52 protein-coding genes and 1 other RNA gene (1 of these 53 running past the window's edge) are annotated in these 57,671 nt (G+C 26.8%); 32 read left to right on the plus strand and 21 right to left on the minus strand.

Annotated elements, in window-relative coordinates; all coding sequences use genetic code 11:
• On the plus strand, positions 1 to 806 hold an 806-nt coding region (locus BUA62_RS00005), incomplete at its 5' end, for a flagellin (protein ID WP_072862094.1).
• Positions 807 to 891: 85 nt separating this feature from the next.
• Here the strand turns inward: BUA62_RS00005 and secF are convergent.
• From secF to yajC, 3 genes are read right to left on the minus strand one after another with little or no spacing between them, the layout of a single operon-like run.
• Positions 892 to 1,800: a protein translocase subunit SecF gene (secF, locus tag BUA62_RS00010; RefSeq protein WP_072862097.1), complete on the minus strand. Its 909-nt coding sequence runs from the start codon at positions 1,798 to 1,800 to the stop codon at positions 892 to 894.
• Positions 1,800 to 3,209 (minus strand): protein translocase subunit SecD, encoded by a 1,410-nt coding sequence (gene secD / locus BUA62_RS00015; RefSeq protein ID WP_072862099.1) that lies wholly within the window; start codon positions 3,207 to 3,209, stop codon positions 1,800 to 1,802. Before secD ends, secF begins: the two co-directional genes overlap by 1 nt.
• Positions 3,210 to 3,229: 20 nt before the next feature.
• Positions 3,230 to 3,637, minus strand: a complete 408-nt coding sequence (gene yajC / locus BUA62_RS00020; protein WP_072862102.1) for a preprotein translocase subunit YajC — start codon at positions 3,635 to 3,637, stop codon at positions 3,230 to 3,232.
• 143 nt (positions 3,638 to 3,780) lie between these two features.
• Between yajC and BUA62_RS00025 the strand changes: the two genes are divergently transcribed.
• From BUA62_RS00025 to BUA62_RS00085, 13 genes are all read left to right on the plus strand, one after another.
• Positions 3,781 to 4,110, plus strand: coding sequence for a hypothetical protein (locus BUA62_RS00025; RefSeq protein ID WP_072862105.1), 330 nt, complete (start codon positions 3,781 to 3,783; stop codon positions 4,108 to 4,110).
• Between the two features lie 21 nt (positions 4,111 to 4,131).
• Positions 4,132 to 4,401, plus strand: coding sequence for a hypothetical protein (locus BUA62_RS00030; RefSeq protein ID WP_072862108.1), 270 nt, complete (start codon positions 4,132 to 4,134; stop codon positions 4,399 to 4,401).
• A 16-nt stretch (positions 4,402 to 4,417) separates the two neighbouring features.
• The gene (murI, locus tag BUA62_RS00035) at positions 4,418 to 5,197 is read left to right on the plus strand and encodes a glutamate racemase (protein WP_072862110.1); all 780 of its coding nucleotides are present in this window, start codon (positions 4,418 to 4,420) and stop codon (positions 5,195 to 5,197) included.
• A complete protein-coding gene (gene rapZ / locus BUA62_RS00040) occupies positions 5,191 to 6,063 on the plus strand; it encodes an RNase adapter RapZ (RefSeq protein ID WP_072862112.1) in 873 nt (290 codons plus the stop codon). Before murI ends, rapZ begins: the two co-directional genes overlap by 7 nt.
• A gap of 5 nt (positions 6,064 to 6,068) precedes the next feature.
• Positions 6,069 to 6,989: a DNA-binding protein WhiA gene (whiA, locus tag BUA62_RS00045; protein ID WP_072862114.1), complete on the plus strand. Its 921-nt coding sequence runs from the start codon at positions 6,069 to 6,071 to the stop codon at positions 6,987 to 6,989.
• A complete protein-coding gene (nrdR, locus tag BUA62_RS00050) occupies positions 6,986 to 7,444 on the plus strand; it encodes a transcriptional regulator NrdR (protein WP_072862116.1) in 459 nt (152 codons plus the stop codon). The genes whiA and nrdR overlap by 4 nt, the downstream gene beginning before the upstream one ends.
• A 2-nt stretch (positions 7,445 to 7,446) precedes the next feature.
• Entirely contained in the window at positions 7,447 to 7,947 is a 501-nt protein-coding gene (greA, locus tag BUA62_RS00055) for a transcription elongation factor GreA (RefSeq protein WP_072862118.1), read from the plus strand.
• Positions 7,934 to 9,448, plus strand: coding sequence for a lysine--tRNA ligase (gene lysS / locus BUA62_RS00060; protein ID WP_072862120.1), 1,515 nt, complete (start codon positions 7,934 to 7,936; stop codon positions 9,446 to 9,448). Before greA ends, lysS begins: the two co-directional genes overlap by 14 nt.
• Positions 9,449 to 9,579: 131 nt before the next feature.
• The gene (gene rpmB, locus BUA62_RS00065; protein ID WP_072862122.1) at positions 9,580 to 9,774 is read left to right on the plus strand and encodes a 50S ribosomal protein L28; all 195 of its coding nucleotides are present in this window, start codon (positions 9,580 to 9,582) and stop codon (positions 9,772 to 9,774) included.
• 81 nt (positions 9,775 to 9,855) lie between these two features.
• Positions 9,856 to 12,147, plus strand: coding sequence for a helix-hairpin-helix domain-containing protein (locus BUA62_RS00070; protein ID WP_072862124.1), 2,292 nt, complete (start codon positions 9,856 to 9,858; stop codon positions 12,145 to 12,147).
• Positions 12,148 to 12,250: 103 nt separating this feature from the next.
• Entirely contained in the window at positions 12,251 to 12,715 is a 465-nt protein-coding gene (locus BUA62_RS00075) for a ribosome maturation factor RimP (RefSeq protein ID WP_072862126.1), read from the plus strand.
• A 15-nt stretch (positions 12,716 to 12,730) separates the two neighbouring features.
• Positions 12,731 to 13,756, plus strand: a complete 1,026-nt coding sequence (nusA, locus tag BUA62_RS00080) for a transcription termination factor NusA (protein WP_072862128.1) — start codon at positions 12,731 to 12,733, stop codon at positions 13,754 to 13,756.
• A 109-nt stretch (positions 13,757 to 13,865) separates the two neighbouring features.
• Positions 13,866 to 14,291 (plus strand): Fur family transcriptional regulator, encoded by a 426-nt coding sequence (locus BUA62_RS00085; protein WP_072862129.1) that lies wholly within the window; start codon positions 13,866 to 13,868, stop codon positions 14,289 to 14,291.
• 25 nt (positions 14,292 to 14,316) lie between these two features.
• On the opposite strand, the gene yihA is transcribed toward BUA62_RS00085, so the two are convergent.
• Entirely contained in the window at positions 14,317 to 14,895 is a 579-nt protein-coding gene (gene yihA, locus BUA62_RS00090; RefSeq protein WP_072862131.1) for a ribosome biogenesis GTP-binding protein YihA/YsxC, read from the minus strand.
• Positions 14,896 to 14,898: 3 nt separating this feature from the next.
• Positions 14,899 to 17,262 carry an endopeptidase La gene (gene lon / locus BUA62_RS00095; RefSeq protein ID WP_143148294.1) on the minus strand — a complete coding sequence of 788 codons (2,364 nt, stop codon included), beginning with the start codon at positions 17,260 to 17,262 and terminating at the stop codon, positions 14,899 to 14,901.
• A 211-nt stretch (positions 17,263 to 17,473) separates the two neighbouring features.
• On the opposite strand from lon, the gene BUA62_RS00100 reads away from it, so the two are divergent.
• From BUA62_RS00100 to malE, 5 genes are all read left to right on the plus strand, one after another.
• Entirely contained in the window at positions 17,474 to 18,202 is a 729-nt protein-coding gene (locus BUA62_RS00100) for a WecB/TagA/CpsF family glycosyltransferase (RefSeq protein ID WP_072862406.1), read from the plus strand.
• 92 nt (positions 18,203 to 18,294) lie between these two features.
• Positions 18,295 to 18,654, plus strand: coding sequence for a DUF1622 domain-containing protein (locus BUA62_RS00105; protein WP_072862135.1), 360 nt, complete (start codon positions 18,295 to 18,297; stop codon positions 18,652 to 18,654).
• A complete protein-coding gene (dprA, locus tag BUA62_RS00110; RefSeq protein WP_072862137.1) occupies positions 18,641 to 19,621 on the plus strand; it encodes a DNA-processing protein DprA in 981 nt (326 codons plus the stop codon). Before BUA62_RS00105 ends, dprA begins: the two co-directional genes overlap by 14 nt.
• 2 nt (positions 19,622 to 19,623) lie before the next feature.
• Positions 19,624 to 20,670, plus strand: coding sequence for a hypothetical protein (locus BUA62_RS00115; protein ID WP_072862139.1), 1,047 nt, complete (start codon positions 19,624 to 19,626; stop codon positions 20,668 to 20,670).
• 147 nt (positions 20,671 to 20,817) lie between these two features.
• Positions 20,818 to 22,026 carry a maltose/maltodextrin ABC transporter substrate-binding protein MalE gene (gene malE / locus BUA62_RS00120; protein WP_072862141.1) on the plus strand — a complete coding sequence of 403 codons (1,209 nt, stop codon included), beginning with the start codon at positions 20,818 to 20,820 and terminating at the stop codon, positions 22,024 to 22,026.
• A gap of 33 nt (positions 22,027 to 22,059) precedes the next feature.
• Here malE and BUA62_RS00125 read toward each other — a convergent pair whose 3' ends face one another.
• On the minus strand, positions 22,060 to 22,881 hold the full coding sequence (locus tag BUA62_RS00125; RefSeq protein ID WP_072862143.1) for an MBL fold metallo-hydrolase: 822 nt from the start codon (positions 22,879 to 22,881) through the stop codon (positions 22,060 to 22,062).
• Between the two features lie 181 nt (positions 22,882 to 23,062).
• Between BUA62_RS00125 and yfcE the strand changes: the two genes are divergently transcribed.
• Together yfcE and BUA62_RS00135 are read left to right on the plus strand one after the other, a co-directional pair.
• Complete coding sequence (yfcE, locus tag BUA62_RS00130) at positions 23,063 to 23,611, plus strand: phosphodiesterase (RefSeq protein WP_072862145.1); 549 nt, start codon at positions 23,063 to 23,065, stop codon at positions 23,609 to 23,611.
• 72 nt (positions 23,612 to 23,683) lie between these two features.
• Positions 23,684 to 25,465, plus strand: coding sequence for a 5'-nucleotidase C-terminal domain-containing protein (locus BUA62_RS00135; RefSeq protein WP_072862147.1), 1,782 nt, complete (start codon positions 23,684 to 23,686; stop codon positions 25,463 to 25,465).
• A gap of 44 nt (positions 25,466 to 25,509) precedes the next feature.
• Here the strand turns inward: BUA62_RS00135 and BUA62_RS00140 are convergent, their stop codons facing one another.
• The 3 genes from BUA62_RS00140 to BUA62_RS00150 form a co-directional block, all read right to left on the minus strand.
• A complete protein-coding gene (locus tag BUA62_RS00140; RefSeq protein WP_072862149.1) occupies positions 25,510 to 27,684 on the minus strand; it encodes a TIM-barrel domain-containing protein in 2,175 nt (724 codons plus the stop codon).
• Between the two features lie 84 nt (positions 27,685 to 27,768).
• The gene (locus tag BUA62_RS00145) at positions 27,769 to 29,031 is read right to left on the minus strand and encodes a DUF5693 family protein (protein ID WP_072862151.1); all 1,263 of its coding nucleotides are present in this window, start codon (positions 29,029 to 29,031) and stop codon (positions 27,769 to 27,771) included.
• Positions 29,032 to 29,035: 4 nt separating this feature from the next.
• A complete protein-coding gene (locus BUA62_RS00150; RefSeq protein ID WP_072862153.1) occupies positions 29,036 to 29,923 on the minus strand; it encodes an RluA family pseudouridine synthase in 888 nt (295 codons plus the stop codon).
• A 63-nt stretch (positions 29,924 to 29,986) separates the two neighbouring features.
• Here BUA62_RS00150 and BUA62_RS00155 point away from each other — a divergent pair, with 63 nt between their 5' ends.
• The 7 genes from BUA62_RS00155 (at position 29,987) to ssrA (ending at position 40,925) form a co-directional block, all read left to right on the plus strand.
• Positions 29,987 to 30,706, plus strand: a complete 720-nt coding sequence (locus BUA62_RS00155; RefSeq protein WP_072862155.1) for a hypothetical protein — start codon at positions 29,987 to 29,989, stop codon at positions 30,704 to 30,706.
• Between the two features lie 165 nt (positions 30,707 to 30,871).
• The gene (gene gnd, locus BUA62_RS00160; protein ID WP_072862157.1) at positions 30,872 to 31,849 is read left to right on the plus strand and encodes a phosphogluconate dehydrogenase (NAD(+)-dependent, decarboxylating); all 978 of its coding nucleotides are present in this window, start codon (positions 30,872 to 30,874) and stop codon (positions 31,847 to 31,849) included.
• 4 nt (positions 31,850 to 31,853) lie between these two features.
• The gene (zwf, locus tag BUA62_RS00165; protein ID WP_084670623.1) at positions 31,854 to 33,362 is read left to right on the plus strand and encodes a glucose-6-phosphate dehydrogenase; all 1,509 of its coding nucleotides are present in this window, start codon (positions 31,854 to 31,856) and stop codon (positions 33,360 to 33,362) included.
• Entirely contained in the window at positions 33,359 to 34,054 is a 696-nt protein-coding gene (gene pgl, locus BUA62_RS00170; RefSeq protein WP_072862159.1) for a 6-phosphogluconolactonase, read from the plus strand. The genes zwf and pgl overlap by 4 nt, the downstream gene beginning before the upstream one ends.
• 43 nt (positions 34,055 to 34,097) lie before the next feature.
• Positions 34,098 to 39,218 carry a fibronectin type III domain-containing protein gene (locus tag BUA62_RS00175; RefSeq protein ID WP_072862160.1) on the plus strand — a complete coding sequence of 1,707 codons (5,121 nt, stop codon included), beginning with the start codon at positions 34,098 to 34,100 and terminating at the stop codon, positions 39,216 to 39,218.
• Positions 39,219 to 39,231: 13 nt separating this feature from the next.
• The gene (locus BUA62_RS00180; protein WP_072862162.1) at positions 39,232 to 40,494 is read left to right on the plus strand and encodes a hypothetical protein; all 1,263 of its coding nucleotides are present in this window, start codon (positions 39,232 to 39,234) and stop codon (positions 40,492 to 40,494) included.
• Between the two features lie 70 nt (positions 40,495 to 40,564).
• Positions 40,565 to 40,925: a transfer-messenger RNA gene (gene ssrA / locus BUA62_RS00185) on the plus strand.
• Between the two features lie 78 nt (positions 40,926 to 41,003).
• Here ssrA and BUA62_RS00190 read toward each other — a convergent pair.
• Genes BUA62_RS00190 through BUA62_RS00245 form a run of 12 tightly spaced genes read right to left on the minus strand, consistent with a single transcriptional unit; the run spans position 41,004 to position 54,178 of the window.
• Entirely contained in the window at positions 41,004 to 42,473 is a 1,470-nt protein-coding gene (locus tag BUA62_RS00190) for a glycosyltransferase (RefSeq protein WP_072862164.1), read from the minus strand.
• Positions 42,470 to 43,396 (minus strand): MJ1477/TM1410 family putative glycoside hydrolase, encoded by a 927-nt coding sequence (locus BUA62_RS00195; protein WP_072862166.1) that lies wholly within the window; start codon positions 43,394 to 43,396, stop codon positions 42,470 to 42,472. The genes BUA62_RS00190 and BUA62_RS00195 overlap by 4 nt, the downstream gene beginning before the upstream one ends.
• 4 nt (positions 43,397 to 43,400) lie before the next feature.
• Positions 43,401 to 44,303 carry a carbohydrate kinase family protein gene (locus BUA62_RS00200; RefSeq protein WP_159429478.1) on the minus strand — a complete coding sequence of 301 codons (903 nt, stop codon included), beginning with the start codon at positions 44,301 to 44,303 and terminating at the stop codon, positions 43,401 to 43,403.
• Position 44,304: 1 nt separating this feature from the next.
• Complete coding sequence (locus tag BUA62_RS00205) at positions 44,305 to 45,093, minus strand: nitrilase-related carbon-nitrogen hydrolase (protein WP_072862170.1); 789 nt, start codon at positions 45,091 to 45,093, stop codon at positions 44,305 to 44,307.
• Positions 45,090 to 45,635, minus strand: coding sequence for a 5-formyltetrahydrofolate cyclo-ligase (locus tag BUA62_RS00210; protein WP_072862173.1), 546 nt, complete (start codon positions 45,633 to 45,635; stop codon positions 45,090 to 45,092). Before BUA62_RS00210 ends, BUA62_RS00205 begins: the two co-directional genes overlap by 4 nt.
• Entirely contained in the window at positions 45,632 to 47,935 is a 2,304-nt protein-coding gene (locus BUA62_RS00215; RefSeq protein WP_072862175.1) for a DUF2194 domain-containing protein, read from the minus strand. The genes BUA62_RS00210 and BUA62_RS00215 overlap by 4 nt, the downstream gene beginning before the upstream one ends.
• A complete protein-coding gene (gene pelG, locus BUA62_RS00220) occupies positions 47,935 to 49,350 on the minus strand; it encodes an exopolysaccharide Pel transporter PelG (protein WP_072862177.1) in 1,416 nt (471 codons plus the stop codon). Before pelG ends, BUA62_RS00215 begins: the two co-directional genes overlap by 1 nt.
• Before the next feature lies 1 nt (position 49,351).
• Positions 49,352 to 50,758 (minus strand): GT4 family glycosyltransferase PelF, encoded by a 1,407-nt coding sequence (pelF, locus tag BUA62_RS00225; protein ID WP_072862179.1) that lies wholly within the window; start codon positions 50,756 to 50,758, stop codon positions 49,352 to 49,354.
• Between the two features lies 1 nt (position 50,759).
• Entirely contained in the window at positions 50,760 to 51,344 is a 585-nt protein-coding gene (locus BUA62_RS00230; protein ID WP_072862181.1) for a hypothetical protein, read from the minus strand.
• A gap of 2 nt (positions 51,345 to 51,346) precedes the next feature.
• Positions 51,347 to 52,294, minus strand: a complete 948-nt coding sequence (locus BUA62_RS00235) for a hypothetical protein (RefSeq protein ID WP_072862183.1) — start codon at positions 52,292 to 52,294, stop codon at positions 51,347 to 51,349.
• On the minus strand, positions 52,287 to 53,504 hold the full coding sequence (locus BUA62_RS00240) for a hypothetical protein (RefSeq protein WP_072862187.1): 1,218 nt from the start codon (positions 53,502 to 53,504) through the stop codon (positions 52,287 to 52,289). Before BUA62_RS00240 ends, BUA62_RS00235 begins: the two co-directional genes overlap by 8 nt.
• The gene (locus BUA62_RS00245; RefSeq protein ID WP_072862189.1) at positions 53,501 to 54,178 is read right to left on the minus strand and encodes a PilZ domain-containing protein; all 678 of its coding nucleotides are present in this window, start codon (positions 54,176 to 54,178) and stop codon (positions 53,501 to 53,503) included. The genes BUA62_RS00240 and BUA62_RS00245 overlap by 4 nt, the downstream gene beginning before the upstream one ends.
• A 247-nt stretch (positions 54,179 to 54,425) precedes the next feature.
• Between BUA62_RS00245 and fabF the strand changes: the two genes are divergently transcribed.
• The 4 genes in view from fabF to BUA62_RS00265 are tightly spaced (at most 13 nt apart) and all read left to right on the plus strand, a layout consistent with a single transcriptional unit that may run on beyond the window.
• The gene (gene fabF / locus BUA62_RS00250; RefSeq protein WP_072862191.1) at positions 54,426 to 55,658 is read left to right on the plus strand and encodes a beta-ketoacyl-ACP synthase II; all 1,233 of its coding nucleotides are present in this window, start codon (positions 54,426 to 54,428) and stop codon (positions 55,656 to 55,658) included.
• A 13-nt stretch (positions 55,659 to 55,671) separates the two neighbouring features.
• Positions 55,672 to 56,517, plus strand: coding sequence for a DegV family protein (locus BUA62_RS00255; RefSeq protein ID WP_072862193.1), 846 nt, complete (start codon positions 55,672 to 55,674; stop codon positions 56,515 to 56,517).
• Positions 56,517 to 56,936: a 3-hydroxyacyl-ACP dehydratase FabZ gene (gene fabZ / locus BUA62_RS00260; protein ID WP_072862412.1), complete on the plus strand. Its 420-nt coding sequence runs from the start codon at positions 56,517 to 56,519 to the stop codon at positions 56,934 to 56,936. The genes BUA62_RS00255 and fabZ overlap by 1 nt, the downstream gene beginning before the upstream one ends.
• A gap of 1 nt (position 56,937) precedes the next feature.
• Positions 56,938 to 57,671, plus strand: partial view of a 3-oxoacyl-[acyl-carrier-protein] synthase III C-terminal domain-containing protein gene (locus BUA62_RS00265; RefSeq protein ID WP_072862196.1) — the 5' portion only. It continues 148 nt past the right edge of the window; 734 of the gene's 882 nt are visible here — the first part of the coding sequence; it begins with the start codon at positions 56,938 to 56,940; the stop codon falls past the right edge of the window.

The raw sequence follows: 57,671 nt of genomic DNA on the forward strand, positions 1-57,671 counted from the left end.
CAACACAATTTAACACAAAGAATTTATTAGATGGTTCATTAAAAGAAACAAGAAAAGCAGATGCTAAAATCGTTTCTCCTGGTTCCGCTCATTTTGCAGTTGGGAAAACAGGTACTACTTTGGCTAATGGAAATATCATTATAGAGGTTGGGCAATTTACTGGTTCTGCTGCAAGTACTTTAGAAGTAAAAGCAACTCTAATAACAGCTGGTGGCTCTTCTTCGTGGACTACAAATGTTGAAGCTGGATCAATTTCTGTTACAGTTGGTAGTGCTGCAGTAAGTATTACTTGGGATATTAACCAGATTGCTTCAATTGATGATTTTGGTGGAACATTGGCAAAAGGGACAAAAGTAGACGGTGGTGCTATAGCGGTATTTGGACAAGTAACTGCAGGTGCTACAGGTGTTAATCCTTTAAATTATCATATTGGTGCTAATGCAGGGCAAGTTATTAATATCGGTTTTGAAAGCATGAAAGCTGATGATATTGGTATTACAACAGGTGTAAAAATCAATTCACAAAGTGATGCAGAATTTGCTATAAGTGCTATTGATGCAGCTGTATATAAAGTATCAGCATTTAGGTCAAAGTTAGGTGCTGCACAGAACAGACTTGAACATACAATTAAGAACTTAGGTGTTGCTTCTGAAAACTTAACTGCTGCTGAATCAAGAATTAGGGACGCTGATATGGCCAAAGTTATGGCTGATTATACAAGACAACAAATTCTTATGCAATCTGGTACTGCTATGCTATCTCAAGCTAACCAATTACCTCAACAGGTTTTACAATTACTAAGATAATGTATAATAAAAAGAGGGCTTTGCCCTCTTTTTATTATTAAAATTCCTGTTATGTGAGTTTTTTTTTCGGGAATTTTATATATTTTTAATATACTCTTGATCTTTTTATCCATCCAATAACAATTGGACTTGCAATATAAAGTGATGAATAAGTACCTACTACAACACCAACAGCCAATCCAAAAGCAAAAGGCGCTATTGCTTTTCCACCCCAAATTAAAATTGGAAGTATTACTAAAAATGTTGTTATTGATGTATTCAATGATCTAACGATAACTTCATTAATACTCGTATTTACTATTTCTTCTATATTCTTTTTACCTCTTAGTTTTTTCATATTCTCCCTTATTTTATCATATACAACAATTGTATCATTTAGAGAATAACCGGCTAAAGTTAAAAATGCAGCAACAGCAGCAACGTTAATTTCAATTCCAAATAATGAATAAAATCCCATTGTAATAATAATATCATGTGCCAATGCTAAAATTGCACCTACTCCAAAAGAAAATTTGAATCTTAAAGTAATATAGGCTAATAATAAAATTAATGAAATAATTACAGCATACCATGCATATGATTTAATTTCTTCTGCTGCATAACCTGAAACATCATTAAATTCTAAAAAATCTATAGTAATATCTTTTTCAGCGAATTTTTGTTTCATGGTTTTAATCAATTCTTCTTTTAAAGCTGTTGACCCTGATAACGATTCCTTTAAAACAACTGAATATTGGAACAATTCTGAATCTTCAACATTTAAATTTTTTAATTTTGCTATTTTGGCTGTAGCATATTCTGATTTTATGGAAGTCAAAATACTTCTAATTTCATTAATACTTACTTCTTTATTTGAAGATATAACAAATTCTGTTCCACCGGCAAAATCAACACCTAAATTAAATCCTTTTGTAAAAACAAATATCAAACTAGAAAGTATTAAAAGTAAAGATAAAAGAATAAAAACCTTTCTCTTTCCAACAAAATCTATCATTATTTCCCCTCCTCTACAGCCGTTTTTTGATATTTTTTCACATTAATTAGATGGCTTGTGGATTCAAGTATAGATCTTGATACAACAAGATTTGTAAACATACTACCTAACACACCAATAATTAACGTAATTGCAAAACCTCTTACTGTACCTGTTGCAAAATAATAAAGCACTACACCAGCCAATACTGTAGTTAAATTTGCATCAAATAATGTCCAAAATGCTTTATCAAACCCAAATCTTACGGCTGTTAAAGGAGGCCTTCCATGCCTTAACTCTTCTTTAATTCTTTCATAAATAATTACGTTTCCATCCACCGTTGTTCCAAAGGTTAAAATAATACCGGCTAAACCAGGTAATGTCAAAATAGCATTGGTACCTGCTAAAACCCCTAATAATAATATAGAATTAAACAATAATGCAATATCAGCAATAACTCCCATCCAACCATAAAAAATTATCATATAAATCATAACAACAACTAACCCTAATAATCCTGCTTTTACTATAGTTTCAACAACATCTCTACCCAATGTTGGACCTGTAGTTCTTTCCTGGAATTTTACTAAGTCAACTGGTAAATTACCTGCTTTTATTAAAGCTGCAACATTTCTTGCTTCTTCTATAGTTTGAATCCCTTCTATTACAGCTGAAGTACTGGTTATCTTTTGATTAACAGTTGGAGCTATAATAACCCTATTATCTAGAATTATAGCTAATCTCTTTCCTACTAAATTACCTGTAATTAATTCAAATTCTCTGCTTCCTTGAGATCCAAATTTTAAATTAACCACAAAACCTTTATTCTTTGTATTTATATCAGCGTTTGCATCAATAACTTTTTCCCCTGTAAACTCAAATGGTTCTTTTCCAAAAGTAAAATATCTTTTAATTTTATACCATGTTGTTTCATCATACATATCTCTTACATAATCATATAAAGGTTCTTCCTTACCATTTATAATAACATATTTATTTCTTTTTACTGTAGGCTTTACATCAGATGTCTGCACCTCAATAACTTCTGCAAAAAAGAGCTTTCCTCTACTACCTATTAACTTTTCAGCAGTTTCTATATCTGTAATACCAGGAATTTCAACTCGAACTCTTATTTTATTACCGCTAACAACTTTTGATACAACAGCTTCTGTATATCCTGCAGCATCTAATCTTTTTCTTAATACTAAAATTACATTGTCGATAATTTCATTTGGATCTGTTCCTTCATCTAATTTCATGTTATATTCTAACATACTACCGCCTTTAATGTCTAATCCAAGTTTAATATTCGAAAAATACTTAAAAACTCCTGTATTTTCACTAGCTGTTTTTGAAGGCCAGAAAAACATCAATAATGCTGTTAGTATAACTACTACAGAAATGATTACTCTAACTTTGTGTGCTTTCACAAAACCAACCCCCTTGAAAATTACTTTTTATTTTCTTCTTTTTTGATTTCTTTTTTATTTTCTTCTTTATTTGATTTTGATAATATAGCTACTATAGAACTTTTTGTAATATCCAATTCTGTTCTATCTGCAGTTCTTATTCTAACAAAATCATTATTAATATTCACTATTTTTCCTATTATCCCAGATTGAGTTAAAATTTTATCATCTTTCTTCAATTTTGAAAGCATATCTCTATGCTTTTTCTCTTGCTTTTTCTGTGGCATTATAATTAAAAAATACATTAACCCAAATATTAAAACAAACGGGAACAACAATCCCCATATACTACCTGCTGTAGTTGTCGCACCTGCAGCTGTAGTTGTTTGTGGTGCAGCTGTTTCCGGTGGCCCAAAAAACAAAAAATTTGTTATACTATGAAAATTCATAATAACTTCACCTCCAAATATTTTTTTCTTAGAATATTATAACACAGATTTGTGATTTATGGAAATTTTTATGATATAATTAAAAGGGAATTTTAGTTTTTTTATAGAAAAAAATATTGAATAATAATTAAGGGGGTATGAAAATGGAACTTTTAAAAGAACTCGAAAGCATCATAAATAATCTTACTGAAAAGTATAACAAAGTTAAAGAAGAAAGAGATGCTTTAAAAAAAGAAAATGAAGAACTTTATGGTGAATATGAAAATCTCACAAGAGAAAGAGATATGTTAAAAACTCAAATTGAAGAATTTAAAAAGAATGAAGAAGAAATGGAAAAATATATTCGGGAGATTAATTACAAATTAAAAGAAATTTTAGGAGAAGAAAATTCTGAAGAAGCTATAACAAAAGAAGCTATAACAAGCGAAACCGATAATACTGAAGAACTCTCACAAGAAGAACCAAAATGGTAATATAATAGGCGGTGCATTTTTATGGGAGACAGGATACAAAAACATATATATTTTGACTTAATGGGGAAAAAATATGATTTTATTACTGACGAACCTGAAGAGATTGTCACAAAAATCTTAGAAACAATAAAAGATAATGTCGAAGAAATATATTCTAAAATGAACAATCCGGATATTGTTCATGTTTTGCTATACCTTTTATTAAATGAAAACCTGGAAAAATTAGAATTAAAAAACGGGCTAAAAGAATTAATAAATAAAGCCTCTACTGTCTCCCATAATAAAGGATAATGTTGGTGGTGTAAAGATGAAAATAGGTTTTTTTGATTCTGGAATAGGTGGTTTAACCGTTTTGAAAAAGGTGGTCAATACCTTTAAAGGCCACCAATATTTTTATTTCGGAGATACCTTAAATGTTCCTTACGGTTCTAAACCTATTAAAAAAATTATAAATATTTTAAAAGAATTATTCCAATTTTATGATAATCTTGGAATAGATATTGTTGTCTCTGCATGTAATACTTCAGATTCCATAATTTTAAGAGATTATATTGATATGAGCATATATAATTTTAGATATATTAGCATATTAAAAAATGCAATTTCCCAAATTGATAAAAAAGAAAAAGTTCTACTTCTCGCTACGGAAAATACTGTAAAAACCGGAACATATAGGGAACTTCTAGTTACAAAAAAAACAAAATTAACTGAGATTCCCTGCCCATTATTTGTACCTCTAATTGAAGAAGGTATCTGGCATGGACCTATCGCTGAATCTATTGTAAATTTTTATTTAAAAAATCAAAAAGAATATGATAAAATCATCTTAGGATGTACTCATTATCCCATATTGGAAAAGCATATTAAAAAATCCGTTAAGGGAAAAATAATAGATCCTGCTGATGGAATTGTAGAATCATTAAAATCATATTTATCTGTTATTTCATCACCTCCTAAAATACATTTTTTTGTATCAGGTGATAAATATAAATTTATACATAATTCAGAAAGAATATTAGGAAGGAACAATTATAAAGTGCAATATTCTACCTTAGTTTTTGGGGAAACTGGAGTGATTTCATGGTAAAAAAAAGAAATGTTTTATTAATTACAGGTTTATCCGGTGCTGGTAAAACTACCATTTTAAAAATATTGGAAGACATAAAATATTATACTATAGATAATATTCCTCCTCATTTAATAGAAGAATTTTTGATAATGCTTTTAAATAGTTCTGACATTGAAAATATTGCTTTTGTCAGTGATATTAGATGGAAAAAAGCTAAAGAATTAAAATTAGAAATACTTAAAATCAGAAAACATTTTAAAAACCTTAATATTTCTTTTAAAGTTATTTTTTTAGATTCTTCAATAGAAACAATAAAAATACGATTTATGAAATCAAGAAGAGGACATCCTTTACAAGATATGATTTTAAGTTTAGATGATGCTATTGAAAGAGAAATTGAATTAATGAACCCTATAAAAGAAATATCTGACTTTATTATCGATACAACAAATTTAGAACCGTCAAAATTCAGAGAAAAAATATTTGAAATTTTAGATGAAAAATCTGTAAATACCACAAAAATTAAAATAATAAGTTTTGGATTTAAATACTCTCCACCAAATGACTTAGATTATTTGTTTGATGTACGATTTTTACCTAATCCTTATTATATAAAAGAATTGTTTGTATTAACTGGAAAGAATAAAGAAATAATTGAATATTTAGAACATTTTGAAGAATCAAAAGATACGGTAAAATCCATTTTTGATCTAATGGTCAAAATACATAAATGGTACTCTTTAACAGGAAGAGTATCGATAAATGTAGGAATCGGTTGCACCGGTGGAAAACACAGATCCGTTTATGTTGCTGAAAAATTATTCGATTTGTTAAAAAGTCATGATTATAATGTTTCTATATATCATAGAGATATTGACAGGTGATAAACATGCCAAATTTTTCTGAAGATGTTAAATTAGAATTAGTTAATTCAAAAATTGATTATCCTGAGGTAGAATTATTTGGTTTTATAAAAGGAAAAGGAAGTTTTGTAATTGACGGTGATCAACATTTTCTAAAGTTATCTATACCTTCTATGACCACTTTAAAAAGAGTTTATAAATTATCTAAAGAATTATTTGAAGAATGGATAACCACATATATAAAAATTGAAAAAAGATTGAAATTAGGGAGAATGGGGGAACTCTATTTTAATTTGATGCATGCAAAAATTGTTTTTAAAGATAAAAATATTGATATTTTTTCTGATAATATTCCTGATTATATATCTTCAGATCCATATTTATTTGGTATTTTTGTAAGGGGATTATTTTTAAGTTGCGGTTCTGTTTCCATTACTAAAAACTACCATTTTGAAATTTTTTCTGATTTCACAGAACAATTTGCACAAAAAATAATAAAAAATTTACAAAATCTTATAGGAATCAAAGCTAATTATATAACAAAAAATAATAAAATAAAAATATACATAAAATCATCCAAAGATATTTTAAACACTTTGGAATTAATCGGCGCTCATAATTCTGTAGATAAAATATCGAACATAATTAAAGTTCGCGAATTAAAAAGCAATGTATCGCGAACATTTAATTTTATTTCAGCTAATGCTACTAAAACTGCTGAAAGTGCTTCGAAACAAATTGCTCATATAAAGATCCTACTAGATAAAGGTATATTAGAAAATTTACCGGACGAATTAAAAGAAATTGCTTTATATCGTCTTGATAATGAAAGCGAAAGCTTAAGTGAAATGGCAGAAAATTTAAATATGTCTAAATCAACGTTATATTATAAAATTAAAAAATTAGAAAAAATTGCAAATGAAATTAAAAGAGGTGAAAATTTATGAAATGTCCTTATTGCGGGCATGATGAGACAAGAGTATTAGATTCAAGAACAATTGCAGAAGGTACAGTAACTCGTAGAAGAAGAGAATGTTTAAAATGTAATAGCAGATTTACAACATATGAAAGATATGAAACTCATAAAATTTTTATCATTAAAAAGAACGGACAAAGAGAACTTTTCGATAGACAAAAAATATTAAATGGTTTAATTAAAGCCTGTCATAAAAGGTCTATAAGTTATGAACAAATTGAAAACCTCGCAGCTGAAATTGAAGAAAAAATAAGAAAAATGGGATCCTCTGAAATTGAAAGTGTTAAAATTGGTGATATGATTATGAATGAATTAAAAAAAATAGATCATGTTGCGTATGTTAGATTTGCATCTGTATATAAAGAATTTGGCGATCTTGATCATTTTATAAAAATAATAAATGATTTAAAAACTAAGGAGGTTTAAACATGGTTCCAGGTGAAAAAATCCAATTAACCAGAGAAGGATATGAAAATTTAATAAAAGAAAAAGAAGCATTAAAAAATAAATTGATGACAGAGATTGCTGAAAGAATAAAAGAAGCCAGAGAGTTAGGTGATTTATCAGAAAACAGTGAATATGAAGAAGCAAAAAATGAACAGGGTAAGATTGATTCAAGAATCAAAGAAATTGATTATATTTTGGAAAATGCTGAAGTTATTGATGAATCGGAAAGTAATAACGAGGAAATTAATCTTGGAAATACTGTTATAGTTAAAGATTTAAAAAAGAATATCGAAGAAACATATAAAATAGTTAATTCTCAAGAAGCTGATATTTTTTCGAATCCTAAAAAAATTAGTTCTGAATCCCCTATTGGTAAAGCTTTATTAAAAAAGAGAATTGGTGATAAAATTAAATTTAAAACACCATCAAACAAAGAAAGAGAACTTGAAATTTTAGCTATATTAAAATATGGAGGTGCTTGATTTGAGCGATTTACGAGAACAAAGACTAAAATTAATTGAAGAAATTAGAAAAGAAGGAAGAAATCCATATCCTTATCGATTTGAAAAAGATATGAAAGTTGAAGAAATCAAAGAAAAATACAATAATATTTCTGATGGTGAATTATTAGAAAATGATGTATTTAAATTTGCAGGAAGGGTAATGTCTATAAGGAAACATGGAAAATCTGCTTTTATTGTTTTAAAAGATGACACTGGAAGAATTCAAGCTTATATAAGAAAAGATAAAGTTGCCGACGGGAAATTTGATGAATTTAAAAAATATATGGATATTGGAGATTGGGTTGGAATTGAAGGGTTTCCTTTTAAAACTCATACTGGTGAACTAACTTTATTAATACTCGACTTCGAAATACTTTCAAAAGCTTTAAGACCATTGCCAGAAAAATGGCATGGTTTAAAAGATAAGGAAGTTAAATATAGACAAAGATATGTTGATATGATTGCAAATGATGATAGCTTAAAAACTTTCGTTATAAGATTTAAGGCCATTAGATATATTAGAGAATTCTTAAATTCCAAAGGATTTATTGAAGTTGAAACTCCCACTTTACATCCTATTTTAGGCGGTGCTAATGCCAGACCCTTTGTTACACATTTAAACGTTTATGATACTGATATGTATTTAAGAATAGCTCCAGAATTATATCTAAAAAGATTAGTCGTTGGTGGTATGGAAAAAATATATGAAATTGGAAAAAATTTCAGAAATGAAGGCGTATCATACAAACACAACCCTGAATTCACAATGATAGAACTTTATCAAGCATATGCCGATTACACAGATATGATGAAAATTACAGAAGATGTTTTATCTTATGTCGTTGAAAAAATTCATGGAACTACAAAAATTAATTATCAAGGGGTTGAAATAGATTTTAAACCTCCTTTTAAAAGAGTAAAGATGAGAGATTTCATCAAAGAGCATTTAAATGTCGATATATTAGAAGATCCTGATGATAAATTAGTTGAAGTTTTAGAAAAAAACGGTGTTGAAATCCAGGTTGCAGACAAAGGTCATTATATAGATGAATTATGGTCATTAGTAGAAGATAAAATTGTTCAACCCACCTTTGTATTAGAACATCCTGTTGAAATATCGCCTTTAGCTAAAAGGCATAGAGAAGATCCAAGAGTTACAGAAAGATTTGAATTAATCATATATGGAAGAGAAATGGCTAATGCTTTTAGTGAATTAAACGACCCTGTAGATCAATTAAATCGATTTAAAAAACAGGTTGAATTAAAAGAAAAAGGTGACGAAGAAGCTCAAATGATGGATTTAGATTTTATCAGAGCTTTAGAATATGGTTTACCACCAACAGGAGGATTAGGTATAGGAATTGATAGGTTTGTTATGTTCCTTACAAATGCTGAAACTATTAGAGATGTCATTGCTTACCCTATCGTCAAACCAATGAAGTTTGAAGATGAAGAAAAATTAATTGAATCTGATGAATAAAATTAACCTTTTTTAAATATTAAATTCATCTTTATGTATATAATATAGATGGTCTCTAATGATTACAAAATTAAATATTGTTAGATAAAGTAATTAATAATAAAATTAAATAATATAGGAGGATGATTGAAATGGCTAGAGTTTGTGAAGTGTGTGGTAAAAGACCAACAGCTGGTAATAGTGTTGCTCATTCAAAAGTTACTACAAGAAGATGGTGGAAACCAAATATTCAAAAAGTTAAAGTTGTTTTAGAAGATGGAACAGTAAAAAGAATGAATGTTTGTACAAGTTGTTTAAAAGCAGGTAAAGTTAAAAGAGCAATATAACTCTTACATATAAAAAGCGCCGAATTTCGGCGCTTTTTATGTTATAATATTTAAAAATGTGTTTTTTCTGAGGTGATTATTTTGAAGATTTTAGGACCTGTTGTAACCTCAAAATCAATAGGGAAATCGTATATCCAAATAAGAGATTTAATTCCTTTAGCAAAAAAATATAATTATGATGGTATAGCAATAATAGAGTCTCACCCAAAGTCCTGGATAAGCTTTATTAAATTATGTAAATATTACAAGTTAAAACCCATAATCTTTTTTGAAATGAAAGATAAAGTATTTTTGCCAAAAAATTCTTCTGAATTAAAAAAAATTGTTAAAATCTATAACGGATTAAACGAAAATTTACATTTTTTTGATAAAAAAAATATTTTCAACAAAATTGTATATCCTACAAAAAGATTTTCAGAATTACTTAATGATATTGATGGAGACTATATAAAGAAAAATTCAGGAATAGAAAATTATATAAATAAAAATATCTATAAATATATTCTAAAAACAAATTTTGAATATGATATAAAAAATTTTTTTGTTGGAATACCGAAAATTGGGGGATTTAAAAAGTTATATGAAAATATTTTACCCACAATAAGCAAATTACCAGATAATTACGTATTAAGATTAAAAAACGAATTGGAAGTTATAAGAAAATTAAATGTCTCCGACTATATTTTAACAGTAAAAAAAATTGTTGATATCGCAAAAAAAAATGGAAGTTTAATTGGCCCAGGTAGAGGTTCTGCTGTAGGCTCTCTTGTTGTATATTTACTTGGAATTACGCTTATAGATCCTATAAAATATAATTTATATTTTGAAAGATTTTTGAATCTTTCAAGACAAGAACTTCCAGATATAGATCTCGATGTAGAATCAGAAAAAAGAGATATTATTATTAATGAGTTATCAAAAGAATTCGACATTGCTCAGGTTAGAACATATGTTAGAATGAAATATAAGAGTGTATTCAAAAAAATTAAAGAAATACTAAATCTAGATTATTCTAACAAATTTAAAAAACCAATTAGATCCATAGAAAATATGAAATTATATAAAAATGATAAATTGAAAGACTATTATACTTTAGCATTTTATCTTGAAGGATTAGAAACTGCTGAATCAGTTCATGCAGCTGGAATAATATTATCAGACAAAAATTTAAAAGAATACATTCCTCTTGAGTTTTCTAAAAATATTCCTGTTACTATTTGGGAAATGGAAGAATTAAAAGAAATAGGTATAGAAAAATTTGATTTGTTATCTCTAGACACTCTTTCGTTATTAAAAAAATTTGATTTTAAATATTCAAAAGATTATTTTATAAATTTAAACAATAAAAAGGTTTTTAATATTATATCAAAAGGATTAACTGAAGGTATATTTCAACTTGAATCAAAATCAGCTAAAATTTTAGCGAAAAAATTAAATCCTCAAACTTTTGAAGAACTTTATATTTTACTTGCATTAAATAGGCCAGGGCCACTAAATTCCGGTATGTTTGACGAATATTTAGATGGTAGCAGTAAAGAATATTTAAAAAAACTTCTTCCTGAAACAAAAGGAGTCATTATTTTTCAGGAACAGGTTATGTACTTAGCTCAAAAATTAGGTAATTTATCTCCATATGAATCAGACAATTTCAGAAAAGCAATTTCCAAAAAAAATATAGAAAAAATTGAAATCTTAAAAGAAAAATTTATCTTAAATGCATCAAAAAAAATTGGCGAAAACGAAGCAAAGGTTTTATATAAAAAAATTGAGAATTTCTCACAATATGCTTTTAATAAATCTCATAGTGTCGCTTATGCTCATTTGAGTTATTGGCTCGCTGAAATTAAAAGCACACAACCAGAAAGATTTTATTTAGAATATATAAAATACAAAGGTTTTTCTTTTGAAATTTTTAAAGAAATAAACATGATGAATATTAATATTATCCTCCCAAATATAAACATTCCATTTGGAGATTATAAAAATAAAACGATTATTTTACCTTTACGTATTATTAAAGGTGTTGGTGAATTCGCAGAGAAAAAAATTTTTGAAGATATTCAAAATAAAGGTAAATATACTTCTTTTGAAAATTTTATAAAAAGAGCAAAAAGTATTGGTATTACAAGAAATATTATTGAGCAGATGATAAAAGGTGGGACCTTTGATATATTTGATAAAAATAGAAGAAACCTTTTAAGAGCTATTTCAGAAATTGAAATGAATGCAAGTTCTACCTCTAAAAAAATTCTTTCTAATGTTTTTGGAGAAAATATAAAAAACGAAAATAAAAAAATTATCACTTCAAAAAAGGATATTGTAACCTTTGAAAAAGAGGTTTTTAATTTTGTAATTTCCAAAAAAAACTATTGATTTTATAAAATTTTTGTGATATAATCCCATTGAAATAAATCTTTAAGATGTTCGAGGGCTAAGCCCTCGAACTCTCTTTTATTAACAAAGGGGGTGTACTTTTATGGATAACATTAAAGACCTGATAAGAGAAAAAGCTTGTAAAATAGCTAAAGATATGAATTTAGAAATATTTGATATTAATTTAAAAAAAATAAGAAGAAAATTAAAATTGGAAATAATTATTGACAAACTAGATGGATATGTTGGAATTGATGAATGTGAAAATTTTTCCAAAAAAATAGAAGCTTATTTGGATGAGAAAGATCTGATAGATTCTTCTTATGATTTAATTGTTAGTTCTCCAGGATTAGATAGACCTTTAAGAGGAATAAACGATTATATTAGATTTAAGGGAAAATTAGCAAAAATAATTTTAAGAGAGCGCATTGAAAATAGAACAGTTATAAAAGGCTATATAACTAAAATTGAAGGAAATAATATATTAATAAAGGAAAAAGATGGCGGAAAAGTATTGAAAGTCCCCTATAATAAAATACTTAGAGCAAATTTAGAATTAGATTTATAATTTGGAGGTGATTATATGAACGTTGTTTTAATTGAAGCTTTAGAAGAATTAGAAAGAGAAAAGGATATAAAAAAAGAAGTATTATTAGAGATTATAGAAAAAGCTATAGAAAAAGCTTATAAAAATAATTATGAAATGGAAAATGTTGAAGTTATTGTTGATAAAAACCATGGGGAAATTTCTATATATCAAATATTAAAAGTTGTGGAAAGTGTAGAAAATGAAGGTGAAGAAATTACTTTAGAAGATGCTAAAAAAATAAAATCCAAAGTACAAATCGGTGATTTTATTAAAAAGAAAATTAATCCTAAAAAAGAATTTAAAAGAATTGCAGCTCAAACTGCTAAACAGGTTATCAAACAAAGCATAAGAGAGATTGAAAAAGAAAATTTATACCATAAATACTCACCACTTGAAGGAAAAATCACAACTGCTGAAGTATTATTAGTAACCTTTGAATATGCAGATATAAGAATAGGAAAATTAGAAACTAAATTACCTAAAAAAGAATGGATTCCTAATGAATCTTTATATTCTGGTGACATAATAAAAGTATATATAAAAAGTATACAAAAAACTACAAAAGGTCCAAAAATTTTAGTTACAAGAAGCTCTCCTGAGTTTGTAGAAGAATTATTTAAAATGAATATTCCTGAAATTGAAGATGGCATAGTAAAAATTAAAAAAATATATAGAGAACCTGGTATTAGAAGCAAAATAGCTGTATACTCCGAAGACCCTAAAATAGATCCCGTTGGTGCTTGTATTGGAGAAAATGGCATTAGGATAAGTCAAATTTTAGAAGATTTAAAAAACTTAGAAAAAATTGACGTGATTAAATGGTCTGACAATATTGAAGAATTAATAAAAAACGCTTTAGCTCCAGCACAAGTATTAAATATAAAATTAGATAAAAAAAATAAAACTGCTATGGTTAATGTTCCAGAAAATCAACTCTCTTTAGCTATAGGCAAAGGTGGACAAAATGCCCGTGCTGCAGCAAAAATTACTGGTTGGAAAATAGACATACACACTATTTGAATTAAATAAAAGGGAACACAATTTTAATACTCCTTAAATCAAAAAGTTTTTTTTTTGCTGTAGAATTGTATTGTATTGAATCAAAAAGCGAGGAGGCGGATTTTACACTATGTCCCAACAAATATTAAAAAAAGTTCTCAGAGATAAAAAACAAAGAATGACCGCACAAAGAGAGTTGATTTTAAAAGTTTTTATTGAATCAAAAGGACAATTAATGAGTTTAGACGATGTTTATATGTATATCAGAAGGAGAAAAAATCATAAAACCAGTAAAATGACAGTTAAAAGAAGTATTGACCTTTTGGAAGAGATAGGTATTATTAAAAAAATTGATTTCGAGGATGGTCCCCCAAGATATGAATTAGTCGAAGAGTTTGCAGATGAGGCAAAAGTATTGCTTATATGTGAAAATTGCGGAAAAGCTATAAAGATGGATTTAGATATAGAAAAATTAAAAAGTATTTTACCTTATGAAAATATGGAAATTAAAGATTTTGATTTGAAGATATATGGCTTATGTACAGAATGTAAATAATAATGGCTGCTCTTTGCAGCCATTATTATTTTAAAAATTTACTTATTTCGTTTTTTAAAGCTCCTATACCTTCTCCAGTTTTTGCAGAAACGGGAAAATATAAATAATCCCCATATTTAGATAACTCAGATTGTATTATTCTCAACTTCTTTTGTCTTTCGGACTTTTTTACTTTATCCAATTTAGTAAGTACAATCATAAATGGAATTTCTAATCCTCTTAACCATTGAATCATTTCTAAATCTTTTTTTTGCGGTTCATGCCTATGGTCAATTAATAAAAAAATCATTTGCAATGAATACCTATTAACAAAATAATCCTCTAATAATTCCGCCCACTTTTTCTTTTCTTCTTTTGAAACATTTGCAAATCCATACCCTGGTAAATCTACAAGATATCCTTTATTGTTAACGCTATAAAAATTAATAGAACGTGTTTTTCCAGGATTTGAACTTATCTTTGCTATCTTTATACCAAACAGTTTGTTAAGCAGACTTGATTTGCCAACATTTGATCTTCCTGCAAAAGCTATTTCTGCATTTAAAGGTGAAGGATATTCCCCTTTTTTATAAACTGTTTTTACTAACTCAACTTTATTAAACATATCTTATTCCTCCATTAATGCTATTTTTAGCACTTCCTTTATATTACTTACTTTATGAACTTTTATTCTTTTTAATATTTCTTCTGGAATTTTTTCTAAATCCTTTTCATTATTTTTAGGTATTATTACCTCTTTTATTCCACTTCTAAATGCTGATAATAATTTTTCTTTTATTCCACCAACAGGCAATACTTTCCCCATTAACGTAATTTCTCCCGTCATTGCTATTTCATTATTAATATGTTTCTTTAAAATAGAAGATATAATAGCTATTGTTAAAGTAACTCCAGCAGATGGGCCATCTTTAGGAACAGCTCCTTCTGGAACATGAATATGGAAATTACAAGTCTCAAATTTTTTTATCAACGACTTATCTATTTCTTCAATCAGCGATTTTGATAAAGTTACTGCTATTTGTGCTGATTCTTTCATCACATCTCCAAGCTTTCCTGTTATAATTACCTTCCCTTTACCAGAAGTGATAAGCGTTTCAACTTGTAAAATTTCACCACCATACGCCGTCCATGCCATACCTGTAGCCACTCCAATTTCTGGTTTTTCCAGTTTATTCGATTTAAAATATGGGGGAGTACCTAAAAGTTCTTTTGTTTCTGATAATTTAATACTTATTGTTTTTTCACCTTCAGCAATTTTTAATGCTATTTTTCTCATTAATTTTGCTAATATTCTTTCTAAAGACCTTACTCCAGCTTCTCTTGTATACTCTGATATTACTTTTTGAAGAGCATTTTTGCTTATTTTCACTTGAGATTTATTTAAACCATGCTCTTCTAATAATTTAGGAATAATATAATCTTTTGCTATGTAATATTTTTCTGCATCTGTATATCCAGATATATGAATAATCTCCATTCTATCTCTCAAAGCTGTTGGTATAGTATGTAATACATTAGCTGTTGTAATAAACACTACTTCTGATAAATCGAATGGAATTTCAAGATAATGATCAATAAAATTATTATTTTGTTCTGGATCTAATACCTCTAATAAAGCTGCAGATGGGTCACCTTGATATGAAATACCTAATTTATCTATTTCATCTAACACAATGACAGGATTTTTTACCCCCAATCTTTTTATCAATTGTATTATTCTTCCAGGCATTGCTCCAACATATGTTCTTCTATGCCCTCTTATTTCAGCTTCATCTCTCATTCCACCAAGTGATATTCTCCCAAATTTTCTACCTAAAGCCTCTGCCACAGATTTTCCTAGTGATGTTTTTCCAACTCCCGGAGCACCAACAAAACATAAAATAGGAGATTTTGGTTTATCGGATAATTTTCGAACGGCTAAAAATTCTAAAATTCTCTCTTTTGGCTCTTTCAAACCGTAATGGTTTTTATTTAATAACTTTTCTGCTTCTTTGATATCAATTCTATCTATTGTTTTTTCGTTCCAAGGAAGGTTAATAATCCAATCTAAATATGTTCTTACAACATTTGCTTCTGGAGAATATGGTGACATTTTTTCAAGCCTTGAAAGTTCATATTCTGCTTTCTCTTTTACATAATCAGGCAATTTTGAACTTTCAATTTTTTCTCTTATTTCTTTTATTTCTTCGTCTGTTTCACCAGAAAGTTCTTCCTGAATTGCTTTTAACTTTTCCCTTAGATAATATTCTTTTTGACCTTTTTCAATCTTTTCTCTTACTTTAGATTCCAAAACCTCTTCTATTTCTAACAACTCAATTTCTCTCATTAAAAGTTCTAATTCAAGTTCTAATCTCTTTTTTGGATGTAACTCTTCTAACAATTCTTGTTTTTCTTCTAATTCTAATGGTAAAACAGAAGCAATTAAATCGCTTATAATTTCAGGATCCATTGCATCTTTAAATACCATAACAGCTTCTTGTGGAAATTTTTTTGACAAATTAATATACTTTTCAAATAGCGTTTTAACCTTTCTTACCAAAGCCTCTAATGTTTTAGTTGTTTTATATTTTCTTTCAAGGGGTTTTATTTCAAATCTGAACATTTCTTCATCTTCTAAAACTTTTTTTATTTCGGCTCTTTTTAATCCCTCAACAAGAATTTTATATTCACCATCAGGCAATTTGGCAATTTGAACAACTCTACCAACAGTTCCTATTTTAAATAAATCTTCCACATTGACATCTTCCAGTTCAATTTCTTTTTGGGAAACAAAAAAAAGTAAATTATTATATTCCTCAAGCGATTTTTCAAGCGCTTTAACAGACTTTTTTCTACCAATTATCATAGGAATCACTGAATTTGGAAAAACAATCAATTTTGCTCTCGTTGGAATTACTGGTAACTCACTTGGAATACTTTCTTTAAAACTTTTGTCTATAAATATATCTATAGCACTTTTTTTATTATCCATATAATCAACCTCCATTTTTATTCTAAATTTAACATTCACATTAATATTTTAAGACAGAAATATGGTAAAATATACAATTGATAGATGATTTTAAAATTTCCACAATTTATATTTTAGCACATTAATTGTAATTTATTAGGTATTTAAGGTAAAGATAAAGAAAAAATAAATAGAAGCGTTTATTAAAAAAGGTGGGAATGGCGTGACTCAAATGATACAGTTATTTGGATTAAAACTATTATCTGGGAAAAAAGAAGAAATGTGGGATTTTATAAAAAGAAAAATAAACTCAAATGAAAAAGTTTGGGTTGTCACTCTTAATGCTTTAATGTTTTTAGAATATTTCAAAAATGATGAATATAAATATGAATTACAAAACGCTACAATATCTATACCTGATGGTATAGGAGTAGTTAAATATCTAGAAAAATGGGGATATACCACTGAGAGATGTCCCGGAATAGATACTATGTTGAAAATATGCGAGTGGCAAGAACATAAAATATTTTTATTAGGTTCTCAACCCGGAATTGCTGATAAAGCTAAAGAACATCTGGAAAAAACATTTCCAAATATTAATATCGTAGGAACACATCATGGGTATTTTGAAAATTCTGATGAAGTGATAAATAAAATAAACAATAGCGGTGCTGAAATTCTTTTTGTCGGTATGGGAGTTCCAAAACAAGAAGAATTTATATATAAAAATATTCATAAATTAAATGTAAAAATGGCTATGGGAATCGGTGGAAGTATTGATGTTATATCTGGAAAAATCCCAAGAGCTCCAAAAATCTTCCAGATTTTTGGTTTGGAATGGCTTTATAGAATGTTAAGAGAACCAAAAAGATTTAAAAAATTTCCAGATTTAATGAATTTTTATTTTAAAATTTATCGTTCTAAAGAAATGCCCATAAATCTGGAAGTTATTAATTTATAATTCATATACTTTTGGACAATCGTCTTTGATTGTCCTTTTATTTTTATATTTTTTATGGTAAAATTATTGTAAAAATATGCTGAGGTGATAAAATGGAAATTCATCATTTTGTTGAGAAGATTGTTATTTATGTTTCCGACATATCTTATATTATGGCAGTTGTTGTTATTGTTTTCGGGATGTTTAAAGGTTTTTTTATTTTTTTAAAAGATGTTTTATTTGGAAAAAAATCTGAAGACAGCATTTGGGAAAGCCGCTTGGAATTAGGACATTCTTTTTCACTTGGGTTGGGTTTCTTAATTGGTTCAAGTATCATAAAAACAACAGTTGCGTCAACATGGAACGGCCTCGGACAATTAGTTACTATAATAGCTATTAGAACTACTTTAAATTATTTTTTAACTAAAGAAATTAAAGAGCACAAAAAGGATGTTTTAAATGGTACAAAATAGTATAATATGGATGAAAGAGTTTTTAAAAGAATCAAATGAAAAAATTATAAAAAATATAAAGAATAAAAAGATTCCATTAATAGATGAAAATCAATTAAATAAATTTTATGATTCATTAGAAAAAAAAGAAATTAAAATCATTACTTATTTTGATCCAGAATATCCAGAAACATTAAAAAGAATATTTAACCCGCCTTTGGTGTTATATGTTAAAGGAAATACTGATTTATTGAATAAAAAAGGAATTGGAATTGTAGGATCAAGGAAATATACATCTTATGGGAAAAATATAGCTTTATCCTTTTCTGAAATATTAGCTAAACAGTATATTATAATTAGCGGAATGGCTTATGGCATTGATTCCTTTGCACACAAAGGAGCATTAAAAAGCGGAAATACCATTGCTGTTTTGGGAAGCGGAATTGATAAGCCCTATCCCGTTTCAAATACAACTTTATATAATGATATATTAAAAAACAATGGTTGTATAATTTCAGAATACGCTCCAGGAACCCCTGCCCAACCTTTTAGATTTCCAGAAAGAAACAGAATAATCGTTGGTTTAAGCAATAGTATTATTGTTATTGAAGCAGCTAAAAAAAGCGGATCATTAATAACAGCAAGATTAGCTATTGAATCTGGTATAGATGTATATGCTGTTCCAGGAGATATAAATAGAAAATCATCTGAGGGAACTAACAATCTTATATTTAATGGTGCTATTCCTATTATTTCCGAAACTCACCTAAAAGAATTATTCAATATTAATAATAATAAAATTATTAACATTGAAGACCCCTTAGATAAAAAAATTATAGCAGCTATAATAAATGGTTATGAATCATTTGAAAAAATCATATATTATACTAATGAAAGCCCTTCAATTATATTACAGCGTTTAACAATATTGATAATGGAAGACATTATTTTAGAAGATAATGGAATTTATTATTACAAAGGGGGATGATTATGAGAAAATTACTTTTTCTATTACTCTTCATATCTATAATTTTTATATCGTGTTCAACTCAACCTAAACAAGAACCATATGAATATTTTTCATCATCAAATGAAAACTTTACTGAAATTATCGTTGAAGGTAAAGGTATAACTCTTGAAGAGGCCGAAAGTAATGCAAGAGTTCAGGCTCTTCAGAATATTGTTGGAATGAAAGTTTTTAATCAAACTATAGTTAGAAATTTTAAATTAGTGGATAAAACTATTTTATCAAAAACATATGGATTCATAAAAGGCTCTGAAATTTTACAAAAAAATATAAGTGATGGAATATATACCGTTAAAGTAAAATATGAGGTCTCTAAAAATTTAGGTGATGAGGATTTTTTCTATATTCTCCAACAAATGAAGAAACCAAAAATAGGCGTAAAAATAAAAAATTTTTCTCACTATAAAGATTTAAATAGAATTTCTGAAAATTCTATTGAATCAGAATTATCAAAACTGGGTTTTAACTTGTTTGATTCAACAAGAATAAAAGAAATATCCAACAATTTACAACTAGCAAATGAAGGTTTAGATATTTTAATTACAGGTCAAATTTCTGCAGAATACTCTGGAAGTTATTATGGTTTAGAAACCGCCAGAAGCAAAATAATTTTAAAAGCTTACTGGACATCTACTGGAAAATTAATTGCAAGTATCTCTGATGAATCTGGAGGTTCAGATGTTACTAAATTAACCGCAGTTAAAACTTCTGTAAAAAAAGCTTCTGAAATTGCTGGAGAAAAACTCGCTAAAAAAATACTCAAAACATGGATGGATTATTTAGCAAATGGATTACCTATAGAGATTGTTGTGCTAGATATTACAAATAAAGAATATGAAACTATTACTAATAAAATAAAAACATTATTTAAATTATACTCTTATAATTATTCTAATGGTAAAGCTATTTTCGAAATTGAATCTAACATATTCGCTGATGAAATTTATAATCTATATTTTAAAGATTATAAACTAATTACTCAAAATATAACGTATTTGGTTATTAAATGAATATTTATAATCATAATTACGAATAAAAAGAAATAAAAAGCTTAAAATATATATAAAAACTAATAATAGAATAGAAAAATAATAATTTTTGTGTTATAATTTTTTTGTAACAAATTTTTTATAATAATATTTAAGGGAGGGTTTAAGATGAAAAAAGTTGTGGTAGTAGCATTATTAGTATTATTTGCATTTACTTCTATTTTTGCTGCATCAAACAAGATAGTTGTATGGTGCTCAGAAAAACAAGTTGATTTCATGAAAACTTTTGGAGAGAAATTTACAAGAGATACTGGTATATTAGTTGAAGTACAACAAGTTAACTTTGGTGATATTAAATCAAAATTTTTAACAGCTGCACAAGCTGGTGAAGGTCCTGATGTTATTGTTGGTGCTCATGACTGGGTTGGAGAATTAGTTGAAAATGGTTTAATCGATTCAATTCCATTCTCTGCTATTGAAACAGATAAATTCGCACAATCAGGTTTAAACGCTTTCACAGTAAATGGTAAATTATACGGTGTTCCTTATGCAATTGAAGCTGTTGCTTTATTATACAATAAAGATTATGTTGAGGAAGCTCCTAAAACAATCGAAGATTTAAAAGCTGTTGCTGCTGAATATACAACTGATGAAACTTTAGGATTTGTATATGATGCTGGAAATTTCTATTTCTCATATGGCTTTATCGCCGGAAATGGTGGATATGTATTTAAATGGACAAAAGAAAATGGTTATGACGTAAATAATATTGGTTTAGCAAATGATGGTGCAATTAAAGGTGCTGAATTAATTAAATCTTTCTTTGATGAAGGTTTAATTCCACAAGGTGCTAATTACGGAACAATGGATTCAATGTTCAAAGATGGTTTAGCTGCTATGATTATCAATGGGCCATGGGCTGTAAAAGACTATATAAACGCTGGTATTGATTTTGGCGTATTACCTTTAACAGAACTTGAATTATCAGATGGTCATTTTGGAAAACCATTTGTTGGTGTTCAAGGTTTAATGGTTAATGCAAGAAGCGAAAACAAAGCGTTAGCAAAAGAATTTGTAATTAATTACTTAGCTACAAAAGATGGAATATATGAATTCTATTTAGCAGATCCAAGATTACCAGCAAGAACAGATGTTGCTAAGATCATTGAAGAAAAAGGCGGACCTGTTCCTAAAGAAATAGTTGATGCTTTTGTAAAAAGTGCTGCTGGCGGAGAACCTATGCCAAATGTTCCAGAAATGGGATCCGTATGGGGACCAATGGGTGATGCTTTAAGCCAAATTATCAATGGTCAATTAGAACCAGCTCAAGCTTTAAAAGAAGCTGTTGAAAAAATTAAAACTGCTATTTCTAAGTAATAACAATTAAAATAGCCAGACATTAAAGTCTGGCTATTTTTTTATCTTCAACCCATCAAATGCTGCGATTATATTATGTTTATCATATATTTTTTCCAATTCTGTATGTTCAGGATTATGCAAATGTGAAAAGTGTGTAACTACAATCTTCGACTTATCATCAATAATGCCTTCTTTTTGTAATATTTCTTTTGTTTCTAATACTTCTTCATAACCCATATGAAACTCATACTTTTTATTAAACCCCATTGTCGCATCTAAAATTACAATATCTAAGTATTTTATTTCATTTTTTATATATTCAATACTTTCTGCCAAAAATTTCCCCGAATCAACGCCATATAGCATTTTTACACCATCTTTTTCAACGATATAATTTAAAGGTGTTTCGTCATATCCTGGTGTATGCTTTGCTTTTAATGTGTAAACTATATACCCATTCAAATGTAAAGAAACAAATGGAGTAACGGACATTAAACTAATTTTAGGAAGATCTACCTTTTCTTTAATTACTGCTCCTAATCTATCAGGAACAATTAAGTCAATATGAGGTAACAAATCAAATGTCCCAGAAAAAATTGGATTTCTATACTCAAAATTTTTAAAAAAAAGATGATCCGAATGCCCATGAGTTATCAAAATATGTTTTATATCTGATAACTCCATACCAAATCGATTCACAGAAGAGAGAATATCCGGTCCAAAGTCAATTAATATTTCATTATCAATCAATAGTGATGACCTTAATCTAATGCTTTTCTTTCCCTCTTCTCTAGCTTTTTGACAATTTTCACATGAACAAAAAGGATTTGGAAATCCTTCAGATGCTGCTGTTCCTAAAAATAAAAGTTCCATACCTTTTCCCCCTCAAATAGTTGATTTTTCTTAATTATACCATATATTTTCATATTGTATCAAATGTAATATTTAACTTTTTAACAAATATTTATTTTTCTTTTTTTATAAAAAAAATGTTTTTGATAAAATTCCTGTGATAAAATTAAGGTGTAGATATTATAATTTTTGGAGGTGAACTATGAAGATTGCTGTGATAAGTGATACACACGGCTCTTTATTTTATTTAAAAAGAGCTAATAAATATTTAAGCGAGGTTGACAGAGTAATCCATCTTGGAGATTATTTATACCATGGACCAAGAAATCCTTTACCAAATGGTTATAACCCTATGGAATTATCAAATATTTTGAAAAACTTTAAAAAAAGAACCTTTATAACAGGTAATTGTGATTCTCCCATAGACTTAAAATTATTAAACATTCCAGAAACCACACCTTATGCTGTTGAAAGTTATGGATCATATAATTTTTTCTTCACTCATGGTTGGGATCCTAATTTAGATGATTCTATTTTATTAGCAAAAAAATTTAAATGTCAATATCTTATACATGGTCATACACATATTTCCAAATTTGAAAAAAAAGAAGATTTAATAATAATAAATCCGGGAAGTGTTTCTATTCCAAAAGAAAATACTCCTCATAGTATCTTAATAATTGAAATTAATGGTAATATCCACTTTAGTTTCATTGATATTATAAATGATGAAGTTTATATGGAATATTGAATATGATTTTTGCATATTTATGTAAAAAGTGGTATAATTAATTCACCAAAATTTAAAACAGGGGGTGTAAGAATGAAAAGATTTTTTATTTTATTTAGTATTTTACTTATTGGTTTATTGATTTTTGCAGAGCAAATGAGCCTCGTAATTCTTCACACAAGCGATCTACACGGTAACATTTTCCCAGTAAATTACGCTACAAACAAACCGTATTATGTTGGTTTAGGTAGAGTTGCAACATTTTATAAAATGGAAAAAGCAAAAAACCCTAATGTCTTGTTAATCGACACTGGTGATTTAATTCAAGGAACTCCACTTGAATATTATCATGCAAGAATCGATAATAGCCCTATCGATCCAATGGTTAAAGTTATGAATCACTTAGGATATAGTGCTTCAATTATAGGTAATCATGAATTTAATTATGGTATGAAGGTATTAAACAAAGCTGTATCTGAAGCAAATTTCCCTTTCTTAAGTGCAAATATAGTGAATAGAGATACAGGAAAGCCTATATTCAAACCATATACTGTGTTCGATTATAAAGGAATAAAAATCGGAATATTGGGCCTAACTACAAAATACATTCCAAATTGGGAAGATCCAAAAAATATTAGAAATTTAGACTTTTATGATCCTGTTGATGTTGCAATGAAATATGTGAAAATACTAAGAGAACAAGAAAAAGTTGATGTTTTAATAGTCGGTTACCACGGAGGATTCGAAAGAGATTTAAACACAGGAGAACCTACAGAAGAATTAACAGGTGAAAATGAAGGCTATAGATTATTAACTGAAGTTCCTGGAATTGACGCCATAGTAACGGGTCATCAACACAGATCAATTGCTGGAGTATATAATAACATAGCTGTTACGATGCCAAGTAGCTGGGGAAAAAAGGTTGGAAGAATTGAATTAACACTTGATAATTCTGACGGTAAATGGAAAGTCGTTTCACGAAAAGCCGAATTATTAGATTCAAAAACTGTAAAATCTGATCAAGAAGTTTTAAATTTAGTTCAAGATTATGAAGATAAAGTTCAAAAATGGCTAGATCAACCTGTTGGAACAGCTAAAGGAGATTTCTATGTATATGATCCATTAAAAGTAAGATTAGCTGATCATCCATTAATTGAATTTGTTAATAAAGTTCAACAAACATATTCTGGTGTAAAAATTTCTTCAACTGCTTTATTTAATAATGATATTAAAGGCTGGAAATCTGGTCCTATTAAACTAAGAGATATTAACGGAGTTTATATTTATCCAAATACATTAAAAGTATTAAAAGTAACTGGAAAAGACATAAAAGACGCTATTGAAAAGAGTGCAGATTATTTTGTATATAATGATGGAAAAGTTGATGTGAATAAATCATGGGTAGATCCTAAACCAAGACATTACAATTACGATATGTGGGAAGGAATAAATTATATTATTGATGTTTCTAAACCTGTTGGTGAAAGAGTTGTTTGGTTAGAATATGAAGGGAAACCTGTAGAGATGGATAAAGAATATGAAATTGTACTAAATAATTACAGAGCTGGCGGCGGCGGTGGTTATTCAATGTTTGCTGGAAAACCTGTCGTAAAAGAAGTTATGATGGAAGTTTCTGAATTAATGGCTGATTATATTATGGAACACAAAACAATTGAAGCTAAAGTTGATAATAATTGGTATGTAGCAACAGATGTTATGTATAATGTGAAATCAGGAGATACATTATTTAAACTTGGTAGAATGTATAATGTAAATCCTTATGCTATTGCAAAATGGAATAACATTAAAAATCCAAATTTAATTTTTGTTGGACAAAAATTAGTAATTTATAAACCTGTAATTTCTGATAATTAAGTTTAAAAATGCCCCCTAACAATTAAAGGGGGCTTTTGTTTTAATTATAATTCAATTATTTTATTTATTTTACTACCTTTTTCATCATAAATCTCAAATTTTATTTTTTCAATACTTGAAATAAAATCTTCATTTTCATCTTTTTTTATTTCAAATTCATAATCATTATTATTTTTTACAACCTTAATTTTTATTTTTGTATATTTTCCATCTTTATAATTATATGTATCCCCATCATCTTCAAAATATTCAAATTCTGCTTTGTCTGTTACTAAACCTATAATTGTCAATTCTTTTATGTTTTTTTCATTAACATAGTTTATATTTTCTTCATTTAAAGCTATTAATGTATTTTCTTTTATAAAAATAGGAATCTCATTCAAATTTGATTCTACAAAATAATCTCCGGAATCATATACCTTAATCTCTCTGTCCTCCACCTTTGAAGCTTTCCAATATAACCATTTAACTTCAGGTAAATGAACAAACCTTCCTCTTGCATTAGGCTTAATAATAGGTGCTGCCATTATAGAATCTCCTACCATAAATTGATCTTCAATATTTTTTGATGTTTCATCATCAAAATGAAAAAATATTGGTGAGATAAATGGTTTTAATTTTTCCACAGAGCTAAAAAACTCGGAATACAAATATGGTATTAGCGCATATCTTAACTTTATAGTATTTTTCATTATTTCTTCTATATAATTATCAAATGCCCATGGTTCCTGTTGTCTTGTTCCAATGGCAGAATGATTTCTATATAATGGCGAAAACACCCCTAATTGCATCCATCTTATAATTAATTCTGGCGAAGCATTTGCTCCAAAACCTCCTATATCAGCACCGGTATAGAAAAATCCCGCCATATTAAGAGACATGAGCATTTGTATATTCACAATCATATGTTCCCACCATGACATATTATCCCCCATCCATATCGTTGCAATTCTATGATGTCCTGAATAACTACTCCTTGATAATAACAAATATCTTTTATTTGATATATATTTATTAAATCCATCTTCTACTGTTGCCTTTGTCATATAATATCCATATAAATTGTGAAGTTCATCATTTGTATACTTTCCATATGGTGTTTCATGATAAAAACTCTCATAATATTCCCTTTTATTTGATAAATTCACCGCTTCATCTTTAATCATAAAAAATTCCAACCCAATTTCTTTTTCTTTCAATTTTTCTATTTTTTCAAAATATTCATTTAAATTATCCGGAACAAAGAATATAGATGGTTCATTCATATCATTCCAAAAACCCGTAATTCCCATTTCAAAAAAACGTTTATACTTTTCTCCCCACCATTTTCTTACTTCTGGATTTAAAAAATCAGGAAAATGTGTATATCCCGGCCAAACTGTCGCAACAAAGTTTTCACCTTTTTTATCTTTACAAAAATAATTATTTTTAACTCCTTCATCATATATTTCATAACCTTTTTCTATTTTAACACCAGGATCTAAAATAGGGATAAGATGGAAACCGTTTGCGTGAATTTCAGAAACAAATGTTTTAAAATCTGGAAATTTATCTTCATCTACAGTAAATACCTTATAATCTTTCATATAATCAATATCCATATATATTGCATCACATGGAATTTCTTTTTTTCTAAAATTTTCAGAAATCTCTTTAATAGTTTTTGCATCAGGATAACTCCATCTACATTGTTGATAGCCAAATGCCCATTTTGGCGGAATATATGGCGTTCCTGTCAACTTTAAATATTCTTGAATTATTTCTAAATTATTTTTTGAATTAAAAATATATAAATCAAAATCTTTTGAATGTACAGTTATTATCATTTTGCTAAATTTGGTATAACCTATATCAAAAATAATTTCAGATGGATAATCAATAAAAAATCCAAATTTTTCTGAAACAATTAAAAACGGATGAGAACCATATAATGATTCTTTTTCTGGGGTATGTAAGGGGTCATCCGTAGCGTATAATTTATATCTTTTACCTCTTTTATTTAATCCCCCAAGCGTTTGACCTAATCCATATACTCTGTCTTTATCCTCTAATTTAAATGTCAAAATAGTTTTGTCACTTAAAACATTAATTTCAAAAAATTCAATTGTACTAGTTTTATTAAAAACCAGCAAATTCTTTTCTATAACAGTTGCTTCTGTTTCAAATGGTTTTCCAAACCTATATAGCGTTGTAAAATTCAGTAATTCAACTTTTTTCATATGTATTCTCCTTTCTTTAAATTTATAGAATTCTATTTACATAAAGAAAATTCCATTATTATTTCCAATATCAACAGTCTAAATTCACTTTTTATATATCCATCCTTTAAATAATATAAATAATTTATATATTATCCAGGAAATAACAAAAGCATTTATTGTTCTTAACACACCTAAATAAATTGGCGTTTGGAAATGCAAAAATGTATTTAATATAGAAACTATAATAATAGACTGTCCTAAATTCCAAAATATTTTAAAGAATTTTGTTGGTGGATTAGAAAACACGAAAATATATGCAAATAATTCTTTAAATCTAGGTCTTGCATACAATGTTTGTTCTAAAAAATCTCTAATATTTCTTTCAACCATCGATGAAAACCCAAAATTCCCGCTTCTCAATATATAATATGTTGCTATTATTCCTAAAAAAAGGGTTGATAAAATAATATCTTTTTTATTCAATTTGAAATTCTTCACTTGAACAAGAAATAAAACAAACGGCAAAGTTATAAGAATTAGTTTTACACCCCTTATTACAGAAATTTTATATATAAAAAAGTATGTATATCCACTTCCATATATTAAAACACCAAAGATAATATTGAGTAGAATCAAATACCCTAATTTTTTATATCTCTTCCATTTTATCCATGATATAAAAGAAAAGATGATGCCTATAAAAACATAAGACCATGAATTTAAAAAGAAGTATATCAAGACATATAAAATTGATAAAATAGGCATAATAGTTGAAATATATAGTGAAATAACTAAAACTGAAATTAAGGGAACATATGGATTACTATTTTTTAAATGTGGGATCGTTTCGTTGTAATTTTTCATTCTCATTTTTATATTTTCTATTATAGCTCCCCTCTTACTATGATTTGGAATATAAAAAATGTTAATACGCCTCTCATTAAAAGCTCTCCAAAATCGTTGTTCTATTTGATTTATATTATATTTATCTATTTCTCTTGGCTTTATATAATGGGCATATCTAATTTTTTTTAATTCATCATCATTTAAATAAATTTTGTATCTATCAAACAAATATCCAAAATCTGAGAACTCTGCAATTATTATTCTATCGTAATTGCTTATAATCTTTTTAAAATCATTTAGTTCAATATTTGTAGAATTTTCGCTTATTAATATAAAATTTTGGTATTCATATATATCAACTAATTTTCCATCAATATTAATGGATTTTTTTTGCATTTTTTCATTATTTATAATATGATATCCATTGCGAAGAAATAGATAATCATTTAAAGAAATGTTAATAAACAAAAAAATAGAATAAATAATAGCAAGTGATAAAATCTTCTTAGATAATTTCAAAAAATTACCCCTCCAGTCGTTCTAAAACCTTCTTCAAATCTGGCGTTAAATTCGAAATTAAAGAATAATTTTTATTTTTATATCTAAATTCTAAATAATATGAATGAAGAAAATATCTTTTCAACCCTATTAATCTCTTTAAATCTCTATTAATTTCAAAATTTCCATACTTATTATCTCCCGCAACTGGAAATCCCATATTTGCAAATTGCTTTCTAATTTGATGCTTTCTTCCTGTTTTTAATTCTATATCTACCAGCGTTAAATCTATTTTTTTTATTTTATAATTATTTAATATACTATAGTATAACACTGCTTTTTTATCTTCAAATAAACTTTCTAATTTTTTCCTTTCTCCTTTTAATTTTCCAATTATTAAAGTTTGATATTTTTTTATAATATCTCGGCCTTTTATAATATCTGTTAATTCCCTTGCTACCTGCTTACTCTTTGCTATTACTAAAACACCCGATGTATGTTTATCAAGTCTATGAACAAGATGTGGCTCAAATTTACCTTTCGCATAGTATAATAATCCTTCTATTATAGTAACCTTTTCCTCATTTTTACCAGGATGAATTGATATACCTGCTGGTTTGTTTATAGAAATTATATCTCTATCCTCAAAGATTATCTCAAAATCTAAAGGTCTTGGTAAAATCTTATTTTCTTTCTTTCTCTCCTCAAATGGTCCTTTATATCTTACCTCTACTTTATCTCCAATATTTAATTCAAAATCTTGCTTTTTTATTCTTTTACCATTAATATAAATAAAACCTTTTCTAATAAGCTTATATATAAAACCTAATTTCAAATCACTAAAATTATTCCTCAAAAATTTATCCAATCTTTTATAATAATTCTTTTCATTTACAATTATATATTGTTGCATATAAACACTCCTTTTTTTGGTATAATATATATTAAAGTTATAAAACACAAAGAGGTGATTATTTTGTATAAAGAAATTCTTAAAACATTGTATTCATTTTTAGGTGAAAATATATTAAATGAAGAAAATAAGCTAAAAACTGAAATTTTTGATAAACTATCTTCTAAATCAGATTTTTATGAAATTTTAGATTTCTTAAAATCAGAATCTTTTCCTCAAGTAGTAGAAGAAAAATTCCTTTCTTTATTTATTATATCATTATTTAATCGATTACGAATATCAGTTGATATTGAAAAGAAAAGTTTAATGTATGGTAATGAAAATATCTCTGTTGATATTTTCGATAAAAATATTATTCAAATGGAAAATATATTAAAAGAATTACTTGATTTAATTGATTATAGTAACTTACCAACAGAATATCTTTTCGGAATATTATCTCAAGACATCTCAAAAAGATTGAGAGTTTTCAAAGAACTTATCGGAAACTCAAAAATTACAGAGGAAAAATGGGAAGAACAAGAATTACAGGGCTTAATTAATTCATTAACTGATTCTACTAGAGAATTTTTGAAATATATGGTGAAAAAAGGAAAAAGTTCCAAAGAAGAAATAATAAAGGATTTAAATTTAAGGGACACGCGTTCAGTTTCTGCATTTACTAGTGCAATTTCAAGAAATTCTCCGACAAACAAAGAAAGAATATTATTTGGAGAAAAAGGAAAAATTATTATTAACGAAGAATATAGAGATATATTAAAAAAATTATTATTACTAAATTAACCAACCAATTTTAAAGTGTATATTTTTTGTCATATTTATTATGATATAATTATCATAAGAAAATATTGATATGCCCTAATGAAAAAATTACTAAGAAGATTTACTGACAAAGTTTTACAATTTAATAAAAGAATTAAATGGAAATTATAATGAAAGGGTGAAAATATGAAATTAGGTATTATTGGCTTAGGTAGAATGGGAAAAAATATGGCAAAAAGATTATTAAAAGGCGGACATAGCGTTGTTGTTTATAATAGAACTAAAGAAAAAGTTAAAGAATTAGAAAAGGATGGTGCTATTGGGACCTATTCTTTAAAAGAATTTGTTAAAAATTTAGACACTCCAAAAATTGTTTGGTTGATGTTGCCTGCTGGAAAAATTACAGATGATAATATTGATGCTCTAATTCCTTTATTGGAGAAAGGAGATATTATTATCGATGGTGCTAATACTTATTATAAAGATGACTTACGTAGAACTGAAAAATTGAAGAATCATGGTATTCATTATCTCGATGCGGGCGTTTCAGGTGGCGTTTGGGGACTTAAAGAAGGATATTGTACAATGGTTGGTGGTGAAAAGAAAATATTTGAGTATATTGTGCCTATTTTAAAAACATTAGCTCCAAAAGATGGATATTTATATTGTGGTCCAAACGGAGCGGGACATTTTGTAAAAATGATACATAATGGAATTGAATATGGACTAATGGAAGCATATGGTGAAGGTTTTGAATTATTAAAAGCTTCACAATACGGAAAATATATTAATTTACATGATATTGCTCATTTATGGAATCAAGGTAGTGTTATTAGATCATGGCTTTTAGAATTACTTGAAAATGCATTTAAAAATGATGATGATTTAGAAAATATTCAAGGCTATGTGGAAGATTCTGGCGAAGCACGTTGGACCGTTTTAGAAGCTGTAGAAAAGGGTGTTTCTATACCTATAATTTCAAACTCTTTATTTAAGAGATTTCAATCAAGACAAAAAGATGTATTTTCAGACAAAGTTGTTGCTGCTTTAAGAAAAGAATTTGGTGGACATGCTGTTTACAAAAAAGAACAAGATGTGAAAGAAAACATTGCTGGTGCTGGTGAAGTAAAACCAGCAAATCCTGATGAAACGTATAGAAGGTGAAACAATGAGTTTTGTTGAAAATAAATTAGGTACATATGTTGAATTATGTGATGATCCAACACCTTCTCCAGCTGGTATAATCATATTTGGTGCCTCTGGAGATTTAAGCTTTAGAAAATTAATACCTTCAATTTTTAAGCTATTCAAAAACAGAAAACTAATCAATTTTTATTTACTTGGTATTGGAAGAACAAAAATGTCAAACGAAGAATTTAGACATAAAATACTTGAAAGCCTAAATAATTCATATGATAAAATTCTCATAAATAAATTTATAAATCATGCATATTTTTTATCGGGTAATTATAATGATGACAGTTTATACTCTGAATTAAAAAACAGAATCAAAAGCCTTAATGAAAAACATAATACAAATAATAATCTTTTATTCTATTTTGCAACGCCACCTCATATTTATCTACCTATTATAAATCATTTAGGAAAATCTAATTTAACTATAGAAAATAAAAATTATTCAAGAGTTATAATAGAAAAACCGTTTGGAAAAGATTTAGAAACAGCAAAAGAACTAGATAACGAATTACAAAAACATTTAAAGGAAAGTCAAATCTATAGAATAGACCATTATCTCGGAAAAGAAACTGTTCAAAATATGATGATGATGCGGTTCGCAAACATTGTTTTTGAACCGATATGGAATTATAAATATATTGACCACATACAAATAACAGTATCAGAAACACTTGGAGTTGAAAATAGAATTGGATATTTTGAAAATACTGGATTGTTAAGAGATATGTTCCAAAACCATATATTACAGCTACTTACATTGATAGCAATGGAACCTCCTGCTTCTCTTGATTCTGATATGATTCATGATGAAAAAATAAAAGTCTTAAAATCAATACGTCCCTATAATGTAAAAGAAATACACAAAAGAATAATCAGAGGACAATATACTGAAGGCTATGTGGATGGAGATTTTAAAACTTCATATATTGATGAAGTTGGTAAAAAATCTAAAATAGAAACATTTATAGCCACAAAATTGTATATAGATAATTGGCGCTGGAGTGGCGTACCCTTCTATTTAAGAACTGGTAAAAGGTTAAAAAAGAAAATTTCAGAAGTTGCTATTATCTTTAAAGATGTACCTCATTCCATTTTTTCTGATTTTCATCCTGTAAAAATAGAACCAAATTCTCTTGTTATAAGAATTCAGCCAGACGAAGGTTTCACGTTAACTCTTCAAGCGAAACAACCTGGTTCAAAGATTTGTATAAACACATTAAATATGGAATTTAAATATAAAAATTTTTTTGATTTCGAACCTCAAGATGCCTATGAAAGGCTTATATTAGATGCATTATTAGGAGATCAAACACTCTATGTAAGAAATGATGTTATGGAAGAATCTTGGAAATTGGTAACTCCTATCTTAGAATACTGGAAAAATAGCGATGATTTATTCTACTACCCTTCGGGAAGTTGGGGGCCAAAAGAAGCGTTTGAATTAATAGAAAAAGATAATAGAAATTGGAGGAATTTATGAGAATATTTGAATACAAAAATCTAAATAACCTGAGCTTTGACGTTGCAAAAAGCATCTTCAATTTTTATTCTTACTACATTAAAAAACAGAATTTTTTCACGTTAGTTCTGGCGGGAGGTAACACTCCGAAACTATTATATCAAATTCTTTCTTCACAATATTATTCAAGAATAGATTGGTCAAAAGTTTATATATTTTTCGGAGATGAACGATATGTTCCTGTAAATAATGATTATAGCAATTATAAAATGGCATATGAAAATTTAATTTCAAAAATCAATATTCCTGAAGAAAATATTTTTAGAATAAAAACAGAAATTACTCCTATTGAGAAATGTGCAGAAGATTATGAAAAACTTATATTGAATTTCTTTAAAGAAAAAAATATGGACATTTCTTTTGATTTAATACTTTTGGGCATGGGAAATGATGGACATACTGCTTCTATTTTTCCAGATACTGCTATTTCAGATAATAAATATATTGATTATGTATTTCCGAAAAATGCAAATCCCAATGTCCCCAGAATTACTTTCACATATAAAACCATAAATAATAGTAAAAATGTAATTTTTTTGATCAATGGCGAGAAAAAAACAAAGCTCTTAAAAGAGTTATTAAAGGGTAAAGATTACCCTGCTGGCAAAGTTATACCAAAAGAAAATTTGTTGTTTTTTATCTCTAAAAATTAAGAATTAGTGCCCCTCATATAGAATAATAAAATGGGGTGATAGAATGATAAAAAAACTTAAAAAAATGAATAAAATAATATTATTTAAGCAATTAATATACATGTTGCTAATTATTGTTTTACTAATACTAAATTCATGTATATTTAATATAAAGCCGCCTAAACCCATATTAGAATATCCAAAAACTAATATGTTAGAAAATTTACCTTTAAAAATCGATATATCCTGGATACTTGAAAAAAATGTGTCTCCGGAAGGATATACTTTTGAAGTTTATTATGGAAAATCCCCAAATGCATTGTCAAGCAAAATTTCTGTTTCAAATACATATGCTACTATAAAAAATTTAGAACCTGAAACAATCTATTATTTAAAAATAAGATCGATAAAAGGTAGTGCTTATACTGATTCGAATTTATACGAATTTAAAACAACGGATATTCCAAAAATTTCTTTTAATATAACAAAAAATACAATATATACCGATCATTTTCAACTATCCTGGGAAGCTACTGACAGAGATGGAATAAAAAAATATGAATTATACCAATCAAATAATTCAGATTTTGCTGATTCAAAAAAAATATATGAAGGCTTAAATAATTTTTTTACGATATATAATTTAGAATATGGAAAAAAATATTATTTTAAGTTAATAGCATATGATAATTTAAATGTTGCTTCAGAAAAAAATGTTAATATTCAAGTTTCTGATGCTGAATTTTATGGATTTTTACCTTCAAATAATTCAAAAAGCATTCCTATTGGTGAAATAAACTTTAGTTGGAATTATACATTCGATTCTAACTATTTATTTATATTTTCCCCAAATCAAGATTTCACTGATGACGGGAATTACTATATGCAAAGAGAACTTTCGGAAAAAAACTATACTTTAAGAAACTTACCTTCAGGAATGACATTTTATTGGAAAGTTGTTGATGTTAGAAATAACATTAGTAGTCCGGTATTATCTTTTACCACATCTTACAAACCAGAAATAGAATTAACTTATCCTAAAAAAACATTAGAAACTGAAAATTTTGCTGTTGGCGTTACAACTGAGGCTACAATCACTTGGGAAGCGACAGATTTAGATAATGATCCTTTAACATTCACTATAACATTAAAAAAAATAGATGAAAATACAAATATCGATTATGTAGACTTTTCAGAACAACCAATATTCCAAAAGACAACTAATAATCGTTATTTCCCTTTATCACTATTTCCTTTAGAAAAAAACACATTTTATGCATTAAGAGTCGATGTTGATGATGGAAAAGGGAATTTTGTCATAGGAAAACCAATTAAATTTAGAACTAATTTAGCCCCATCAAAACCTTATAATCTACATCCAAATAATGAAATAAATATCCCAACCGATACTGTAACATTAACTTGGGAAGGTTTTGATCCAGATGATGGTGTTCATTTTAATGTTTATTTTGGCGAATCTTCCACAAATTTAACTTTTAAAGATCAAACAAATAAAAACTATTATATTATTCATAACCTTGAATATAATAAAAAATACTTCTGGAAAATAGAAGCTATTGATTCAAATAATGCTACTTCTATAAGCGATATTGCATTTTTCACTACAAATAAAAAGCCTATTTTTAAAAGTATTTCACCAGAAAATGATGCTACAAATATTAGTTTAAAACCATCATTTATCTGGAATTTTGAGGATGATAATATTTCATTTTATAAAGTCTATTTCTCAAAAGATTCTGATGAATTGTCTTTAATAGCAACTACAACAAATAATTCCTTTAATTTTTCAAATTATATACTTCCTGAAACGAGATATAAATGGGAAATTATCGCATATGATTCTGCTAATGCATCTGAAACAAGCGGAATAAATTATTTCGTAACCACAAATAAACCTAATATTGAACCTACAATTCCAAATAATAACAGTAATAACGTATCTTTAAAACCTGTTTTTTCATGGAATGCATCGGATCCAGATAATGATGCTTTAAATTATACTTTAAATATTAACTCTTCTGGAGTTTTGATGACCTATGATTCTTTGGAATCAACATCTTTTGAAATTCCAGACTATTTAACACCGGGTACTGAATATTCATGGAGTATTATTGCAACGGATAGCAATCTTGCTACTGCTATTTCTGCTACACAAACTTTTAAAACAACACAGCAACCAACAATAACATTAATTTTCCCACTATCCCAATCTGATATGGATGCAACAGTTACTTTGAATTGGAATGCTAACGATCCAAATAATGATAATCTAATTTATTACATATACTTAAATGACACAGAAGTTGGAACTACGTCCAACAGTACTTTTGTTTTATCAGAATTAGCTCCAAACACCATATATTCATGGAAAATAGTAGTAATGGATAGCAATTTTGCTACTGCTATTTCTGAAGAGGCTACATTCAGTACAGGTACTACTCCAAATACAAATCCAGATATAACTAATATTTATGATTATTACGAACCAACAAAAGAATATACACTTAGTGAAGAAAAATACCCTAATAAATTGAAAATACTGTGGAATCCTGTTCCTGACATTACCCAATACGCAATTTACAAAAAATCAAATGATGAAGAATCTCTTATTAAAACTAATATTACGGACACTTATGCAATAATAAATATCCCAGAAGGCGGAAAATATGATATTTTTGTTAGAGCGTATAATAACAAAGGGTTTTATAGCGAAAGTGAACATATCAATTTAAATATTAATATTCCACCTATACTACAGGATTTTTCTCCACGTAATGGTGAAACTAATGTATCTTTAACACCAAAAATAATATGGTTTGCTGAAGATTTAGATTCTTCTACTTTTAATGGTTATATTTATTTTGGGGAATCAGAAAATAATTTAAACAATTATGAATATATATCAAACGCTAATAATTCCAGTGAATATACGTTAAAAGAACCTTTATTACCTGGAAAAGATTATTATTGGAAAATCCATTTTGAAGATGAAATGCATGGAATTACTGAATCAGAAATAAGAAAATTTACAACAACACAAAAACCAGAAATAACTTATGTGAATTTGTCTAATAATTCTACAAATATCGCATTAAATTTAACGTTAGAGTGGAATGCTTATGATCCTGATGAAGATATATTAAGCTATAATATTCAGTTAATAAAAAGTGGTGAATTAGAAAATGATATTAATACAACAAATAACTCTTACACTTTTTCATTAACAGCTAATTCCAATTACATATTAAAACTTACAGCTAAAGATACAAAAGGAAGTAATTCTTCTACAGAAATATATTTCACAACAACACAAAATCCTATAATATATAATAATTCCTTAATACCAGATAGTTTTAATCATTTTAAAAATGGAGATAAAATATCTTGGAATGCTTACGACCCTGATGGTGATAACCTGTCTTATGAAATTTATATTGGAAAATTACAAAATTCTTTAACCTTAGTTGGAACAACTGACTCAAATAATTATATTTTAAATAATTTAGATAATAATCAAATCTATTATTGGAAAATAATTGCATATGATAATAAAGGTGGAAAATCTTCTTCTGAAATTAAACAATTTAAAACAAATGCCATTCCAGAATTTGATAATTCAAGATTTTATCCCGAAAATAATTCACCTGGAATAGAAAAAAATTTAACTTTAAGATGGTTTGCACATGATAATGATAATGATATATTAAAATATGATATATATTTGGGTAATAATAAATCAAATCTAACAAAAATAGCAACAGATTATACCTATAATACATATAATATATTACTAAATTCTGAAACATATTATTGGAAAGTCATTGCTAAAGACTCCTATGGAGGAATAACTGAATCGGAAATATTGAACTTCTACGTTAATAAACCACCAGATTTACCTGAAATAAATTATACATTACTTAATGGATTAGAAGCTTCCATTTCATGGAAATCAACTGATCCAGAAGGGCAAAATATTACATATGATTTGTTAAAATCTATTGATGACTCATCTTATAGTACAGAATTATATAATACTATACAAACAAATTACTATGCTGAAAGACTTGTACCAAATACAACATATTATTGGAAGGTTAGATCTATTGATGAAAAAAATGATTCAAGTGAAGCTACTATTTCTTTCACAACTGAAAATCCTGATACAAATATATTCACAATTGAAAAAGGTAGTTCTGAAAAAATCGAATCTATTATAGATCTTGTTGAATTTACAACGAATGATTTTGTATTTATTCAAAAAGAAGATAATACATATTATCTAACAAAAATAGACAGAATCGGAACTGAAACAACTATAAATTCGTCCAGTACAATTAATATTACACCATATTTCCTTGATAATAATTCAGATATTCTATTAATAGGAATTGGTAATGGAAAAATCTCATTCGAAGAATATGATAACAATTTAGTCCTAAATGGTTCAACATCAACCAATATTCCAGCAACAACTATTAAAGATTTCATAAAACTACCAAATAATGATTATTTAGTTCTTGGTAATAATTCGGGAAATGCATTTATTTCAAAAATCGATATTACTACTGGATCAACTATTTTAAATTCTCTTTATTATAATAATTCTGAGTTAAATGCTGGTATACAAATAGTTGATAATGATGGAAATAATAAATATATTATATGTGGGACATTAGATAATAAAGGTTATTTGATAAAAATGGATGAAAAATTTATAGTTGAAGATGAAAAAAATATTGATAGTGTTGATACTTTAGTCGATATCATACAAGGTAACGATAGTTTTATTGTATTAGGATTTAAAAATAATGATCTAATTGTAAAAGAATATAATTATAGGTTAAATGAATTGTGGTCTCCTATCTATGAAAATAGCTTTGAAACAAATATCGCAAAGATAAATAAAACCTCTGACGGATATATAATTTTATTAAATACACTTGATGGAAATATTGAATTGTTAAAAACTGATAATAATATAAATATCACCAAAAAAGCAACATTTGGTAGGAATGGCGAAGATTTTGCAAAAGGTATAATACAAACATCTGATAATGGATATATAATATTTGGAAAGACTAAATCATTTAAAGATCAAATCAATGGAAATTCATACATCATAAAAACAGATTCAAAATTATTAGGATGGATTACACCAGAATAGATTGGAGGATAATATGAAAAAATATTTATTTCTTATTTTAATCATCTTTATAACGTATTTAACCTTTGGACGTGTAAACAATATATATATAGAATACAATTATGACTTTTGGGAATACGGTAATAACTCCACATTAACAAATATTCACTCCTTATATTTAGGATATGATTTTGGAAATATCCCTTTAAAATTACAAATCGGAAGCCAAAATGACTTGCAATTTTCTAGTATTATTTCAACCTTTGCCTCTTTTGGAAAAATATATATTGAACCTTATTTGAAATACACCTCAGAGTTTTCTCTCGGAATAAAAATGAATTATTCTCATTTTTATTTAAATTATTATCTAAACAAAAATTTAAAACAAATACTTGGAATAGGTTTTAATATCCCTCTTTTAAAATTTGGAAAAGACGATATATCTTATATTAAAAGCGAGAACCATATAAAAGCAACTGCTGGAAAAAAAATTAAAATTAAACTCATAGCAAAATCAGAAAATTTCCCCTCAGAAAATGTTGATATTTATTATAACATTAACGATGGTAAGAAATTTTATGCTGGAAAAACTAATGCATTTGGAGAAATTGAATTAATATTGCCAATAATATATAAAACAGGAAATTATAAAATTAATATTTTTAATGGTGAGAATTTGATTAAACAAATCTCTTTAGATATATATCCAGATGAACCTTATAAAGTCAACATTGATTTTAATAAGGATATAATTTTTACAGATAATCAAGAAATATTAAAAATTAGAAATATTAGAGTTTTTGATAAATATTCAAACATGATAAAAAATATTGATATACAATTCATTAATTTCAAATTTTTAGGCGATTATAAAAAAATAAAATATTCTTACTTAGATAACACATTGATTTTGGATCCTTTTAAAAAAAGTGGAATGTATAATTTATACTTTGAAGTTAACATAAACGGAAAATACATAAATGGCATAAAAACTATTACAGTAAAAAATAATCCAAAAGATATAGAAAAGATTGAATTTGATATAACATATTTAGGAAAAGAGGGTAATTATGCTGTTTTTGAAATAAAAAAACCCAATATTATTTTTTTAAATTCACAAAATGAATATATTGATAATTTTTTTATTTATTATAAAAACAAAAAAATACTTATTAAAAATAATAGATTTAAAATCTCTATAAATGATAATTTTCCAAATGAATTTATTTTTGACACTGAAATAAAATATTACAATTATAATAGCATAATTCAAAAAAAAGTAATAATCAACAATTAAACTTTATTACTAAAACCAGCGTCTAAATAGTTGAAAAAAAAATATTTTTATGTTATAATCTAAAAAGCCTGGGGACGAAACGGTTTCGACGGGGGTAGAGTAAGTCGGAAAGCGAGCCGTGGAAGACTGTTCCCACGTTAAATAATCGGTCAAAAAAGAGAATTGCCGAAGAAAATTACGCATTAGCTGCTTAATTTAATTAGCAGCCGTCCTTTCAATCGTTCTGGGTCAAATGGTTGAATAGGGCGTCATAATTATGACCCTTACCCAAAAACTTTTCTCCCGGGTTTTTGGGGAAACATTAGGGAGATAGCTTAATCTTATCCTGCCTGTGGGAGAAGATTAAGCAAAAAACAAAACACAGGCTGCGCTCGGAGACGTCCGGTTTACTCTACTTTCGGACGCGGGTTCGACTCCCGCCGTCTCCACCAAACCATTGAGTAATGGCTTTTAAAGCCTAAAACTCCCAGGAGCCCTATATGGGGCTCCCTTCTTTATAAAAAACGCCCTTAGAGGGCATTTTTATTATGTAAATATTCTAAAATTATTTTTTTATCAATATTTTTTTCTTTATTAAAAAAGAATTTTGGAATCTCCAAATAATTGATTTTTTTGATAGGATTTTTCAAATATTTTTCTATTCTTTCAAGATACTTTTTTGCAGTAATTTCCCATGTAAAATTCTCAATAACTCTTTTTTTACCCAATTCGGAATATTTTTTAAAATTTTCTAATCCTTCAATCATTCCATCTGCTATATTATTTTCATCAAATGGATCTATCAAAACTCCATATTTCCCTCTATCGAAAGCTTCCATTGGCCCACCATTTTTTGTAGCTACAATAGCCAATCCCACTGCTGCTGCTTCTATTGGAGCCAATCCAAACGGTTCATAGAATGCTGGTAAAACGAATATCGAATTTTTCTTTACAAAATATCTATACGCACTTGCTAATTCTTCCTGTCCCGGAACATCAAATAATGAAACTTTTCCCTTTAATCCATAATCTTCTATTATTCTTTTTATTTCATCTATTATTTTCTGCTCTTTTTCTGATAATTTGTTTATATCTTCAAAACTGTTAATTAATCCTCTAACAAATATTACAAGATTAGCTATTTGTTGAAGCTTTTTTGATTTTGCATAAGCTCTAATAGCTCCAAGATGATTCTTTTTTTCATCTACCCTACTTGACAATACTATATATTGCTTATTTTTTTCTTTTATATCTCTTGATAAATATTTTTCTATTTTTTGCCAGAATTCTTTGTCCATTTCTTTCTTTTCTGAAGAAAATATGTTTACATTAACACCTGGAGAAATCACTTCAAACTTATTATCATCATTAATATCTATTGCCTCTTCATATAATGGATGTGCATATTGTTCAAAACGCTCTAAATTAGTACTAACAATATTAAATGCTGAGCGGTTCATAGAAGTTCTTTCGGCATGAATCCTTATAGAGAAATTGTATTCTCTATCATAACTATCAAAGTTATGTATATTTACACCTAGTTTATCTATTTTTTGTGCCCCTAAAGAATGCGCTGTAAATGAAAAAGGAATATTTGTTATTTCTTCAAAAATAGCTCCAGTAATTCCTCCATCCCCATAATGTGTCGTAATAAAATCCGGTTTTTGATTTATGTTTTTATAATATTTAAAAATACCTTCAGCAAATTCTTTTAAATAAGGCCAAAGTAATTCTTTTCTTAAAAATCTTTCTCCTCCAAATGGAATTCTAATAATTCTAAGATTTTTAGTGTCATCATAAGAATCAATATTTTCTTTAAATTCTGGCCAATTTTCATCATCTATTTTTCTTGTAAAAATATCTACAAACACTCCTAACTTTGATAATTCTTTAGCTACTTCTCTAACATAAATAAGTTGTCCACCAAAATCCTGGTGTTCCGTCAATCGTGAATTATTTTTATCAAAATTACCCTGTGGATTAAAAAACGCTATCCTCACTTTTTCACCTCATTTTTAAAATATTTTAATGCTTTTGATATGTCGTTTAACTTTCTATTTTTATTAGCTGGATAACCATAAAATCCATATTTATTACATAAATTAATAAAATCAAATATCTTTTCTTCATTAGGGTTTCCTGGATCATAAATATAATCTGTTACTAACACAAATTTATCAGAATTCTTAATTGTTAATATATATTTCAATCTATTAAAAATATATTTTTTAGATCTTTTATTTTCACCTTTATAAAACAAGCTTTCTACACCTATACCGGAAATTGTATTTAAATATTCATTATTATAATCATATTCCAATATATTTTCCGCATTCTGGGGAACAATTAAAAATGCAGGTTCTTTTTTTCTGGCATATTTTGCTATTTCTATAACAAATTTTATCATTTCTGATGCTGTTATTTCTTTATCATAACCTCTTTCAGCCCAATACACATAAGTATCTACTAAATCCAGATAAACACCCTTAAATCCTTGAGATATTATTTTATCTAAATAATTAAAAATTATTTCTTTCCATTCATTATCCCAATACTTCACTTTATAATTCCCAGGCCAATTTGGATTCTCACCATCCAACCAACCTGGTGGATCATCATACCATTTATTTTGCCAATAGTATCTATAATCTTCAGCTTCACCTATACTTAGATATGCCAAGGTTATTATCCCTTTTTCATTTAATCCTTGAATTTCAGAAAACGAAAATTCATTTTCTTTGCTTCCATCTTTTGAATAATCAATTACTAAAAATTTTGGTTTGTAATAAATAGTAATATTATTTAAATTGATATGTGTTAATTGATATATAACTGGAACTTCAACCTTTTCAATAAATAACGTAAAAAAGATTGGACTACTTATTATTGCTATCAAAAATATAATAATAATATACTTTTCCATATTATCACCTGTATTTTTCTCTTATTTTTCTCCAATCACTTAATGGTGCTATTGCTCCTAAATATTTTAATTTTTCTGCTGCAAAAGCCAATCCCAACTTTGTAGATTCTAATATTTCAAGGTCATTTATTATACCAGTATAAAACCCTGACCACACTGCATCGCCTGCACCTGTAACATCAACTACTTTTGTAGCATATGTTGAAAGATGAATTTCATATTTTTTATTATAAACTAAAACTCCATCTTTTCCCAAGGTAAAAAGAATATTTTTTATTCCAAAATTCTTAAAATATTTCACATAATCCTCCAAAGATCTTTCACCAAAAATATTATTTGCATCATCTAAAGAAGGCTTTATGAAGTCAATATATGGACCTAATTTTTCCAAAACTTCTATTATAGTATAATTATTTTTCCATAACACTTTTCTATAATTTGGATCAAAACCTATTTTAATACCTTTTTCTTTTGCCAGTTCAACTAAATTTAATATTTTTTCAAGTTGTTTTGTTTCAGAAATAGCCCATGAGGAAATATGTATAATTTTAAATTTATTTATATTCAAGTCTTGTGGAATACTTAATTTTAAAGATGCGCTTCTGTAAGCTTTAAATTCGGGAGTACTTTCAGATTTATTTACAAAAACTATATCCGTATATACATCCTCTCTTTCACTTAAATAGTCTATTTTTACATTTTTTTCATTTAAATAATCTTTTATATATTTCCCAAAAGGATCTTTACCAACAGTAGATAATATATAACTCTCTATTCCTTGACGAGCAATATTTATTGCAATATTAGACGGTGAACCGCCAAAAAACTTTTGGAAAACGGTTGCATTTTCTAAAGAATTAGACTGCGTAATCATATCAATTAATACTTCACCTATTGATAAAAACATTTTATCTCTCCTTATAAAAATTTGGTTTTCTATCATCAAAAATATTATTATATTTATTTAATTTTTTGTTTAATGCTTCTTCCGGATCAATCTCTACAACCTTTACTTTATCACCTTTTTTTGGAAATCTTATTATTACTTCCCCTTTTGGATTTGTTATTTGACTCATTCCTGTAAATTCATTTGAATTTAAAACATTAACTTCTTCACCCCATCTATTTGAAGTAACTATAAACACTTTATTCTCTAAAGATCTTATCTTGTTAGCTTCCTGACAATATGGCATTACTAAATTCGCACTATGCGCAATTATTTGAGCTCCTTTTAAAGATAATGTTCTAAAAGATTCTGGGAAAAACCAATCAAAACATATAGCTAGACCTACTTTTACTCCATTTACATTTTCAACCCAAAAACCTGTATTCCCATTTTCAAAAAACAACTTTTCTTCATAAAACAAATGTGTTTTTCTATATATTCTGTGACTTCCATCGCTTTTTATCAATATGGAAGAATTAAAAAATAAATTCTCTTCTTTTTCTACAAATCCAAAAACCACATTTGTTTTTTTAGATATTGCAAAGTCTTTAAATGCTCTTATAGAAAAACCATTTTTATTTTCAGAAACCCATTCTACTTCATTTTTGGTATTAAAAGTATAACCAGTAAAAGCTAATTCAGGAAAAACAAATAAATCTGCATTTACATTTTTTATTAAATTTATACCTCTTTCAACATTCTCTTTTACTTGAAAGAGCTCTGGTCTAAATTGAACTAATCCTATTTTCATAAATTATCACCTTTTATAATTCTTTTTTCTGTAATAATAACATCCATTTTTATATCATGATTATACGTTGGAACATCTTTTAATATCTGAAAATCAAAAGCTGTTCCAATTAATAAGCCTTTTTTATATTTTGAAAAATATCTATCATAATAACCTCCACCATATCCAAGCCTGAACAATCTTTCATCAAATGCTATTCCTGGAATTAAAAATATATCTATTATTTTATTATAAATCTCTCCAACAGGTTCCATTATACCATATTTTCCTTTTTCAAACTCATCAAAAGAAGATATTTTTACAAAATACATATCCTTTCCTTTTATTTTAGGAAATAATATATCCTTATCTTTTAATAAATCAATTAAATTTAACAAATCCACTTCTTTTCTAAATGGATAATACATAGCTATACTTTTAAATTTTCTATTTTCTATATATTTTAAAATATTCGTTCTTATCAAATAGCTGTATCTATCATACATATCTTTTTCTAAACTCATTCTTTTTTTTAGCATTACTTTTCTTATACCATCTTTCATTGAACCACACCCAAAAACTCTATTTTCATAATATTATTCTTCATTTCAAGAATATACAAATTATTTTTGCGATAATAATGAATAACTCTTCCACCACTAATTTTTCTTATCGCCATCTTTGATTTTATCATAAAATATTTTGGAAACAATGATGAATCAGGAAGAATTATCTCTAAAATATTATTCTTCCAATAATATTTAACTTTTTGTGTTAAATAATCAAAGAAATATGGGTATGCTTCAGATGCTGTTTGATTTCTAAGCCATGGAAATTTTGTTTTTATTGTATTATAAAATTCTTCTAAATTAGAATACATTTCATCCCATGTCTTATTTTGTGGATTCCTATCTTCCGCAAACAAATCATCTGGATGTATGAAATGTTGGAAAGAACCAAAATTTGCTAAAGTATTTATTGTGGTTAAATATATTCTACTTAAAGGATAATATCCATAAGTAGAACGTGGAATAACTAATACAAAGTTATCCTTAATTAAATATTCAGAAAAATTATTTTTACTTTCATAACTTGTTCCAATTGTTTTTATAGTCGGAAGAGATTTTAATAAATATTTAGCTCCAAAATCATCAATTAAATTGTTTGGCGCAACATAACTACTTATTATTATAGGATGTCCCAATATCTTGCTGAGAAATTTTTTGGTTGCTTCTAAACTTAAAATAATATTTTCCGAATTTGCCCATCTATCTTTAGTTAATGAATTATGATTATATCCATGTAACCCCAATTCAAATTCTGAATTATCAATTTCTTTCATAGTTTTATACGGATTATTATTTTTACTAATAAAAAACTCTGTAAATTCAAAAGGTGGAACACTTGAACCATTATAACTTAAAGGTGTGACTATTGTATATTTTATATTATATTTTTCTGCAAATTTTTTTATTGCCGGCCACCAAATATTATAATAATATTCATCATCTGTAATTTTATTACCTTTATTATCGCTTTTTTCAATATTATAGGAAGGCAAAGGGAAATCATCTATATAAAAAATAAAAGAATTTAATATACCGGAAATTGATACTTCTTGCATCTCAAGAATTGTTTGTAAAATTAACCCTCTCAATTCCTTTAAAATTATATCTGGATATATATAACCAATATAACCACTTTTTTCTTTTTTATACCATATGATTGGAATTTCCGCATTATTTTCATTACTTAAATAAGCTAAAATCGTTTCTTCTTCTGTAAGTTGTATATCAAAAGATAAATTATAATATCTTTTAAGTATAGTTTCACCATTATTATTATTTCCTATTGGAAAAAGCTTATTTGAAAATATTATTTTTGTGATGTTTATATTATTTTCTTCTATGCTACTTTTCCATGGAGTGTTATTTAATATCGTGGAAAATATAAAAGAACCGCCATTTTCAATAAATCTTTTAATTGTTTTAGTTTTAACGTATTTCGCATCTGTATTCCATATTATGTATTTATATGGAAGTAAATCTATAAAGGATAAATTATAAAAATCATCTACATTAATCGCTTCAAAATTAATCTTAGCATAATCAAATATTTTATATAATTCTTTTTGTGATTTTAGATACCTCTCATTATCATATTTTGTTTTTATAATTAAAACCTTATTCTCCACACCAACTTTTCTGTTTAATAACTTTAAGATTAGCTTTTCAATATTTAAAATAATATTACCTTTTTTATCTATAAAACTTCCAAAAAGAGCCCCTCCTCCATTATCCGATAAAACAATCATAGGATATATATTATCTTTTACTTCATAAGATAATATTACATCTTCATCACCAAAAATGTTATACTTTTCTACTGGCTGTTTTATAGTTGATGATGGTATAGTTAAAAAATATTCATCTTCATAATTTATCTCATATTTTTCCAATTCTTTATATCCATACATATAATGCATACCAATTTTATTTAATAAATTATTTATCTCTCTAATATCAGATGTGACACCCAAATTATTAAAGAAAAAGAAAAAACCGCCATTCTCTACAAAAGAAGCTAATTGCCTTAAATATAAATGAGAATTATTTAAAACTGGAGAATAATACCAACTAATTACTCCAAAATACTTATTGCTATCAATTCTATAATAATTTAAGTCTTCTACATTTTTCAATTCATAATTTATTTTATATTTTTCCAAAACAGGAATTACATGGTATTTGAACATATATTCTCCATATTCTTCTGAGCTCTTATAAAGTAAAAGTAAATTCTTTTGAGGAAATAATGAAATAGTTGTAAAAAAAATTAGAATTATTAAAAAAAGTTTTTTCATTATTTTTCCTCCATTAATTTTTTTATATCCCTATAATAAATGTAAAATCCTTTTTTTACCAATAATTTTTGTCTATAATATTCTATTTGTATTAAATTTTCAATTTTCGTGAATAATATTTTGTATCCCAAAAAAACTCCTAAAGCAAAAGCAATTGAATAACTTGCACCTAAAGAATAAAACCCAAATTTTTTTATGAAAAATACACTTAAAATAAAATTAATTACAAACACAAAAATATTTAATAACAATGCATAATTTCTAAAATCAAAATACAACAATAGCAACATAATCATTAAGTAAAAAGAGTTTAACATTGCGCCAATTAATCCCAATCTTAAAATAGATTTAAAAATTTCAGGGACAAAAGGTAAAAGATTCAATTCGTTTAATATAAATAAAGAAAATGTAAATAGCATTTGTGCTTTAACTGTCAATATTATATCAAAGTTTAATTCTTTTTCCATGTCGTTTTTCCTTATTTCTATTTCTGAATAATTATATCCTTCAATTAATGAATTATAAAACAATTTATATTTTTTATAAAACCGTGTTTCTAAAACCAATATAAACATTGTTGCCGTCGGTATTATAGTTAAATAAGCTAAAAACATAGGACTATCATATATATATGAAAAGCGAAATCCATTTAAAGGCATTTCACCAAATTCTTTAGAATTCCAAGTTACGAAATCATCAATCCATAAAGCCAAATAATATGTAAAACCAATGAAAATATTTTGCCAATATTTATTTATTTCTTTTGTCCATTCAAAAGAAATATTAGTCTCCTCACCGAAATATATTAAGGTAATTAAATAATGAACAAATGTTCCAATATTTACTCCAAATGCATATCCTAAAATATAACCTATTGGATTTTCTTCAGTTCCAAGAAAATTAGATAAAATTATTGAAAAAAAGGCCATTATAACATAAGCAAGTATATACCAATTAACAGCATCGGTAGAAACAGAAGAAACTGAAATTAACCATAACGTTAATAATGAAACAGACAAATAAATAAATGAAAGTTCAAACCATATTTCATTTTTGTTAAATGTAAAAAAAATCATTATAACTAAGATCATTAACAACGAACTATATAAAATCATTCCCAATACTTCAGGTAAAATTTTTTTATATTTTTTCAAAAAAATTAAATCAGAAATTCTTCTCGATTCAAACATAACAAATAATCCGGAAAAAATAATAGAGATAACGAAGGAATATACAATAGCCACATTAAAATACAGATTTGTTATTTTAAATAAATTTAATATTATCCATAATGATAATGTGGTAATTATCCAAGGACCAGAAGAGATTATAACAGAATATGCTACAGCCAATAGATCGGTTGAAACACCACCTTCGTGAAACATTTTAGTTAATCTAAAACCAACCCCAGCCATTTCATTCCACCACCGAAAAATATAATTCTTTATAATTTTTTATCATTTGATCTAATCTATATCTTTTTTTTACACGGATTTTTGCTATTCTTGATGCATTAATTCTAAATTCATCATCTTCATATAATTTTATCAAGCCGTTAGCTAATCCCACAAAATCTTTTGGTTTTACAATGATTCCTGCATTACCTATAATATCTTCCTTTGTTCCATAAACCATTTCAGAACATGAACCAACATCAGTTGCAACTACAGGAATTCCGACTGAAAATGCTTCCAATATTACCAAAGGTTGTCCTTCACTAACGCTTGACAAAAGCAGCGTGTTGATATTCGTATAATATTTTAACACATTAACTTTTCCAGTGAACTCTATTGTATTTTCTAATTGAAAAACCTTAATCATCTCCAGACACTCATTATAGTATTCGGGTTCTTCATCTATTGGTCCAATTATTAATAATTTAAAATTAGGTATTTTTTCTTTTACCATCTTTGCAGCTTTAATTGCAGTTTTTATATCTTTAATTTCAACAACCCTACCTACTAATCCAACAATATACGGATCTTTTTCTTTTCTATATTCTAGCTGTGAAAATTTGTCATAATCAACACCATTCGGTATAATACACATCTTATTTGTATCATTACATAATTCCTTTTCAAAAAATTGGTTTTTTAAAAATAGGGTTGTTATTTTTTTAGAACCCTTATATACAAGAGCACTTATTGTGTTAAATAATTTAATCCATGCTATTCTATACTCATCTTTTATCCATCCTGCTTTTAATACTTCTAATTGTCGCTCTCTATGATAAATTCCATGTTCTGTTAATATAACAGGTTTATTATTTTTTATCCCATTCATAACTGCAACAATTCCTGCATATCCTGTAGTTATAGTATGGTACACATCACATTTTGGCAAGTCAACCGTCATTGAATTCAAAAAAGGTAACAACATTGATTGCAAAGTCCAAAAATAGTTAGTAAAATTTTCATATGGTATATATGCTTTGTAGAAATTTAACATTACATCCCAATAAATTTTTGATTTTAAAATACTTGTAAAATCATAATCATTATATTTTTGGAAAAGATCATATAAATTTTCAGCTATAGATTTTTCATCAAATGGGTATCTTAAAATATTTTTTAATTTATTACCAAAATCTTTAGTAATTTTCCTCTTATACTTAATAGTATAATTTGCAAACAAAAAATATTCAAAATAATCTACAACATTTTCTGGAAACAAATATTTTGGTTTTCTTATTTCTGGAGTAGCTCCAATATGAATGACACAAAATTCAACATCTTTCATACTTTTTATTAAAGTGTTTCCCCAACTTGAAACACCACCAGTTACGTAAGGATATGTTCCCTCAAAGATAAGCCCTACTCTCATATTATTCACCCTTGATATTAATATATTCTATAATAAGTTTTATATTGTCAATTTCAGTTTTGGTAAAATACTTGTAAAAATTTTGAATTTTTTCAGGAAAAAATAGATTTAACATGTATAAAAATAGCATTTTTTCTTTTTCTGATGATTCTTTTAATACTGCTTCTAAGTATTTTTCATTTTTAGAAAGTAGATAAGTTACTATTTTTTCATTTAAGGACATATCTTTTGTAAAGGTGAAAAGATAACTTGAATTCGAAAAATCTTTAAGAGAATTAAATAAAAAATCAAATTTCAATTTTTGTGCATATTTAAAAGTTTTATTATCTTTTAAAACATTAGAAATAGAAATAAGTTGATTTATAAGAATTAAATCTTTTTCGGTATAAAATTGTTTATTTTTAAGTTTTGACAAAATTTCTCTTTGTTTAATATATGAAGAACGCTTATTCCAAGATAGAGTTTTTATATAATCTGGATCAAAAGAATAATGAAATTTGTAATTAAAAATTATAATTAGTAAAATCAGCATAATAGTGAGAAAAAAAAGCACATAATAAGGTGAAAAAATTTTTTTCACATTCATAGTTATCCTCCCAATATATATTTTAAAGACTCATTTTTTGGTTTAAATCCTAACTTAATGTATTCAGATATTAATTCTTTTACAATAAAAAACTTTTTTTGTTTGATATAATAAAAAATAGCATACTCAAATATTTCCTGAGCTTTAAATTTTTTTATTTTTTTATTTAATAATTCTTCAATTGTTCTAAAATCTTTTAAAGACTCAAGTATCCTTAATGTATATATTATCAATCTTGGGCTATCAGGATATGTATTGATAACATTCTTTAATATTTTATAAGATTTCATTAGAATTTCATTTTTGTATTCCCCAGCTAAAAACCCAGAATTCGCATAATAATAGATATATTTTGCATAATTGATATAGTTTTCTAATGAATTAAGGTTTTCGCTATAAAATGAAATTTTAGAAATTAAAAAATTTTCTAAATTTGTCAATGCATCTGATGCATATAAAAGAACATCAGGGTGTAAATCATCACTTAATGCTTTGCGTATTAAATTTACACCTTCTATAAAATCCATTTTTTCAATTTTTATTGAGTTGAAAACGAACCTTACAACATATTTTCTTTGTGCAGGATCTCCATATTTTATAATAGTATTAAAAGGAGCTAAATCTATTGATAAATATTTTATATTTCTTGTTTCAATTAATTTATGTTCAGAAACTTCTATAGGTTTATATAAAGGTTTTAAATCAACTTTTTTAAAAAAAAATATTACTGGAAAAAAAGGGAAAAAAACAAAAAATAATAAATTTTTTGCTAATTGAAACTTAATACTCTCATCTTTATCATAATTGATAAAAATGGATATTAGATAATAAACAAAAACTAAAATGATTCCAAAAAAATATCTTTTTAATACAAATAAAAAGATACTTAAAACCCCACTGATTAATGAAATAATTATAAAGATGTATACAAAAAGCCTTTTATTACTCATCTTTTGAGTAAGCCTCCTGAATATTTATATAAGCATATTTTTCTAAGTTCTCTTTTACTCTTTTTAAACCTTTGGCAGAACATGAGGTTAAAATTATTTTAAATTCTTTTGTTTTTTCATCTAAAAACAAGAAATCTGTATCTCTTATAAATGATCTGATTTCTTCTACAGAAAATTTTTTATCATAAGTTCCACTTATAATAGAATATGGAATTTTGAATTTTTTAAATCTCTCCTCTATTTTTTCTAAAATTTTATTAAATTTTTTCATTTGGTAAAACATAGTATTATCATTATCTTGATTTAACTCTTTGGACGCAAGTAGAAGAGTACCTAACCAATCAGACAATATTTTTAAATAGGTTTCAGTATTTTTATTTATTTTTTCTGGATCAATAACTTCTACTGTAATAAAACCCAATACTTTATTATTGTCTGTTATACTAACTGCCATTGCAGGTTCATATTCAAAATTAAATTCTGTTTCTGTTAAAAACAGAACATTTGATGTCGCACTTCCAAATTCTTTTGCTGTAGATATAACAATAGACTTATCTACAGCAAAAGAATTTGGTAAAAATTGTTCTCCTTTTCGAACTTTTAACCGCAAAAAATTGTTTTTATTTAAAATGTATATAGAAACTGTTTTTGCATAAATAAATTCCGAAATTAGATCTATAGCTTCATTAAAAATATCTTCTGAATTATTATACTCAATATCTTTTAATTTTTCAACTAATAAAGACAATCCCTGTTTTTCTAAAATAAGTTTATGTTCGAGATCATCAGTTATATTTTTATATTTTCTAATATCATCTTCTAAATCATCAATTCTGCTTTTTAATAATTTTATTTGATCATATTGTAATTCAATTTGTTGAATATAAATATCTCTAAAAAAACCTATAATAAAACCAAGAGAAAATATAAAAAGTGGTATTTTTAAAATTTCCCAAGAAATAATTACATTGAAAAAATCATTTTTCACACTAAAAAAGACAGATAAAAAAACATATAATGTACTTATTACTCCAACTAAAATCGTTAAATTAATTCCATATCTAACAGCAATAAAAAGTGAAAATATGAAATAAGGATTAGGATTAAAAAAAACATAACCAAAATATTTATTTGTTAGATCTAAGACAAAAAGAAAGGTTAATATTATGAATATTTCTATATATTTATATAAATTTTTACTTAGTTTCATTTCTTGCCCTCTCTATCTTTGTGTTTTGATTTTATAGTATACAAGTTAATATATTGTACAATTTTTTTCTCTATTTTATAATCAATAGTAATAAATTTCATACCATATATTTTTTCATTATATATATTATCTCCAACAAATCTAACAACCCTTGCTTTTATATTTTCTAAAAAGAGATTTTTATCTATTAATAATTTTTTCAATGTATATTGTTTTTCTTTATATAATGTTTCTCTTAAAACTATTTGTATTCCCCCTGCGCTAAAATCTCTTGTTTCAAATGGAATATTTTTATTATTTTCATTATCGAGTAATAAACCTTCTCTAATTATAGGAATTCTATAAAAAAGTCTTTTTTGAATTTTAAATGCTATAGAAGGTAAATACACCAATATGTTTTCTTTCTCTACTTTTAAAAGTTTAGATTTAATTACTATATTTGATGAATTCTCATATATTCTCATATTTAATGTTTCTCCAGGAAATAACTTTAACCTTGAATTTCTATATATTGGTGGCAATATTTGTGCAATTTTCGAAGAAAAATCTAAGGAAATAATCCTGCTATTTCCTATGATATGCTGTTTTGGAATCTCTACATCGATTAAATCTCCAATAGACAATATTTTCCTCACTTTTATTTTTTCAATAAAAACGCTTTCATTATATTTCATTATCTATCTCCTTTTTATTCATCATGAAGAATTTTATATTAATATTATAACATATCTTCTATAAAGATATGTCTCTTCCACAAATTTTAAAAATAAGTATAATTTTTATACTTCTATATATCAATTTTTTCAAAATAGTATAATTTTTATACTATTATAGAACATATATTCGTATAATTAAACATGGCATAGTGTTGCTAATATTAATATGAAACAAAAATTAAAAATTATTACAGGAGGTAAAAAAATGAAAAAAGTTGCAGTTACAGGTATAGGTACTATTAATTCTATAGCAAAATCAAAAGAAGAATTTAAAGAAAAACTAAAAAAAATGACTATAGGTATAGATAACATTACTCAATTTGACACAACAAATCATAAAGTAAAAATTGCTGGTGAAGTTAAAGAATTTGAGCCAACGTTATATATGGACAAAAAAACTGCAAAGAGATATGATAGGTTTTTGCAATTTGCTATTGCTGCATCTAAAGAAGCTTTGGAAGATAGCTCTTTGGACGAAAACGGTGAATGGAAAGAAAATGCTGCTGTTATAGTATCATCTGGTATTGGGGGATTTAAAACATTATATAAAGAATTTTTAAAAATGGAAAAAAAAGGACCTAAAGTTGTAAGTCCATTTTTAATCCCAATGATGATATCAGATATGGCTTCTGGTGTTGTTTCTATAGAATTTGGAATAAAAGGGCCTAATTTTAATACTGTTAGTGCTTGTGCATCTTCTTTACACGCAATAGCTATAGGAAGTATGTTAATTAGACATGGTTATGTGGACGTTGCTATTGTTGGTGGCGCAGAAGCTACAATTGATCCAATGCCAATTGCTGCTTTTGCAAATATGAAAGCGTTATCTACAAGAAATGATGACCCTAAAAGTTCCTCCAGACCATTTGATAAAAATAGAGATGGTTTTGTAATGGGTGAAGGTGCTGGAGTTATTGTCTTAGAATCCGAAGAACATGCTAAGAAAAGAAATGCTAATATATACGGATTTATTGAAGGATTTGGAATGAGTGGTGATGCCTATCATATAAGTGCTCCCGACGTTGAAGGTAAAGGCGCTGCAAAAGCTATTAAATTAGCGCTAAATGATGCAAAAATTGAACCAGAGAAAATAGAATTAGCAAACTGCCATGCTACATCAACTCCAGCTGGTGACGTTGCAGAAACACGTGCTTTAAGAAATGCTTTAGGAGAACATGCTAAAAATATATTTATCCAAGGATCTAAAACATTATTTGGACACGCACTTGGTGGAGCTGCTGCTATTGAGTTTGTTGGTCTTGTTTTACAAATGAAAGAAGGTTTTATTCATGGAATGCCAAATTTAATAGAAGCTGATGATGAGTTAAAAGACTTAAAAATCCCAAAAGAAACTATTGATTTTAAAGCAAAATACGCTATTAAAAATTCGTTTGGTTTTGGAGGACATAATGTTTCTATAGTATATAGAAGCTTATAAGGAGATGATTAAAATGAAAGTAGGCATAGTAACTGATAACACGTGTAATTTACCGATAGATTATTTAGAAAAAAATGATATTGGATATACTTCTCTTTACATACTAAGGGAAAGCAGGCATATAAAGGCTGTTGATTTGTGCCCAACGACTTTTTATGAAGAATTGAAAGTGGGATCTTATGTTCCACTTACTTCACAACCATCTGTAAAAGATTTTGAAGAAGTCTATAGAGCTATGCTTCAGAGATATGATTATCTAATTACGTTAACTATCTCAGAAAAATTAAGTGGAACTTTAAACTCTGCAAGACTTGCTGCATCAATGGTTGACGAAAAAAGAATTTTTGCTATTGATAGTAAATTAACAAGTTTCGGATTAGGTTTTTTAGTCTTAGAGTTAAAAGATAAGATTGAAAGTGGAAAATATTCTATAGAACAATTAATTGAATACTCAATAAATTTTCATACTACCATAAGAACAATATTTAGCGTGACAAATTTAGATTATTTATACAAAGGTGGAAGAATTGGAAAAGCAAAAGCCTTAATGGGAGGACTACTCAATATGAAACCTATTCTTTCATTAATTGATGGAGAAATCATTCCTGTAAAAAGCGTAAGAGGAATAAATAAAATGATTAAAGAGGTTGTTAATCATGCAATGGACAGGATAGATTCTTTAAGATTAAAAAAAATTGCTGTAATACATACAAGTAATTTAAAATATGGTGGACTAATTATTGAAGAACTCAGAGAACGCGGAAAAAATGACGATGATATTATATATTCTTTACTAGATCCTGTAATTGGTACTCATTTAGGACCTGATGCTGTGGGAGTGATTACCCAATGGGAATAATGAATATTGATGATATAATGAAAATTTTACCTCATAGATATCCTTTTTTGCTTGTAGATGGTGTAATTGAAATGAATGATAAAAAAATTGTTGCATATAAAAATATTAGTATTAACGAACCACAATTTCAAGGTCATTTCCCAAATTATCCTATTATGCCCGGTGTTTTGATAATCGAAGGATTAGCTCAAACTGCCGGAATACTTTTAATGAATGATTTGAAAGAAAGTTATATCCCTTTATTTCTTGGTATTGATAAAGCCAGATTTAAAAAAGAAGTCAGGCCTGGAGATAAATTAATATATGAAATAGAAATATTACAAGAAAAAATGGGAATGTTTAAATTAAAGGCCACTGCTAAAGTTGAAAATAAAATCGTCACCTCTGCAGAATTAATGGTTGGAATAAAGAAGGGATAATATGATTATATCTCAAATAAATGCCTTTGTGCCTGAAAAAATATTAGATAATAAGACTTTATCTAAAAAATTTAATGTTTCTGAAGAATGGATTTATAAAAGAACTGGTATAAAAAAAAGGTATATTTCAGACATGGATGTTTTCCAAATGGGAATAAATGCAGCTTCTTCTCTTAATCTTGATGGTGTTGATACTATTCTTTTTGTCTCTTCAATAGGAGCTCATTACGTTCCTTTTTATGTTCGAGTTTTTGAAAAATTAAAATTAAAAAAATTACATTATGGTATAGATATATCAAATGGATTTGTTGGTTTTATAACTGCTTTACATGTGGCAGATGTTATGTTTAGAGAAAATATAGCAAACAAGATTCTGATTATTGTATCAGAAAGATTATCTGAACTTGTTGAAGATAAGGATATCAACACTGCAATATTATTTTCCGATGCATCTGTTGCTATGATTTTAGAAAATCACGATAATTATATTTGTGATCATAAAGTTATGTATGATCCAAATTATCTTGATGCTTTAAATATTAATGAAAACAAAAAAATAATTATGGATGGAAAAAGAGTGTATAAATTCGCTGTTAATAATATGAAAAAAATAATAAATAAATATATTGAAAATTATGAAAAGAAAATAATTGTTCCCCACCAAGCCAATAAACGTATTTTAGAAAGCGTAAAAAAATCGTTTAACGACTTAGAGTTTTTAGATATAATAGAAGA

Origin of the sequence: Marinitoga hydrogenitolerans DSM 16785 (assembly GCF_900129175.1) — a bacterium.
GTDB lineage: Bacteria > Thermotogota > Thermotogae > Petrotogales > Petrotogaceae > Marinitoga > Marinitoga hydrogenitolerans.

Coding starts and splice junctions, on each gene's coding strand:
- fabF (WP_072862191.1), top strand. CDS start 54,426: ATGAAAAAAGTTGCAGTTACAGGTATAGGTACTATTAATTCTATAGCA.
- nrdR (WP_072862116.1), top strand. CDS start 6,986: ATGAAATGTCCTTATTGCGGGCATGATGAGACAAGAGTATTAGATTCA.
- BUA62_RS00085 (WP_072862129.1), top strand. CDS start 13,866: ATGTCCCAACAAATATTAAAAAAAGTTCTCAGAGATAAAAAACAAAGA.
- yajC (WP_072862102.1), bottom strand. CDS start 3,637: ATGAATTTTCATAGTATAACAAATTTTTTGTTTTTTGGGCCACCGGAA.
- zwf (WP_084670623.1), top strand. CDS start 31,854: ATGAGTTTTGTTGAAAATAAATTAGGTACATATGTTGAATTATGTGAT.
- pelG (WP_072862177.1), bottom strand. CDS start 49,350: ATGGCTGGGGTTGGTTTTAGATTAACTAAAATGTTTCACGAAGGTGGT.
- BUA62_RS00230 (WP_072862181.1), bottom strand. CDS start 51,344: ATGAATGTGAAAAAAATTTTTTCACCTTATTATGTGCTTTTTTTTCTC.
- malE (WP_072862141.1), top strand. CDS start 20,818: ATGAAAAAAGTTGTGGTAGTAGCATTATTAGTATTATTTGCATTTACT.
- yfcE (WP_072862145.1), top strand. CDS start 23,063: ATGAAGATTGCTGTGATAAGTGATACACACGGCTCTTTATTTTATTTA.
- yihA (WP_072862131.1), bottom strand. CDS start 14,895: ATGTTTAATAAAGTTGAGTTAGTAAAAACAGTTTATAAAAAAGGGGAA.
- BUA62_RS00215 (WP_072862175.1), bottom strand. CDS start 47,935: ATGAAAAAACTTTTTTTAATAATTCTAATTTTTTTTACAACTATTTCA.
- BUA62_RS00195 (WP_072862166.1), bottom strand. CDS start 43,396: ATGGAAAAGTATATTATTATTATATTTTTGATAGCAATAATAAGTAGT.
- BUA62_RS00100 (WP_072862406.1), top strand. CDS start 17,474: ATGATACAGTTATTTGGATTAAAACTATTATCTGGGAAAAAAGAAGAA.
- whiA (WP_072862114.1), top strand. CDS start 6,069: ATGCCAAATTTTTCTGAAGATGTTAAATTAGAATTAGTTAATTCAAAA.
- BUA62_RS00150 (WP_072862153.1), bottom strand. CDS start 29,923: ATGCAACAATATATAATTGTAAATGAAAAGAATTATTATAAAAGATTG.
- BUA62_RS00105 (WP_072862135.1), top strand. CDS start 18,295: ATGGAAATTCATCATTTTGTTGAGAAGATTGTTATTTATGTTTCCGAC.
- BUA62_RS00235 (WP_072862183.1), bottom strand. CDS start 52,294: ATGAGTAATAAAAGGCTTTTTGTATACATCTTTATAATTATTTCATTA.
- BUA62_RS00255 (WP_072862193.1), top strand. CDS start 55,672: ATGAAAGTAGGCATAGTAACTGATAACACGTGTAATTTACCGATAGAT.
- lon (WP_143148294.1), bottom strand. CDS start 17,262: ATGGATAATAAAAAAAGTGCTATAGATATATTTATAGACAAAAGTTTT.
- fabZ (WP_072862412.1), top strand. CDS start 56,517: ATGAATATTGATGATATAATGAAAATTTTACCTCATAGATATCCTTTT.
- BUA62_RS00175 (WP_072862160.1), top strand. CDS start 34,098: ATGATAAAAAAACTTAAAAAAATGAATAAAATAATATTATTTAAGCAA.
- greA (WP_072862118.1), top strand. CDS start 7,447: ATGGTTCCAGGTGAAAAAATCCAATTAACCAGAGAAGGATATGAAAAT.
- BUA62_RS00180 (WP_072862162.1), top strand. CDS start 39,232: ATGAAAAAATATTTATTTCTTATTTTAATCATCTTTATAACGTATTTA.
- pelF (WP_072862179.1), bottom strand. CDS start 50,758: ATGAGAGTAGGGCTTATCTTTGAGGGAACATATCCTTACGTAACTGGT.
- gnd (WP_072862157.1), top strand. CDS start 30,872: ATGAAATTAGGTATTATTGGCTTAGGTAGAATGGGAAAAAATATGGCA.
- lysS (WP_072862120.1), top strand. CDS start 7,934: ATGGAGGTGCTTGATTTGAGCGATTTACGAGAACAAAGACTAAAATTA.
- BUA62_RS00240 (WP_072862187.1), bottom strand. CDS start 53,504: ATGAAACTAAGTAAAAATTTATATAAATATATAGAAATATTCATAATA.
- nusA (WP_072862128.1), top strand. CDS start 12,731: ATGAACGTTGTTTTAATTGAAGCTTTAGAAGAATTAGAAAGAGAAAAG.
- BUA62_RS00135 (WP_072862147.1), top strand. CDS start 23,684: ATGAAAAGATTTTTTATTTTATTTAGTATTTTACTTATTGGTTTATTG.
- BUA62_RS00115 (WP_072862139.1), top strand. CDS start 19,624: ATGAGAAAATTACTTTTTCTATTACTCTTCATATCTATAATTTTTATA.
- BUA62_RS00125 (WP_072862143.1), bottom strand. CDS start 22,881: ATGGAACTTTTATTTTTAGGAACAGCAGCATCTGAAGGATTTCCAAAT.
- BUA62_RS00205 (WP_072862170.1), bottom strand. CDS start 45,093: ATGAAAATAGGATTAGTTCAATTTAGACCAGAGCTCTTTCAAGTAAAA.
- BUA62_RS00200 (WP_159429478.1), bottom strand. CDS start 44,303: ATGTTTTTATCAATAGGTGAAGTATTAATTGATATGATTACGCAGTCT.
- murI (WP_072862110.1), top strand. CDS start 4,418: ATGAAAATAGGTTTTTTTGATTCTGGAATAGGTGGTTTAACCGTTTTG.
- BUA62_RS00140 (WP_072862149.1), bottom strand. CDS start 27,684: ATGAAAAAAGTTGAATTACTGAATTTTACAACGCTATATAGGTTTGGA.
- BUA62_RS00245 (WP_072862189.1), bottom strand. CDS start 54,178: ATGAAATATAATGAAAGCGTTTTTATTGAAAAAATAAAAGTGAGGAAA.
- BUA62_RS00025 (WP_072862105.1), top strand. CDS start 3,781: ATGGAACTTTTAAAAGAACTCGAAAGCATCATAAATAATCTTACTGAA.
- rpmB (WP_072862122.1), top strand. CDS start 9,580: ATGGCTAGAGTTTGTGAAGTGTGTGGTAAAAGACCAACAGCTGGTAAT.
- dprA (WP_072862137.1), top strand. CDS start 18,641: ATGGTACAAAATAGTATAATATGGATGAAAGAGTTTTTAAAAGAATCA.
- pgl (WP_072862159.1), top strand. CDS start 33,359: ATGAGAATATTTGAATACAAAAATCTAAATAACCTGAGCTTTGACGTT.
- secF (WP_072862097.1), bottom strand. CDS start 1,800: ATGATAGATTTTGTTGGAAAGAGAAAGGTTTTTATTCTTTTATCTTTA.
- BUA62_RS00030 (WP_072862108.1), top strand. CDS start 4,132: ATGGGAGACAGGATACAAAAACATATATATTTTGACTTAATGGGGAAA.
- BUA62_RS00075 (WP_072862126.1), top strand. CDS start 12,251: ATGGATAACATTAAAGACCTGATAAGAGAAAAAGCTTGTAAAATAGCT.
- rapZ (WP_072862112.1), top strand. CDS start 5,191: ATGGTAAAAAAAAGAAATGTTTTATTAATTACAGGTTTATCCGGTGCT.
- BUA62_RS00210 (WP_072862173.1), bottom strand. CDS start 45,635: ATGAAAGATGGTATAAGAAAAGTAATGCTAAAAAAAAGAATGAGTTTA.